Genomic DNA, 56555 nt, shown 5'->3' on the forward strand with positions numbered 1-56555 from the left:
CATCCGTCTGATGCTGATGATGTCATCCTGTACGGTTTTTCAGACCTGGGCTGCGACGGATTCTGACTCGACGCTGACACCGCTTTATGGCTATCAGGATGATAGCCAGGCCACCCCTTTGGCCGTGAAACCTGCGGCCGCTGCGCCGGAAGAACGCCACTCCGTTTTACCCTTCTTAGGTGATGAGGCGCGTAAACGCGGCTATGAACTGCCATTGCCGTTTGGCGTGAATATTAACTACATGAATATCCGGCAGAATATTGATGTAGATAGTATTAATTTTAATGGTCTGTCTTTACCAGGTCCGAAAGGGCCGATCTCACTCGATAACGCCTTTAAAATCAATGTTGGCAATACGCGTGAAAGAAGCAAAACCGAAACCCTGAAGCTGGATGCCTGGCTGCTGCCGTTTATGAACGTGTATGGCCTGGTGGGGTATACCGACGGGCATTCCGTTTCGCAGATTGGTGTTGATGTGCTTGGACCACATGGACACTCAATCCCACTGTTGCCAAAGTATAAAAATCAGCTGCAGAACCTAGCCTTCCAGCTCGACTTTAAAGGCACCACCTACGGCATCGGCACCACGCTGGTCGGCGGCGTTGGCAACTGGTTTACCGCCTTCGATGCCAACTACACCCAGACGCAGTTCGATATTCTGGATGGCAGCATCGACGCGTTCACTATTTCTCCGCGTATCGGCTACCGTTTTAACACGCCGGGCATCGATACCCTGCATCTGCCTTCCGGTAAGTTGAACCTGTGGGTGGGCACCATGTATCAGGACGTGCAGCAGGAGTTTAAAGGCAGCCTGAGCGATCTCACCATGCCATCTGCGGCGCTTCAGGAAATGGTGAATGCTGCGAACCGTGATGGCAAAGGTCGCTTCGATGTAAAACAGCATCTGTCATCACCGTGGAACGTGCTGGTAGGGGCGCAATATGAGCTTACCCGCAACTTCAACGTCACCACTGAGATTGGTTTTGCCGACCGCAACAGCTTCTTTGTGGCGGGAGAGTATCGCTTTTGACACGCCTCGCGCTGCTCCTGCCTTTTTGTCTGTTTGCCGGTCAAGTTCAGTCGGCGCTGCCGACTCGCGACCAGGTTGATGGCTGGCTGAAAACGCTTGGGGCGAGCGATAACTTTGATGCCAGCAAAGGCATTGATTGGGGCGTGATGCCGGGGCCATTTTACACCCCGGAGCTAGGTCTCGGCGTGGGCACGGCGGTGGTGGGTATGTACCGCCCCGACCCTGATGATACGGTCAGCCAGAACTCAACGCTGACGCTAAGCGGCTACTTTAGCTCGACCGGCGCATTTGGCGTTACGATGCAGAATTACGCCTTTTTCGCCGACGATCGCTGGCGTTTCTTTCTGGATGGTTCTCTGACGGACACCCCGACCTACTACTGGGGGCAGGGCTTCAGCGCGGGTGATAAAGACAGTAAGAAAGAGCAGTACACTGCCCAGGATCTCGACCTGCGCCCGACGCTGTACCGCCGGCTGGCGCCGAACGTTTATTTGGGTATCGGCTGGTCGCTGAATGCCCAGCATGCGACGCAAATCGATGATAACGATCCGCCGAAAATTAACGATACCGCGCAGGGCGCGTCGGTATTGAGCTCCGGCAGTAGCGTTGATCTCAGCTGGGATGACCGCGATTTCGTCCCCAATCCGCGCAAAGGGCTGTACGCCGATCTCCGCTACACCCGCTTTACCCCGGATGTCGGCAGCGATACCCGCTTCGATGAATACCAGCTTCACTACAGCCGCTATCACTCGCTGGATGACAACAACGTGCTGGCGTGGGAGATGGATGGCGCTTTTACCCAGGGCGATGTTCCCTGGACGATGATGCCGCTGCTCGGCAGCAATCAGCGGATGCGCGGCTACTACGAAGGCCGCTACCGGGATAAAAACGTCGTCAGCGGTCAACTGGAGTACCGCCGCAAGCTCGACTGGCGGCACGGCGTCGTTGGTTGGCTGGGGGCGGGCACCATGGGGCCATCGTTCCATTCGCTGGGCGATGGACGCTGGCTGCCCTCGGCGGGCGTTGGCTATCGTTTTGAGTTCAAGCCGCGCGTGAACGTCCGGCTGGATTACGGTATTGGCAAAGGCAGCAGCGGTTTTTACTTTCAGGTAGGAGAAGCATTTTGAAGGCGTGGGTGAAAACAATATCGCTGCTGGCGCTGTGCGCCGTGACGCAGGTCTACGCCACGCTGCCGGTAGCGCTGGATTTAGCGACTCAGGCGACCTCGCAGGCCAGCAGCGCCTGGCCCACCATGCCGCCGCAGCCGCTGCCAAAAGGGCTCCGTCCGTGTTGCGCCTTTGGCTACAACCTGCACGCAGAGCTGCTGGGTATGCCGGTACCGTTCTACCAACTGGATAACGTGGCCAATGCCCGTCATCTGGGACAACATCAGTACAACGATAAGATGTTGGCTGGGCTCGCGAATCTGACTGGCTTGAGCGGTGAGAATAACGGCATTCTCTACACCGCTCGCGGTGGTTTCATTGATACCGCCCACGTCCGCGATACGGCGGATATGACGGTCTATATCTTTAGCCAACTGCTGCCGCGGCTTGGGCAGGCGTTCACGCTCGATCTGGAGAGCGAGCTGGCGCAGCGTCGTCTGGCCTTTACGGCGTTTACTCCCCCCACCGATCCCGCTGAACGTTACACGCTCGCCGCCTGGCTTGCCGCGCATCTGGCGTATCAGGTTGCGGAGTGGCACGAAATTGCCCAATGGTACGGTTTTGAGTCGATTCCCGGTTTTTCGGAGGGGGTTTCCGCCTTTTCGCCGGAAGATCTCTACTCAAACCTGCTAGGTGCGCGCTTAGCCGTTTCGTTGATCCTTGATGGACAGACCGTTTCCCTGGACGTTTACAATGCGGCGATGGGTACGGCGCTCAGCCAGGCGCTAATGCATCTGGGTGCCCAGCCCCCCGCGGTGACTCGCTTCCATTTCGATATGCTGGACGGCCGCTGGTGGAACAGCCAGCGCCGCGTGCCGGAGAAATATCTGGTGCTGCATCGTAACTTCCAGATGGGCGACAATCGTCTGCCAACGCGTGTACCGGGTGAGCAGAGCGCGCCGCAGCGTCTCACGCTGCCGCATCGTTGGCAGGGCGTCAACCTGGCCGACCTTGGGCAACTGCAGCTATGGCCGGGTGCGCCTATGAAGCAGCTTCCGCCGCCAGCGCGTTATTACACTGCGGAGGATTTTTCTGCCCTGGCGGCCAGCGCGCAGCAGGCGGATGTTCAGCCCCGTCGCTAAAGGCTTATGGGTTAGCGCCCCCACGTGGTAAAAAGAGGCGGTATCTTTCTACCGGGACTCCGTCATGAAACAAATCACCTTTGCGCCGCGCCATCATCAGCTTACCAATACCCGAACCTGGACGCCGGACAGTCAGTGGCTGGTCTTCGACGTTCGCCCGTCTGGCGCCTCGTTTACCGGTGAAACCATTGAACGCGTGAACGTACATAGCGGTGATATTGAGGTGATTTATCGTGCGAGTGAAGGCGCTCACGTCGGCGTGGTCACGGTGCACCCGTCTGAAGAACGATACGTGTTTATCCACGGCCCGGAAAATCCGAATGCCCAGTGGCAGTACGATTTTCATCATCGTCGCGGCGTGGTCACCTCGCTGGGGAAAACCCAAAACCTGGATGCGATGGATATCACCTCTCCCTATACTCCTGGTGCGCTTCGCGGCGGCAGCCACGTTCACGTCTACAGCCCGTGCGGACAGTACGTCAGTTTTACCTACAACGATCACGTGATGCACGAGTACAACCCGACGTTGGATCAGCGCAATGTGGGCGTGGCGGCACCCTATGGCCCGGTCACACCGAATGGCCAGCATCCGCGTGAATATGCAGGCAGCCACTGGTGCGTGCTGGTGAGCCAGACGACGGCGCAACCGCAGCCCGGCAGCGATGAGATCAACCGGGCCTACGAAGAAGGGTGGGTTGGCTCTTCCGCACTGGCCTTTATCGGCGATACCGTTTCACTTACCGGTGAAAAAGTGCCGGAGCTGTTTCTGGTCGCGCTGCCGCACGACGAGGCGGGTTGGAAACAGGCGGGGAGTGCGCCGCTATCCGGAACGCCAACAACGCTGCCTGCACCGCCTGAAGGCGTTCGCCAGCAGCGGCTGACCTTTACCCATCAACGTGCTTATCCTGGGCTGGTGAACGCGCCGCGCCACTGGGTGCGGAGTAACCGGCAGGGGACGCAGATTGCATTTCTGATGCGCGATGATCGCGGCGTAGTGCAGCTATGGCTTATTTCGCCAGAAGGCGGCGAACCGCGCCAGTTGACGCGCAATGCGTCGGATATCCAATCGGCGTTCAACTGGCATCCGTCAGGAAACGGGCTGGGGTTTGTGCTGGAGGGGCGTATTGCAATGTGCGATGCCGCGTCTGGCGCGGTGACCTTTTTAACGGCAGATCACGCTAATCCACCTTCGGCGGATGCGGTGGTTTTCTCGCCTGACGGTCAGTATATTGCCTGGATGGAAGAAGTGGCTGGCTTCCGCCAGCTATGGATGACCGAAACCCGTCGCTGAATCAAGGAGCGGGCATCGGGGCTGGCGGAATAACCGAATTGGTCGCCAGCGTCTCCCGTTCGCTTTTTTCCACGCGGGAGCGTACGGAGTTGTCCTTACGGAAGAAGTCCCACGGCAGCAGCACCGTGTCCATGACAGCCGTAAACGGCATATCAAGCACGACCAATGATTTAGTGGCCCAGTTGCTATCGTCATCGCCTAGCATTGCGGCGCTCGCCCGGGTACCAGGATAGGTCCCCTCTTTGCCGCCGGTATGTGACATGACGCTGGAACACCCTCCTGATAAGAAGATCCCCCCAACCAGCGCGGCTTTAATCAGAACATTTTTCATAGTGAGTTCTTCTAGTCACGGGCATATAGCAGCCCTTCATCGGGTTATATCGACCCATTGCCAAAATAGGAAGTACCAGCTTGCCGCTCTGTGGCGGCTGTCGCACTTTGACCTTTTGTGCCATACCCCAGTCTAAGCGCTCCTGGAGAAAGTGCAAAAAAAGTAAGACATGAGGACTTGAAAATGGTTCTTTTCGCCACATTTTATAGGTGTAGCCAAGAGGAACACGCCTTCGGGGTGTTTAGGCTTCAACAACCTGTCCATGATGGAAGGTGATTAATTTCTCGCTGATTTTCAGGAGCTATTTAACTATGCGTAACTTCGACTTATCCCCGTTATACCGTTCAGCCATTGGTTTTGATCGTCTGTTCAACCTGTTAGAAAACAATCAAACGCAAAGCAACGGCGGTTACCCTCCGTACAACGTTGAACTGGTTGATGAAAACCACTATCGCATCGCGATTGCCGTGGCCGGTTTTGCGGAAAGCGAGCTGGAAATCACCGCGCAGGACAACATGCTGGTGGTAAAAGGCGCACATGCCGCAGAGCAAAAAGAACGTACCTATCTCTATCAAGGCATCGCCGAGCGTAACTTTGAGCGCAAATTCCAGCTTGCGGAGCACATCCACGTGCGTGGCGCGAACCTGGTGAATGGCCTGCTCTATATCGAACTGGAACGTGTTATTCCCGACGCGGACAAACCGCGCCGCATCGAAATTAATTAATTTTGCCGGGCCGCCCGTGCGGCCCCGTAAGCTAAACCATCAATCGGCTTGCCGTCAGGGAGCCGGAAGGTACTTTTTCGCTTCTTAGAAGGAGAAATACAATGCGTAACTACGATTTATCCCCACTGCTGCGTCAATGGATCGGTTTTGACAAACTGGCGAACGCGCTGCAAAGCACCAGCGAAGGCCAGACCTTCCCACCGTACAACATCGAAAAAAGCGACGATAACCACTATCGCATTACCTTAGCGTTAGCCGGGTTCCGTCAGGAAGATCTGGATATTCAGCTCGAAGGCACGCGCCTGACCGTAAAAGGCACGCCAGAGCCGCAGGAAAAAGAGACCAAATGGCTGCATCAGGGGCTGGTTACCCAGGCCTTTAGCCTGAGCTTCACCCTGGCAGAAAATATGGAAGTCGCTGGTGCGACCTTTACCAACGGCCTGCTGCATATCGACCTTACCCGCAACGAGCCGGAAGCTATCGCGCCACAGCGCATCGCTATTAGCGAGCGGCCTGCGTTGAATAGTTAATAGAATTGCCCAATTAGCCCCGAGAAATCGGGGCTTTTTTTTTGCGAGTAAGAGCATGTTTTGCCCCCTTGCTGCAACGGGTGTTTCAGTTTAAAAAATAATCAATGAAAATTGACGTAATAAAACAAGGGAAATGTTATGAACGAACAACAGTCGTTTGAAGTGATTAAAAACGTCGATCAGGAAGGTAGGGAGTATTGGTCTGCTCGCGATCTAGGACCCTTACTCGCTTATAAATAGTGGCTTAATTTTCAAAAGGTTATCTCAAAAGCAGCCATTGCATGCGAGGCCAGTGGTCAGCAGGTATCTGACCATTTTGTTGAGTCCAACAAAATGGTTGAAGTGGGGTCTGGTGCTAATCGACAGCTTGAAGATATCATGCTTTCCCGCTACGCCTGCTATCTGGTTGTACAAAACGGCGATCCCTCTAAACCCGTGATTGCAGCAGGGCAGACCTACTTTGCATTACAAACCCGCCGCCAGGAGCTGGAAGACGACAAAGCCTTTAAATCCCTACGGGAAGATGAGAAACGCCTTTTTCTACGCAATGAACTTAAAGAACATAACAAACATCTGGTCGAAACCGCTCATCAGGCGGGTGTTGAGACGGCACTGGATTTCGCTGTGTTCCAGAACCATGGTTACAAAGGGCTCTACGGCGGCCTTGATCAAAAGGCGATTCATGAACGCAAGGGGCTGAGAAAAAGCCAGAAAATCCTCGACCATATGGGCTCAACCGAACTTGCGGCCAATTTATTTCGCGCCACGCAAACCGAAGAAAAGCTGCGCCGTGACGACGTCAACACAAAGCAAATCGCCAATCAGACGCATTACGAAGTGGGTCAAAAGGTGCGTCAGACCATCAAGGACCTTGGCGGTACGATGCCAGAGTCACTCCCTTCCCCTGATAAAAGTATTCAGCAGTTAGAAATTGCGGCTAAGAGTAAAGACGCACCTGAATAGTGATATTTCCTCAACCGATTAATGTGCGCCGCACTACATACAAGCTCCCTTCAACTCAGACATAATCCATACTGTTAATAATGTTATACACAGGGAAAATAAGATGAGTGATATAGCATTGACGGTAAGCGTCCTGGCGCTGGTGGCGGTCGTTGGGCTGTGGATTGGCAACGTCAAAATCCGGGGCATCGGCTTTGGCATTGGCGGCGTGCTGTTCGGTGGGATTATCGTCGGCCATTTTGTCGATCAGGCGGGTATCACGCTTAGCAGCCCGATGCTGCACTTTATCCAGGAATTCGGCCTGATTCTGTTCGTCTATACCATTGGTATCCAGGTGGGGCCGGGGTTCTTCGCCTCGCTGCGCGTCTCAGGCCTGCGGCTGAATCTGTTTGCCATTCTGATTGTGGTCCTTGGCGGCCTGGTTACCACGCTGCTGCATAAAATCTTCGCGATTCCGCTCCCCGTCGTGCTGGGCATTTTTTCCGGGGCGGTGACCAATACCCCCGCGCTAGGCGCTGGGCAGCAGATACTGCGCGATCTTGGTGAGCCGTTTAGCGTCGTGGATCAGATGGGTATGAGCTACGCGATGGCCTACCCATTCGGCATCTGCGGCATTCTGCTTACCATGTGGCTGGTACGCCTGTTCTTCCGCATTAACGTCGACAAAGAGGCGCAGCGCTTCGATGAGCAGACGGGTTCCAGCCACTCCCATCTTCAGACCATCAACATCCGCGTTGAAAACCCTAACCTGAACCACATGGCGATTCAGGATGTGCCGGTGATCAACAGCGATAAAATTATCTGCTCGCGCCTCAAACGGGGTGAAACGCTGATGGTGCCGTCACCGACGACCATTATTGAGAGTGGCGATCTGCTGCATCTGGTCGGTGAACCAGCAGATCTGCGCAGCGCGCAGCTGGTGATTGGTAAAGAGGTTGAAACATCGCTTTCTACTCGAGGAACGGACCTGAAAGTGGAAAGGGTGGTAGTCACCAACGAGAAGGTACTCGGTAAGAAAATCCGCGATCTGCACTATAAACAGCGCTATGACGTGGTGATATCCCGCTTAAACCGTGCGGGGGTTGAACTGGTTGCCAGCAGCAATGCCAGCCTGCAGTTTGGCGATATCCTCAACCTTGTGGGGCGTCCGGCGGCCATTGATGCCGTGGCCTCCGATCTTGGCAACGCGCAGCAAAAATTGCAGCAGGTGCAGATGCTGCCGGTGTTTATTGGCATTGGCCTTGGCGTGCTGCTCGGCTCTATCCCGCTGTTTATTCCCGGCTTCCCGGTAGCGTTAAAGCTCGGTCTGGCGGGCGGGCCGCTGATTATGGCGCTGATCCTTGGTCGTATCGGCAGCATCGGTAAGCTCTACTGGTTTATGCCACCGAGCGCGAACCTGGCGCTGCGTGAGCTGGGGATTGTGCTGTTCCTTTCCGTGGTGGGGCTTAAATCCGGCGGGGGTTTTGTGGAAACGCTGGTACACGGTGAAGGGCTCAGCTGGATTGGCTACGGCATCCTGATTACCGGCATTCCGCTGCTGACGGTGGGGATACTGGCTCGTGTGCTGGCGAAGATGAACTATCTGACCCTGTGCGGCATGCTGGCGGGGTCAATGACCGACCCTCCGGCGCTGGCGTTTGCCAATAACCTGCATGCGACCAGCGGCGCGGCGGCGCTCTCCTACGCGACCGTCTACCCGCTGGTGATGTTCCTGCGCATCATCACGCCTCAGCTTCTGGCGGTGCTGTTCTGGGGGATGAGCTAGGGTTTTGAATGCGTCTAAGGTGGTAATCCACCTGGTATTCGCTGGCGTTACGAAACATCACTGAATAATTAAGAAACTCACCGCTGTCGCTGTAGGAAAGGGAGGTAATACGCAGCAGCGGTGTTTGCTCGGGTACGTTCATCGACTGGGCCAACTGCTTATCAGCCAGCACCGGTGCCAGGCTTTCATAGTTACCGCTTATCGTTATGCCGCACTCTTTCTCGATGTAATCAAACTTTGACCCCTCCAGGTGCACCAGCGACAAGTTACGAAAAAGCTTAACCGGCATATAGCTGTCTTCAAGCATCAGGGGCTTTCCATCAACGTAGCGTACCCTTCGGGAAAAGTAGATCCGCTCATTGATTTGAATGCGAAGCTGGCTGGCAATGGCGGGCGGAGCGGGCATCACCTCGAAAACCAGGACATGGCTTATCACCTCTTTACCCTGCTTGCGCAATATCTCGGCCAGCCCGGTCAGGTTAGAGGTTTCGTGGTGGATGTCTTTATGAGCAACATAGGTACCGCTGCCCTGCCGGCGAACCACAAGGCCCCACTCGACCAGCAGGTCGACCGCTTTTCGAATGGTCATCCGCGCAACGCCAAACTCCTGCGCTAACGCTTTCTCGCCAGGAATCGGGCTGCCAATGTTGAAATCGGATGAATTCAGCCGCAATCGCAGCCTTTCAGCAATAGATTTATAGATCATTTATAGACCTCTATTCCCTATCCCAGCAGGATTATTGAACTGCCGTTTCTTATTAAAAAGTAATCAATTACAGGTGAATAATGAGAACCCTCATCACGGCACGGAATTCAGTTATATGACATGTCTATTTTTATCTTAAAAATTAGACAACATAGCGTGAATTAAAACCATGAAAGCGATCACGAATCACACGCTCACCGCATGTTGTCTGACGGGGTAATTCCTATTCTCGTAGCAGGCCGGAAATCAACATTAATAAGGCCACTTACCCTACGAGTTGTTAAATGAGGATTGCTAAATGCTCAGTCAAATACAACGCTTTGGCGGCGCCATGTTTACCCCGGTTTTATTATTTCCGTTCGCGGGGATTGTGGTGGGTATCGCCATTATGTTGCGTAATCCGCTGTTTGTGGGTGAGGCTCTCACCGCACCCGATAGTTTATTTGCTCAGATTGTTCACATTATTGAAGAAGGCGGTTGGACGGTATTCAGAAACATGCCGCTCATTTTTGCCGTTGGTTTACCGATTGGCCTCGCTAAACAGGCGCAAGGGCGAGCCTGCCTGGCCGTGCTGGTGAGCTTCCTGACCTGGAACTACTTCATTAATGCCATGGGAATGACCTGGGGCCACTTTTTTGGCGTCGACTTCTCCGCTGACCCCGTAGCGGGAAGTGGCCTGACGATGATTGCCGGGATTAAGACGCTGGATACCAGCATCATCGGCGCTATTGTCATTTCGGGCGTCGTGACCGCCCTGCATAACCGCTATTTTGATAAACCCTTGCCGGTGTTCCTCGGTATTTTCCAGGGCTCTTCGTTTGTCGTGATTGTGGCTTTCCTTGCCATGATCCCCTGCGCGTGGTTAACGCTTTTAGGCTGGCCAAAAGTCCAGATGGGCATTGAATCGCTGCAGGCATTTTTACGCAGTGCCGGGGCCTTGGGTGTCTGGGTATATACCTTCCTTGAGCGCATTCTTATTCCTACGGGCCTTCATCACTTCGTCTATGGTCCCTTTATTTTTGGCCCGGCGGCGGTTGAAGGTGGAATTCAGGTTTATTGGGCTCAGCATCTCCAGGAGTTCAGCCAAAGCACCGAGTCGCTTAAAGCGCTGTTCCCGGAAGGCGGCTTCGCGCTGCACGGTAACTCAAAGGTGTTTGGTTCTGTCGGGATTGCACTGGCGCTTTACTACACCGCAGCGCCTGAAAACCGCATAAAAGTCGCGGGGCTGCTCATTCCTGCCACGCTGACCGCCATGCTGGTCGGGATCACGGAACCGCTGGAATTCACCTTCCTGTTTATCTCTCCGCTACTGTTCGCCATTCACGCCGTGCTGGCAGCCACCATGTCGACGGTGATGTACATGTGCGGCGTGGTGGGGAACTTTGGTGGTGGCCTTCTTGACCAGTTTATCCCACAAAACTGGATCCCGATGTTCCATAACCATGCGTCGGTGATGTTTACCCAGATAGGCATCGGCGTGTGCTTTACCGCCCTCTACTTCGTCGTCTTCCGGGCCTTAATTCTGCGCTTCAATCTGAAAACGCCGGGCCGTGAAGACAGTGAAATCAAGCTCTACAGCAAAGCCGACTATCAGGCCGCACGCGGTAAAACCTCAGCGGCTGGCACGAGTGACACGAAATCAGGCCAGGCGGCAGGCATCCTCCAGGCGCTGGGCGGGGCCGCCAATATTGAGAGCATCAATAACTGTGCGACCCGATTACGTATTGCGCTAACCGATATGGCTAAAACGCAAAGTGATGACGTATTCAAAGCGCTGGGTGCACACGGTGTGGTGCGCCGCGGAAACGGCATTCAGGTCATCGTTGGTCTGCATGTCCCACAGGTTCGCGACCAACTTGAAACCCTGATGAAAGATTCTCTACAGACCGAACAAACCACCATGACGGAGGCAGTATCATGAAAAAATTCTCAGTTGTTATCGCAGGCGGCGGCAGTACTTTTACCCCAGGTATCGTCTTGATGCTGTTGGCAAACCAGGATCGTTTTCCACTGCGAGCGCTGAAATTTTACGACAACGACGGTGCGCGTCAGGAGACGATTGCAGAAGCCTGTAAGGTTATTCTTAAAGAACAGGCGCCGGAGATTGAATTTAGCTACACCACCGATCCACAGGCCGCGTTTACCGATGTCGATTTCGTGATGGCGCATATTCGCGTAGGGAAATACCCGATGCGTGAAAAGGATGAAAAGATCCCACTGCGCCACGGTGTACTGGGTCAGGAAACCTGCGGGCCAGGCGGCATTGCATACGGCATGCGTTCCATTGGTGGCGTGCTGGAGCTGGTGGATTACATGCAAAAATACTCGCCGAATGCCTGGATGCTTAACTACTCCAACCCGGCGGCGATTGTGGCGGAAGCGACTCGTCGCCTGCGTCCGGAGGCCAAAATCCTCAATATCTGCGACATGCCTATCGGTATTGAAGGACGGATGGCGCAGATTGTCGGTCTGAAAGACCGCAAGCAGATGCGCGTTCGTTACTATGGTCTGAACCACTTTGGCTGGTGGACATCCATCGAAGACCTTCAGGGGAACGATTTGATGCCTAAATTACGCGAATATGTCGCGAAATATGGCTATGTTCCACCATCAAACGACCCACATACGGAAGCCAGCTGGAACGACACTTTCGCCAAAGCGAAAGATGTACAGGCGCTGGATCCGGACACCATGCCAAACACCTATCTGAAATATTATCTGTTCCCTGACTATGTGGTGGCGCACTCAAATCCGGAACGTACCCGCGCCAACGAAGTGATGGATCATCGTGAAAAGAACGTGTTCAGCGCATGCCGGGCGATTGTAGCCGCGGGTAAATCCTCGGCGGGCGACCTGGAAATTGACGAACATGCTTCTTACATCGTCGATCTTGCCACCGCCATTGCCTTTAACACTCAGGAAAGAATGCTGCTCATTGTGCCGAACAATGGTGCAATCCATAACTTTGATGCCGACGCGATGGTCGAAATTCCTTGCCTCGTCGGCCATAATGGCCCGGAACCGCTCACGGTGGGCGATATTCCAAACTTCCAGAAAGGGATGATGAGCCAGCAGGTTGCGGTTGAAAAACTGGTCGTCGATGCCTGGGAACATCGTTCATACCACAAACTGTGGCAGGCGATTACGCTGTCGAAAACGGTACCGAGCGCCTCCGTGGCAAAAGCGATTCTGGATGATTTGATTGAGGCCAATAAAGACTACTGGCCACCGTTAAACTAAGTATTGATTTAGCGCGTCATGCCCACAGAACGTTGTTCTGTGGGCATTTTTGTTTTCAGGTGTTGGGATGTGAGACCGCGCACACTGATGTAAAAAGCAGCGAGAGCACGTAAGCTATTGAGGTAACTTATTCACATTAGCTGGGCACAAGGAGCCGTCATGAAAATTTCCCGCGTGGGAGAAGCGCCAGACTATCGCTTCTCTCTGGCCAACGAACGTACGTTTCTGGCATGGATCCGTACCTCGCTGGGCTTCCTGGCGGCAGGCGTTGGGCTCGATCAGTTGGCCCCGGATTTTGCGACCCCGGTGATCCGCGAAGCGCTGGCGCTGATGCTGTGCCTGTTCGCGGGAGGGCTGGCGATTTATGGCTATTTGCGCTGGTTGCGTAATGAAAAAGCGATGCGCCTGAAAGAGGATCTTCCCTACACCCGTAGTCTGCTGGTGATTAGCGTCATCCTGACGCTGGTGGCGGCAGTCGTGATGGCGCTGGTGTTCTATGCCGGATAGCCGCAAAGCGCGGCGGCAGGCTGACCCAGGGCTGCAGCCAGAGCGTACGTCGCTGGCCTGGTTTCGCACGCTGCTGGGATATGGCGCTCTGATGGCGCTAGCGCTGAAGCACAACTGGCATCAGGCGGGAGGGCTGTTCTGGGTATCGATTGCCGTGCTTGCCATCGTCGCGGCGATTCTATGGCGGTACACCTATAGCCGTAACGTGATGGATATCACCCAAAGTGATTTCGCGCAGTCACGCGCGGTACGTGATAAATTTTTGATCGCCCTCGCGGTGTTATCCCTCGCAATATTGTTTGCTATCACCCACGTTCGCCAACTCATTATTTTTATCAGGGATTTGACATGACTGGATGCCAGGTGATGGCCAAACCGGCTAGCTCGCGCTGTAACCTCAACTGCCGATATTGTTTCTACATTGAAAAGCCCCAGCAAACCGTCATGGACGATGCCACGCTGACGCTTTTTATTCGTCAGCACATTGAGGCGCAGCCTGGTGCCGAGGTGATCTTTGCCTGGCAAGGGGGGGAGCCTACGCTGTGCGGGCTGGCGTTTTACCAGCGCGCGCTGGCGCTGCAAAAGCAGTACGCCAACGGCAAGCAGATCCACAACGCTTTTCAGACCAACGGCCTGTTGCTGGATGATGACTGGTGTCACTTCTTCCGCGAAAACGGCTGGTTGGTAGGTATTTCGATCGATGGTCCCGCCGATCTCCATGACGTCTACCGTACTAACCGCAGCGGAAAACCAACGCATCATAAGGTGGTGAAAGCCATCAATATGCTGGTGAAGCATCAGGTGGAGTTCAATCTGCTGGCGGTGGTCAACAATCTTAACAGCCAGCAGCCACAGCGGTTGTACCGATATCTTCGTGGGCTTGGTACCCCCTTTTTGCAGTTTATCCCGCTGGTTGAGCAGGACGAGCACGGCAGGCTTAGCGCTGAATCGGTGAAGGGAGAAGTGTGGGGTGCGTTTCTCAATGCGATCTTTGAAGTGTGGGTTCGTGAAGATATCGGGCGGGTTTACGTCCAGCTGTTTGACTCCACGCTCGGCGTCTGGAGTGGTTATCCGTCGCAGATGTGCGCATTGGGGAAAACCTGCGGGCATGCTTATGCGCTCGAGGCCAACGGTGACCTGTTTCAGTGTGACCACTTTGTCTACCCGCAATACCGGCTGGGGAATATCCACGAGCAGCCTCTGAAAGTGCTGAATGCCATGCCGGAAGCGGATGCGTTTGGCCAGCAAAAGGCGTCAGCGCTCACGCCAGAGTGCCGCCAGTGCTCGGTGCTGCGCTTCTGCCACGGTGACTGCCCAAAACACCGACTTTCTGACGGAAAAAGTGCGCTCTGCGACGGCTATCGTCGCTTCTTCACCTACAGCGAACCGCACATGAAAGCGATGCGCGATCTCCTTAAACAGCGGCGCTCACCGATGGAATTGATGGTGATGTTAAGCCAGGCTGAATAAGCTTTCTCTGTTTGCCAGACGGGTCTGCCGGATGGCAAACAGATCAAGGTCTCCGCTGCGGATTCTGGTATCACTATTTCTTCACTGTGATGACGCATCTGGAGTGTCTATGCCGCTCGTGCTGCCCCGGGAAACCCATTTTCACCATCCGCTGGAAAGCGTGGTGTTTCATTTCTGGCACCCGGAAAAAAATATCAGCCATGAACATACCCATGAATACTGCGAGCTGTTTCTGGTCGGGCACGGCAGCGGCATCCACGTCATTAATGAAAAGCCCTGGTTGCTGAGCAGCGGAACGCTCTGCTACCTGAATCGGCAGGACTATCACCTGTTTGAAGAGATGAAGGATTTACAGCAGGTGAACCTGCTCTATCTGGGGCGAGATAACTTCAACTTTATCAAACAGATCGACTATCTCCTGCCGCAGGAAGGAGAGAGCAATGTCTGGCAGGTCGACGTGGGCATTATGCAGCGGGTGTTTGACCGCCTCGCCAGCCACAACGAAGCGGAGTTCAGCGATAAGCTGCTGGCGGAAAGCCATAAAGAGATGATTTTTCTCGAAGTGTTGCACACTTTGAATCTGTGGCGCTACAAAACCCAGGATTTCCACTCCAGCGAAGATCGCATCAGCCAGGTGCTGATTCGCCTCAACGGCCAGTGGCAGCAGCCGCTTGATCTCGACGCGCTGTGCCACGAGTTTGGCCTCTCCCGGCGCACGCTCCAGCGTGGTTTCAGCGACTATACCGGCGTGTCTCCCCAGCAGTATCTTGCTCGCGTGCGGTTACTTCAATCCCACTATCAGCTGCGTTTTACTGATGATTCGGTGAACGAGATTGCGATTCGCTGCGGATTTGGCGACGTTAGCTACTTTTCTCGCGCTTTTCGTCGCCAATTTGGCGTGTCGCCAAATCAGTGCCGCTAAGCGGTCAGAGTGGGAGGTAATGCATAAAAACGAATAAAAATAACACTGTGATAATTTAAAGTAACATTTATAATTAATTGTTTTTATTGGATAAGAATTAACTTATTTCATTGAGTATATAAAAAGTACCAGCGATATAAGTCTGTTTTGTGCCGCCCTTCACTTGCCGCTTTCTACCCTACTACGCAGAATATATTTTGCCGTATTTCCGCGGAATACCACGCTTATAACGCCAGGGGAAAATGATGAAGAAGATCTTTTTATGCTGCGCAGCAGGCATGTCGACCAGTATGTTAGTTGAAAGAATGAAACAGTCTGCCGCTAGCCGCGATATTGATGTGGATATTACCGCCGTCCCGGTTTCTGAATTCGATCAGATTATCGAAGATGCCGACGTTATTTTGTTAGGCCCGCAGGTGAAATTCCAACTACAACGTTTAGCGGCCGTTGCTGAGCCACAGGGTGTGCCGGTGGCTGCCATTGATATGATGCAATATGGCTCGATGCAGGGCGATAAAGTCCTGGATCACGCGCTGTCTTTATTAGCCAAAGCACAATAAGGACAGGCCATGAAATACCATTTTCCTGATAATTTCTGGTGGGGTACCGCAACCAGCGCCACGCAATCTGAAGGCCGAATTCCCGGCGATGGCAAAGGCGACAATATCTGGGATTATGCCTCGCACCACTTTAACGAGCGCTTTTTCCAGGGCGTCACGGCGGATGATACCTCGACGTTTTATCAGCATTATCGGGAAGATATTCAGCGCGCCAAAGATATTGGCCTGAACTCGTATCGCACTTCGCTCTCCTGGTCGCGTCTGATCCCTGACGGCGACGGTGAAGTCAATCAACAGGCAGTGGCGTTTTATAACGCCGTGATTGATGAATTGCTCGCGCAGGGTATTGAGCCCTTTATTAATCTCTATCACTTCGATATGCCAATGGCGCTACAGGAAAAGGGCGGCTTTGAAAATCGCGACGTGATTGACGCTTTTGCCCGCTATGCGCGTATTTGCTATCAGCTGTTTGGCGATCGTGTCCGCTATTGGTTCACCTTTAACGAACCGTTAATTCCGGCGGAGGCGGGGTATTTACACCCTCGTCATTATCCCTATGTCACCGATTTCCGCCGTGCTGCGCAGGTGTTACACCACATCGTGCTGGCGCACTGTAAGGCGGTCGCTGCGTGGCGTGAACTGGGTCTCGCCGGGCAGATTGGCATTATTATGGACGTTATTCCGGTCTATCCACGTAGCGACTCCCCGGAAGATTTACAGGCCGCCGCCATGGCTGACCTGTTTTATACCCGCAGTATTAATGAACCTATTTTACTGGGGAAATACCCGGACGAGTTGGTGGCTATTCTGCGCGAGCATGACCAGTTGCCAGAATATTTAGCGCAAGACTGTGCGCTTATCGCCAATACGCGTATCGACCTGCTGGGGATTAACTATTACCGTCCGCGCCGGGTCAAAGCGCGTGAAACGCCATTGGCTGAGCCGCACGGTTTTGTGCCGGAACGCTTCTTTGAGGAATACATTATGCCGGGGCGCAGAATGAATACCTCACGCGGCATTGAGATTTATCCTGCGGCGCTTTACGACATCGCGATGGTGGTGAAAGAACGCTACGGCAATTTACCGTGGTTCGTTTCTGAAAACGGCATCGGTATTCAGGATGAAGAACAATTTATGGTGAACGGCCAGGTGCAGGACGATTACCGCATTGAATTCCTGAAAGAACATCTGGGATATCTCCATCAGGCCATGGCCGACGGCAGCAATTGTCTGGGCTACCACATGTGGACGTTTATTGACTGCTGGTCGTGGCAAAACGCCTATAAAAATCGCTACGGATTCTATCGCCTTGATTTAGCGACCCAGCAGCGGTCGCTGAAAAAATCCGGGCAATGGTTCTCAACGGTGATTGCCAATAACGGATTCGAGGGGGAGTAACATGTCTTACTTTGAACGGCTGGCGGAAAAAATGCTGCCGGTAGCGAATGCCATTGGCAATCAGCGCCATATGCAGGCCATTCGTAACGGCTTAATCTCTATTTTACCGCTGACCATTGTCGGATCGTTTTTCGTTATTCTGCTGAATATCCCGATTAAAGGGTACATGGATTTTATCGCGCCGTGGCGCGATATTCTGGATGTGCCTTTCCGCTTTACCGTCGGGCTAATGTCGCTGTACGCCGCGTTCACCATCGGCTCATTTTTGGGGAAAAGCTACAAGCTCAACGATATAACCAGCGGCCTGCTGGCGATGCTCGCCACGCTGCTGATGATTGTACCGGTGAATATTAAAGAGGGCGTGACCGTCGCCGGTGATGCGATTTCCGGGCGCTATATTCCGGTGGCATCACTGAGTTCGCAGGGGCTGTTTGGCGCGATCATCTCCTCGCTGATTGCCATTGAAATCTATCGCTTTATTAAAGTCCGCAATATTGAAATTAAGATGCCCGCAGGCGTGCCGCCGGTGGTTGCCAGCTCCTTCTCGGCGCTGTTCCCGACGCTGGCGGTAGTGCTGATTTTCTGGATTCCTAGACACTTTTTAAATATCGATATCAACGCCATCATCAGCTATATCATCATGCCGCTGAAGGGCTTTATGACCGGTACCAACCTGTTCGGCGGTATCGTCACGCAGTTCTTTATCGACCTGTTCTGGGTGTTTGGTATTCACGGTCACGCCGTCATGGGGCCGTTGATTCGCCCGCTGTGGGACCAGGCCATTGTGCAGAATATGGAGCTGTTCCAGGCCGGGACCAGCGCCTATGATCTGCCGAATATCTTCACCGAGCAGTTCTTCCAGTGGTACGCGCAGATGGGCGGTACGGGCTCCACGCTGGCGCTGGTGGTGTTGTTTATTCGCTCAAAAGTTATCTATCTGAAATCGCTGGGTAAGCTGTCGTTTATCCCCGGCCTGTTCAACATCAATGAGCCCATGATTTTCGGCGCGCCGATCGTGATGAATCCGATTCTGGCGGTGCCGTTTATTCTGGCGCCGATGGTCAACACGGTGGTGGTGTATCTCTTTACCATCAGCGGGCTGATTCCACGCATGATGGTGAAACCGCCGTTTACCATCCCGGCTCCGCTCGGGGCGCTTATCACCACCAACTGGAACCTGATTGCCTGTGGGCTAGTGTTTATCTGCTTCTTTATCTCGCTGGCTATCTACTACCCTTTCTTTAAGGTGTACGAGAAGAAGATGCTGGAAACGCAGCAGGCCCAGCAGGAAGAAGAGGAAAAAGCGAAGCAGTTGGCAAACGTCTGATACAGAAAGTAAGCGCGCCAGCCTCTGTCCCGGCTGGCGCGTTTTTTTAGCCCTCCACTTCTATCACTTCCAGCAGCGTGGATCCGGTTTTGGCCCCGTGTGGTACGTCGCGGAAAATGGGCAGCGCTTCCCAGCGCAGCCAGTAGCGGCTTTGCGGGCTGTAATCACTGTTCTGCGCAGCCACCAGCTGCACTTCCGCCAGCGGCGCAACGTTTTGCCGGGGTTGCCACTGCTCGGCTGGCAGCGGCGGCGTTAGCGGGCGCGTGGCGACGACGGCAAGCATCCGGTCATCAATAATCCACACCCCGCTACCGGCCCAGGTTGAGGTCCATTCCACGGCCATTTGTCCGTGGCCGATAGCGCGCGGTGCGCTGAGGGAAACATCCGGCGGAATTGAGCCGCCGCCGCTGAAGTCCCAGCGAAAATCCCACTGGCTGATCTGCGTTTTTTGCCAGCCGCCCTTGCCGTCCGGGCGTGCCAGATACGCCTGCGATAGCCCCCGATCATCATAACGATGATAAATCAGCACCGGGCGCGCCTGATTATCAAAGCCCACTTCCTGCACCATATTAATCAGCCCTCCGCCGATGTCCGCGTCGTCGACAATCTCGCCCTGATGGCGGGCAATGGGCAGCGTGAGCGGCGTGCCGTCTGATTTTTCCCAGCGCTGCAGGTCACGGCTGCGCACGTAAGAGAGGTTGTTATTGGTCTCGCAGTGCGGCGTTTCGCGCCACATCCATACCATGTGCCAATAGCCGTCCGGCCCCAGCAGCGGCTGGCGGGCGTAGCCGTTGCGCGCCCCTTCGCCGTTGAGCAGCGGCGTCTCCAGCAGGCGCGACCACTGCTGACGCTTGGCGTCGAAAATGTTGTACAGGTCATCGCCGTTGCCACTGCAGCCGTCGCGATAGCGGAAAAGCAGGCGGCCCTGCACGTCTTTAAAGAACACCGGGTAGGTGGCCCGCGCTTCACGTTCGCCGGTCATCGCGGGAACGCACTCCAGAGTGGTGACGTCGAGCGGTGTGCGGCTGCGGAAGTAAATGAGTGGATCAACGTGCATATTGCCGGAAAGATGCAGGTATCCGGCGCTATCTACCGCCATCGTCAGATAATTGTGCGAATCAAACTCGGTGATATGCGAGTCGCGTTCGCGCTCTGGCAGCCAGAGCCCCTGTGGCTGAAAGGTCTGCCACGGGCCGTCGGGCAGCTCGCGCTGGCCCACGGTGATGCGGTGTTCTGCATCATACCAGGCGGCGAACTGGTGGTTGTCGTGATTAATCAGGCAGTAAAGCACGGTGAAATCTGCGCAGGCGTGGGCCACGGGCGCAACAACGATATCGGTCATCAGACGGTCTCCGGACGAGCAACAAAAGATTTTTTACGACGCAGGAAGAAGGCGGCCAGCACCAGCGCGCCGATCGGATGCAGCGTTGCGCCAGCGTATATCGGCATCGAGTAGCCAAAGTGGTCGATGATGGTGCCGACAAAGCCGTTAAAGATAATGGAGGTCACGCCGCCCAGCGCGCTCATCACGCCGATAGCGGTAGCGATGGCCACACGTGGAGCCAGCCCGCCCATCATGATGGTGGCCATACTGAGCCAGGCGGTGCACATAAAGTTAATCACTGTCATGATAGCCACCGCCGCGTAAGCGTTGCTGATGGACGGCAGCAGAAACACCAGCGGTGCCAGGCAGGTGACTGACCAGATAATGGTTAAGCGAGCGCGGGTGGCGTCCATGCCGCGTGCCACCAGGCGGTCTGAAGCCCAGCAGACCGCCAATACGCCAAAGACGGCAACCAGCGGCGGCAGCCACATCAGCTTGCCAACTTCTGCCAGCGTCAGGCCGATTTTTTCCTGCATAAAGCCAACCTGCCAGTACTGATAGAAGAACCAGAACGGGTCGGTGAGCAGGCGAGCAATCAGCAGCGCCCAGATAGGTTTGGAAGTCAGCACCATCTTGTAGCGTTCAACCAGCGGCACGCTGACGGCGCTAACCTGCACCGTGTCGTCGGCGGCAGGCGGCGTTTTACGGCTGGAGAGATACCACATCACCCCGACCACAACCCCTGCCATTGCTGGGATAAAGAACGCCCAGCGCCAGCCGGTAGAAAGGGTCACCCAGGCCACAAACGGTGGCGCGAGGATCAGCCCCAGCGACTGAATAATATTGGTGAGCTGGAAGGCAAAGGCGCGCTGTTCGGCGCGAAACCAGGTAAAGACCGCCAGCGTTAGCGCCGGCACAATCCCGGACTCCGCCAGCCCCAGCATGACGCGCCCGACGATAAGCCCGGTCATCGAATGCGACAGGCCGGTGATCAGCGTGGCAATCGACATCAATACCATCAGCGCGCACAGCACATAGCGGCTGCCGAAGCGGTCGACGATGCCGCCGACGAAGAAATACATGAAGGTGTAGGGGATCATAAAGGCGCTGATCAGCACCGAGTAATCGCTGTTATCCAGCCCCAGTTCCTGCATCAGCGTGGTTTTGAGGATAGAAACAATTTGCCGGTCGAGCGAAAAGAAAAACAGCACGCAGCCGAGAAGCAGAAGCAGTACCCAGATGAGCAGGGTAAAACCGCCGCGGCCGACCGATTTTTCAGCCTGTTGCATTGTGTTCTCCGGTTTATCGTAGGGATACGAGATAGCCTGGAGTATATCGACGCCGCTTCTTAACGTTGGCGGCAGGGGAGAGGAGTGTGACGTGCGGCAATACGCTTTGACCTGAGATGCCACATTGGCGGGAGAAGTGGCACGATTGTGATGCAGCAGCATCCCGCAACGGCGGCGATGCTGCTTGAGTTCAGCGCGGCTTAGCGGCCTTTTGCCAGGTACTGCGCCATTTCGGCTTCCGGCACCATACCGCCGCCGGTCGCCCACACCAGATGGGTGGCGTGATTGAGCTGTTCTGCGCTGAAGCCGTGCATCTGCTGGTAACCCGTGGAGGCACAAACGTGCTGAGGGCCAGCCATACCTGCCAGCGCTGATGGCTCAAGACGAATGCCTTCTTCCTGTGCCAGCCAGCCCAGCATGTCGTACATGGTCTGGTCCTCGAGGGTGTACAGACCGTCGAGCAGACGTTCCATCGCCCGGCCAACAAAGCCCGAAGCGCGACCGACCGCCAGCCCATCCGCCGCCGTCAGGTTATCGATGCCGATATCCTGCACGGAAAGGGTATCGTGCAGCCCGGTATAAATCCCCAGCAGCATGCACGGTGAATGGGTTGGCTCGGCGAAGAAGCAGTGTACGTTATCACCAAACGCCAGCTTCAGGCCAAATGCCACGCCGCCAGGGCCGCCGCCGACGCCGCACGGCAGGTAAACAAACAGCGGATGATCGGCATCCACTACGCGCCCCTGCTGGGCAAACTGTGCCTTCAGGCGCTGCCCGGCCACCGCATAGCCTAAAAACAGCGTGCGGGAGTTTTCATCATCGATAAAGAAACAGTTCGGATCGGACTTCGCTGCCTTGCGGCCCTGTTCAACTGCCACGCCGTAATCTTCCTCGTATTCGACCACCGTCACGCCGTGGCTGCGCAGTTTGGCTTTTTTCCAAGCTCGGGCGTCAGCGGACATATGCACCGTAACGTTAAAGCCGATACGGGCGCTCATGATGCCAATCGACATTCCCAGGTTGCCGGTGGAGCCGACGGCGATGCTGTACTGGCTGAAGAACTGTTTGAACTCGGGCGAAAGCAGTATGCGGTAATCGTCTTTGGTGGTCAGCAGACCGGCTTCCAGCGCCAGTTTTTCCGCATGGGTCAGGACTTCATAAATGCCGCCGCGCGCTTTAATTGAACCGGAAATCGGCAGATGGCTGTCTTTTTTCAGCAGCAGTTCGCCGCGGATGGGCTGCCCGTACTCTTTTTCCAGCCGCTTTTGCATCAATGGAATGGCGGCCAGCTCGGATTCAATAATGCCGCCGGTGGCGGCGGTTTCCGGGAAGGCCTGTGCCAGATACGGTGCGAAGCGCGTCAGGCGGGAGTGGGCGTCCTGAACATCGTGCTCGGTCAGGCCAACATACGGTAAACCTTCAGCAAGAGAGGTGGTGCCGGGGTTAAACCAGGCCGTTTCCTTGAGAGCGACCAAGTCTTCCACTACAGGATACTGGGCGATAAGTGTTTGAATATTTTCCATAGTCAGTCTCTTTGCGCTTAGATAATAAAGGAAAGCAGGAATGTGCACGCCAGTGCAATAACGGACGCGATAAATGTCGCGGTCGTATAGTATTTGAACGTCTCATTCAGGGTGGCGCCGCAGTACTGCTTCACCAGCCAGAAGAGGGAATCTGTCACGATCGTGCAGCCAATGGCGCCGGAACCGATGGCAATAGCGATGATCTCCGGGCTAACGTTCGGGTAGAGCGGCAGCATCGGTGCCACGATTGCCGTCGCGCCCATCATTGCTACCGTCGCGGAGCCCACTGCGGCATGCAGGATTAACGCCACCAGCCAGGCCAGCAGAATCGGGTGCATATGCATGTTGGAGAGGATAAGCGCGAGCGTATCCGCCAGACCGCTGCTCTTGAGGATAGCGTTGAACGCGCCGCCTGCGCCGATAATCAGCAGAATGTTAGCAATGGAGCCAAAACCGTTCTCGGTGTGGGTCAGCAGGGCACCCATGCCGATGTGCTGACGCAGGCCGAGAATGTAATAGGCCACGAAAACGGCAATAAACATCGCGGTGATTGGGTTACCAATAAACTCCAGCAGCGTATAGACCGTGCCGCCTTTCGCCATGTTCAGCTCCGCGACGGTTTTCACCAGCATCAGGCCAATGGGCAGCAGTACGGTAAACAGCGTGGCCCCCAGCGACGGCAGCGTGCTTTCATCACGCACCTTCAGGTCAGAAAACTCAGCCGGTACCGGCTTAAACGGCAGACGATTACCGAGGAATTTCAGGTACAGCGGCCCGCCGATTAGCGATGCCATTAAGCCCACCAGTAAACCGTAGACAATCACGGTGCCGATATCCGCCCCCAGCTTGTTAGCCACGAACAGCGCCGCCGGATGCGGTGGTACCACGCAGTGCACCGCCATCAGCGCCGTACACAGCGGGATCGCCAGCTTCAGTAGCGAAGTATTGGTCTTTTTGGTAATAGAGAATGCCAGCGGAATCAGCAGCACCACGCCCACTTCCACAAACAGCGTGATCCCGCAAATCAGCCCGACCAGCACCATAATGACGTCGGCGGAAAGCCAACGGCAGCGCTGTAGGGTCAGGCCGATACGTTCAGCCGCGCCGGACACTTCCATCATTTTGCCCAAAATGGTCCCGAGGCCGATAACCGCGGCAAGGAAGCCGAGCGTACCGCCGATGCCGTTCTCAATGGCATTGACCATATCCAGCGGCCCCATGCCCATCATCGTTCCCACAAAGAAGCTGGCTAACAGCAGCGCCAGAAACGGGTGAAATTTAAACTTCACGATGGTCAAAACGATTAACACGATGCTTATCAGCAGCGTGCTCACAACCCAGATTTGAGAGTGCATAACTCACCTTGCCCTGTGATTAACCTGGGGTTATTGGACAAAAATAGGGCACGGTCTGACAAACGATATAAATCCCCCTTCACATGAGCCAGATTGCATCAAATGGGTGATTTACGTCTAATTACGCTGCCTTTATGCGACATGATTCACTCTACGTCATCTTTGTGCTGATTTTTAGCACAGGTTTTTCTACACTCCGGCGAACAAAAATCAGGGTGAAGGAGGTGAGAATGGATCCCCTACGCGAGATCAGAAATCGACTGCTCAACGGCTGGCAGCTGTCAAAACTGTATACCTTTGAAGTGGCGGCCCGGCATCAGTCGTTTGCGCTGGCGGCGGACGAGCTGTCATTAAGCCCCAGCGCCGTCAGCCACCGCATTAACCAGCTGGAAGAGGAGCTGGGCATTCAGCTGTTCGTCCGTTCACACCGCAAAGTGGAGCTTACCCACGAAGGAAAACGGGTGTTCTGGGCGCTGAAATCGTCGCTGGATACGCTCAATCAGGAGATTCTTGATATCAAAAATCAGGAGCTTTCGGGGACGCTCACCGTTTACTCACGGCCTTCTATCGCTCAGTGCTGGCTGGTTCCGGCACTCGGTGACTTTACCCGCCGCTACCCGTCCATTTCACTGACCATCCTGACCGGCAACGATAACGTCAACCTGCAGCGTGCCGGGGTCGATCTGGCGCTCTATTTCGACGACGCGCCGTCTACGCAACTCACCCACCATTTCCTGATGGATGAAGAAATTTTGCCGGTATGCAGCCCGGAATACGCCCGCCGCTACGATCTGACCGGCTCACTGGTAAACCTGCCGCACTGTACGTTACTGCACGACAGGCAGGCGTGGAGTAACGATTCAGGGACCGATGAATGGCACAGCTGGGCGCAGCAATATGCGGTGAATTTGCCGACATCGTCTGGCATTGGTTTCGATCGTTCTGATTTAGCGGTGATTGCGGCGATGAACCATATCGGTGTGGCGATGGGCCGAAAGCGGCTGGTGCAAAAACGTCTCGACAGCGGGGAGTTGGTGGCACCATTTGGTGATAAGGCGCTGAAATGTCATCAGCATTACTACATCACCACACTGCCCGGCAGGCAGTGGCCGAAAATTGAGGCGTTTATTGGTTGGCTTCAGGAGCAGGTTAAATAAGCGGATAGAGATTCGCGTTTATGCCGGGTGGCGGCTCCGCCTTACCCGGCCTACTCACGGTCTTTGTAGGCCTGATAAGCGAAGCGCCATCAGGCAGTGTGACGGAATTACACCGCCTGGCCCTGGTGCGCAAAGCGCGACGCCAGCGGCAGCCAGCAGAGGAAAATCAGCAGCCCCATCAGTGTCATCAGCAGCCCGATGCTGCCCTGCCCGGTTTGCGGCATCATGGCTGACAGCCAGGCCAGCACGCCGGAACCGATGTTCTGTAAGCCGCCAACCAGCGCCCCGGCGGTACCGGCGAGGAACGGGAAAGGCTCCATCGCGCCGCTGGTCGCCAGCGGGAACAGCATACCCGCGCCAAAGAAGAACAGCGCCGCTGGTACCAGTAGCGTCCAGATATTCATCACCCCAAGCAGGCCAGGGATCCACATCATCACGCCCGCTGCCAGACAGCACACTACCGACTGCCACATCAGCGTCGGGAAGCGTTTTTTCGGCCGCCCGGCAAACCAGGCGCCAAAGAACGCCGCCGGAATCGGCAGAATAAACAGGATACTGACCGTCATGCTGCTTAAGCCCAGCACGCCACCCATCAGCACGCCGGAGCTGGCTTCAAATACCGCAATTCCCGCCAGGCCGCCAATCAGCATCAGCAGATAGCAGTTAAAGCCGCTGTTGCCGAACAACGTTTTGTAGTTGCTGATAAGCCGGGTTTTGGGTGCGCCGGTCGGGCGCGTTTCCGGCATCCAGCGCGCCATGCTGAAGGTAACACCGGCGCAGAGCACCAGCAGGAAGCCGTAGCAGGCCCGCCAGTTGATGAGCGTCTCCAGCACGCCGCCAATCAGCGGTGCCAGCAGTGGGCTGACCAGAATCCCCATGTTTAACAGACTGTTGGCATGACGAAGCTGGCTGCCCTCATAGAGGTCACGCGGCAGCGTACGCGCCATCACGCCGCCCACGCCGGTGCCCATCCCCTGCATGGCGCTCGCGACAATCAATACCGTCAGGCTGTGAGTGGTGATGGCAACCAGCGTCGCCAGCATAAAAATCGACATCCCGACCAGGATCACCGGACGGCGACCTACGCGGTCTGAGAGCGGGCCGTAGAACAGCTGCGAAACGCCATAGGTCAGCAGATAGGCCGCCATCACGCTCTGCACCGCCCCTTCGCGGACGTTGAGGTCGTTCGCCATCTGCGCAATCGCGGGAATATAAATGGTTTGTGCCATCTGACCGACGGCGACGAGCAACACCAGCATCACCAGGATATTGACGTTTCTATCTCTTTTCATTTCGCTGATAACTTTATAAAAATTGTGTTTATAAGAATAAATGTCCAGGAATTGCGCTAAAAGCGAGAGGAATCTACCACAATGAGGTGACGATTTAATCACATGCCATGTAAATGAAATGTGTGATGCAGGCAGGATTTATACACGTAAACGGCAACAATAGTTGCCAGTTTAGTCAGGAGAGGCGTAGCAGTATGGCACCCGCGGCGATGCCGCCAGCGGCCACCAGGCGCAGCCCGGCCACCCGTTCTTTGAGCAGCAGCCAGGCGATCAGCGCGCCGAACAGAATCGAGCTTTCACGCAGTGCGGCCACCACCGCCAGCGGCGCCTGGGTCATCGCCCATAGCGCCAGACCGTAGGAACCCATCGTCCCCATGCCGCCAAGTACGCCTTTCTTCCAGTTCTGCACCAGATAGCGCGACGCTTCACGGCGACGGGCGACCATCGCCCAGCACAGCAGGCTGGAGCCGTTAAGGAAAAACGACCACAGCGTATAGCCCAGCGCCGTTTCCGACAGGCGCACGCCGGTGCCGTCGATCAGGGTATAACCGGCAATCACCACGGCGTTCATCAGCGCCAGCACCACGCCACGCTGCGAGCTGGAGCGGCTGTTCAATGCCATCGCCAGGATCGCCGTACAAATGACCGCAATGCCACCCCAGGCCAGCGTTGAAAGATGATCGCCCAGAAACAGCACGCTGATGATGGCGACCAGCAATGGCGCGGTACCGCGCATCAGCGGGTAGGTCTGGCTCATATCGGAAATCTGATAGGTCTTCGCCACCAGTACGGTGTAAATCACCTGCAATACGGTGGAGGCTACCATAAACGGCACGCTGGCTGCCGAGGGGGCAGGGGCAACGGGCAAAAGCAGCAGTGCGATAAGCGCGGCGGAGCCGGTGACGCCGATAGCCGAATAGAGTTTGTCGTTTCCCGCCTTAACGATGGCGTTCCAGCTGGCGTGTAAAAGTGCGGCAAACAGCAAAATACAGAAAACAGAAAGCGTCATGATAATGCGTTGCTCTGGGAGATTTCACCAAAATTTAACACAGCCGACGTGCGGTGACCAAGGCCAGAAATAGGGGAAAAATGGGACAGCCTGGATAATTTCCCTGACCACAATAATGTGATCTTTGCTGCATTTTTGTGCGGATGAAAATATTTCCATTGTCAGGCGAAAAAAGCTGTGTTTGTATAAATTCACTAAACGAATTGAGAGAAGACCCTTAATGACCCCATCAATGCTGACTTCGACCCTACTAAAAACCGCGCTACCAGCCGCGGTGGTCGTCGTGCGTGTGGTGGTGGTCGTCGGCAATGCGCCGTAGGGTCAGGAACACACACGATTCCAAACCCCGCCGGCGCAAACCGGGCGGGGTTTTTAGTTTCTAGCCCCCTCCGGATAGTCGGCCCAGAATAAGAAGGACTGGAGCATGGCAAGTTCGGGCACAACATCACAGACTACGCGTTTTACCGGCGCGCAATTAATCGTTCATTTACTGGAACGTCAGGGTATCACCATGGTCACCGGCATCCCCGGCGGCACGGTGCTCCCGCTGTACGACGCCTTAAGCCAGAGCACGCAGATCCGCCATATTCTGGCGCGACACGAGCAGGGCGCGGGCTTTATCGCCCAGGGCATGGCGCGTACCCACGGCAAACCGGCGGTGTGCATGGCTTGTAGCGGGCCGGGCGCGACCAACCTGGTGACCGCCATTGCCGACGCGCGCCTCGACTCTATTCCGCTGGTGTGTATCACCGGCCAGGTGGCCTCCTCGTTAATCGGCACCGACGCGTTCCAGGAAGTCGACACCTACGGTATCTCTATCCCCATCACTAAGCACAACTATTTAGTCCGTAACATCAATGAATTACCACAGGTTATTGCTGATGCTTTCCGGATTGCCCAGTCTGGCCGCCCAGGCCCGGTGTGGATAGACATTCCTAAGGACGTTCAGACGGCGGAAATCGACATCAGTGAGCTGCCGGAACCTGGCGGCCGTGCGGCAACGCCGGAATTCAGCGCTGAGAGCGTGAGCGAAGCGGCGGCGATGATCAACGCGGCGCAGCGCCCGGTGCTCTATCTGGGCGGCGGCGTGATCAATGCCCCGGAGCGCGTACGTGAGCTGGCGGAAAAAGCCAATCTGCCGACCACCATGACCCTGATGGCGCTGGGCATGCTGCCAAAAGCGCACCCGCTGTCATTAGGCATGCTGGGGATGCACGGCGCGCGCAGCACCAACTTCATTTTGCAACAGTCTGATTTACTGGTGGTTTTAGGAGCACGTTTTGATGACCGGGCGACCGGTAAAGTGGCCGAGTTCTGCCCGAACGCGAAGATTATCCACGTGGATATCGACCGCGCCGAGCTGGGTAAAATCAAACAGGCACACGTGGCGATTCAAGCGGATGTGGACGACGTGCTGGCCCAGCTTCTGCCGCAGATTGACGCGCAGCCTCGCGATGCGTGGCGCGGTAAAGTGGCCGAACTGCAACAAGAGTTCCCGGGCGCCATTCCTGAAGCGGGCGACCCGCTCAGCCATTATGGCCTGATCAACGCCGTTGCCGCCTGCGTGGACGACAGCGCGATTATCACCACCGATGTCGGTCAGCACCAGATGTGGACGGCGCAGGCTTACCCGCTGAACCGTCCTCGCCAGTGGCTGACCTCCGGCGGCCTCGGCACCATGGGCTTTGGCCTGCCTGCCGCTATCGGTGCGGCGCTGGCGAACCCGGACAAAAAAGTGCTGTGCTTCTCCGGCGACGGCAGCCTGATGATGAATATTCAGGAGATGGCAACGGTGGCAGAAAACCAGCTGGATGTGAAAATCATCCTGATGAACAACGAAGCGCTGGGGCTGGTGCATCAGCAGCAGAGCCTGTTCTACAAACAGGGCGTATTTGCTGCCACCTATCCTGGCATGATTAACTTTATGCAGATTGCCGCCGGCTTCGGCCTCGACACCTGCGATTTAAACAGTGAAGCAGACCCGCAGGCGGCGCTGCAGGCGATTATCAATCGTCCGGGCCCAGCGTTGATTCATGTACGTATCGACGCCGAAGAAAAAGTGTATCCGATGGTGCCGCCGGGTGCGGCAAATACCGAAATGGTGGGGGAATAAGCCATGCAACAACAAACACATGACAATGTTATTCTGGAACTCACCGTGCGCAACCACCCGGGCGTAATGACCCACGTCTGCGGGCTTTTTGCCCGTCGCGCATTCAACGTGGAAGGTATTCTCTGTCTACCTATCCATGACAGCGATAAGAGTCGCATCTGGCTATTGGTCAACGACGATCAGCGACTAGAGCAGATGATTAGCCAGATAGACAAACTGGAAGACGTGGTGAAGGTCACCCGCAACCAGTCCGACCCGTCGATGTTCAATAAGATCACCGTCTTCTTCGAGTAATCCGCTCAAGACTTGAACAGCCGCGCGCTTATCGTTAAGGTAGGCGCGTTTTTTTTACCCGCCAGGATGGAATCTATGATCACCGTTGCCCTTATCGACGACCACACTATCGTCCGCTCCGGCTTTGCCCAACTGCTCGGTCTTGAGCCTGATTTGCAGGTGGTTGGCGAGTTTGGCTCCGGGCGCGAGGCGCTGGCGGGGTTACCGGGCCGCGGTGTGCAGGTCTGTATCTGCGATATCTCGATGCCGGACATCTCCGGCCTCGAGCTGCTCAGCCAGCTGCCGAAAGGCATGGCCATTATTATGCTCTCCGTACACGACAGCCCCGCGCTGGTCGAACAGGCGCTGAACGCAGGCGCGCGCGGGTTTCTCTCCAAACGCTGTAGCCCAGACGAACTGATTGCCGCGGTGCACACCGTGGCGACCGGCGGCTGCTACTTAACGCCGGATATCGCCGTCAAACTGGCGGCAGGCCGTCAGGACCCGCTGACCAAGCGTGAACGCCAGGTGGCGGAAAAGCTGGCGCAGGGGATGGCGGTAAAAGAGATTGCCGCCGAACTGGGGCTGTCGCCGAAAACGGTACACGTTCATCGCGCTAACCTGATGGAAAAGCTGGGCGTCAGCAACGACGTCGAGCTGGCGCGCCGCATGTTTGACGGCTGGTGATGAATACCCTCTTTTCGCGGTGCATTACCGTTGTCGCCTGTTTCTTTATCTTCTCCGCCGCGTGGTTCTGCCTGTGGAGCATCAGCCTGCACCTTGTAGAGCGCCCGGAGCTGGCGGTGCTGCTGTTCCCATTCGGCCTGCGTCTGGGGCTGATGCTGCAATGCCCGCGCGGCTACTGGCCGGTGCTGGTGGGCGCAGAGTGGCTGCTGATTTACTGGCTGGCGCAGGAAGTGGCGCTGGATCACGCGTTATTATTGATGACCGGAAGCGCGCTGACGCTGCTGCCGGTGGCGCTGATCTCCCGCTATCGCCATCAGCGCGACTGGCGCACGCTGCTGCTTCAGGGCGCGGCGCTCACCGCGGCGGCGCTGCTGCAATCTTTGCCCTGGCTGTGGCAAGGGGAAGCGGCGCTTAACGCCATACTGCTGACGTTAACCGGCGGGCTAACGCTGGCGCCTATCTGCCTCGTATTCTGGCACTACCTTACCAGTACCACCTGGCTGCCGCTTGGCCCCGCGCTGGTATCGCAGCCGGTGAACTGGCGCGGGCGGCATCTGGTCTGGTATCTGCTGCTGTTTACCGTCAGCCTCTGGCTGCAGCTCGGTTTACCCGCAGAGCTATCGCGCTTTACCCCATTCTGCCTCGCGTTACCGATCATCGCGCTGGCCTGGCACTACGGCTGGCAGGGTGCATTGATTGCGACTCTGATGAATGCCATCGCGCTGATTGCCAGCCAGACCTGGCACGATCACCCTGTTGATTTACTGCTCTCGCTGCTGGCGCAAAGCCTGACCGGGCTGCTGCTCGGCGCGGGCATTCAGCGGCTGCGTGAGCTGAATCAGTCGCTGCAAAACGAACTGGCGCGCAACCACCGGCTGGCGGAGAGATTACTGGAAACCGAAGAGAGCGTGCGCCGCGACGTAGCGCGCGAACTGCATGATGATATTGGCCAGACCATCACCGCCATTCGTACTCAGGCGGGCATTGTGCAGCGTCTGGCCCCAGAGAACGCGGGCGTGAAGCAGAGCGGGGCGCATATCGAGCAGCTTTCGCTGGGCGTTTACGATGCCGTGCGCCGCCTGCTGGGCCGGCTGCGTCCACGTCAGCTCGACGACCTCACGCTGGAGCAGGCCATTCGCTCGCTGATGCGTGAAATGGAGCTGGAAAGCCGTGGCATCGTCAGCCATCTCGACTGGCGAATTGATGAATCAACGCTGAGCGAAAGCCAGCGGGTGACGCTGTTCCGCGTCTGCCAGGAAGGGCTCAACAACATTGTGAAGCACGCCAACGCCAGCGCAGTGACACTACAGGGCTGGCAACAGGATGAACGGCTGATGCTGGTGATGGAAGACGACGGCAGTGGCCTGCCGCCGGGCTCGAATCAACAGGGTTTTGGCCTCACCGGCATGCGCGAGCGTGTGACCGCGCTCGGCGGCTCGCTCACTATCTCCTGCATGCACGGCACGCGGGTCAGCGTCTCTTTGCCTCTGCGCTACGTGTAAGGAACGGCGATGTTTCAATTTCTCAAGGCTCCGGCTAACGCACCGCGCATCACCGATAAGCAGGAAGTGGATGCGCAATATCGCTACTGGCGGCGGCATATCCTGCTGACCATCTGGCTTGGCTATGCGCTGTTTTACTTCACCCGCAAAAGCTTCAACGCCGCGGTGCCGGAGATTCTCACCACCGGCGTACTGACCCGTAGCGATATCGGCCTGCTGGCGACGCTGTTTTACATTACCTACGGGCTGTCGAAGTTTATCTCCGGCATCGTCAGCGACCGCTCCAACGCGCGCTATTTTATGGGCATCGGGCTGATTGCCACCGGGGTGGTCAACATTCTGTTTGGCTTCTCGACCTCGCTGTGGGCCTTTGCCCTGCTGTGGGCGCTGAACGCCTTCTTCCAGGGCTGGGGCGCGCCGGTCTGCGCCCGCTTGCTCACCGCCTGGTACTCGCGCAACGAGCGCGGCGGCTGGTGGGCTATCTGGAATACCGCGCATAACGTTGGCGGGGCGCTGATCCCTATCGTCATGGGGGCGGCAGCGCTGCACTACGGCTGGCGTGCGGGGATGACCATCGCGGGAACCATGGCGATTGTGGTCGGCCTGTTTCTCTGCTGGCGGCTGCGTGATAGACCGCAGGCGATTGGCCTGCCGCCGATTGGCGACTGGCGGCACGACGAGCTGGAGATTGCTCAGCAGCAGGAAGGGGCGGGGCTGACGCGCAAAGAGATCTTCACCCGTTACGTGCTGCTCAACCCCTACATCTGGCTACTGTCGCTGTGCTACGTGCTGGTGTACGTGGTGCGCGCGGCAATCAACGACTGGGGCAATCTGTACATGTCCGAAACGCTGGGCGTTGATCTGGTGACGGCGAATACGGCGGTCACGATGTTTGAGCTAGGCGGGTTTATCGGCGCGCTGGTGGCGGGCTGGGGCTCAGACAAACTGTTTAACGGCAACCGTGGGCCGATGAACCTGATTTTCGCCGCCGGGATTTTACTCTCGGTGGGCTCGCTGTGGCTGATGCCGTTCGCCAGCTACGTGATGCAGGCGGCGTGCTTCTTCACCACCGGATTCTTCGTTTTCGGCCCGCAGATGCTCATCGGCATGGCGGCGGCGGAGTGCTCGCACAAAGAAGCGGCGGGTGCTGCCACCGGTTTCGTTGGTCTGTTTGCCTACCTCGGCGCGTCGCTCTCCGGCTGGCCGCTGGCGAAGGTGATGGAAGTGTGGCACTGGACGGGGTTCTTTGTGGTGATTGCCATTGCCGCGGGTATTTCCGCATTGTTGTTACTGCCGTTCCTAAACGCCCAGGCGCCGCGAGAAGCGTGACCCGCTTCACCTTTCTAAGACGAATGACCTAAAACTAGGAAATTTTCCCGGTTTCACCTGGACGCTGTCTCAGGCGTGCTTTCCGGCTGATTTTTACAATGTCTGCCATTCGCAGGTACAAAAAATTAGCTCGGGAGTGTCCTATGCTGGCCTTTCTAAACCAGGTGCGCAAGCCGACCCTGGATCTGCCGCTCGACGTGCGGCGCAAAATGTGGTTCAAACCGTTCATGCAGTCCTATCTGGTGGTCTTTATTGGCTACCTGACGATGTATCTGATTCGTAAGAACTTTAACATCGCCCAGAACGACATGATCTCCACCTACGGGCTGAGCATGACCCAGCTCGGGATGATTGGCCTCGGCTTCTCCATCACCTACGGTGTGGGTAAAACGCTGGTCTCCTACTACGCCGACGGCAAGAACACCAAGCAGTTCCTGCCGCTGATGCTGATCCTCTCTGCCATCTGTATGCTCGGCTTCAGCGCCAGCATGGGTCCGGGCTCAACCAGCCTGTTCCTGATGATTGCGTTCTACGGCCTGAGCGGCTTCTTCCAGAGTACCGGCGGTTCGTGTAGCTATTCGACCATCACCAAATGGACACCTCGCCGCAAGCGCGGTTCCTACCTCGGCATGTGGAATATCTCCCACAACCTCGGCGGTGCGGGGGCGGCAGGCGTGGCGCTGTTCGGGGCTAACGTCCTGTTCGACGGTCACGTCATCGGCATGTTTATCTTCCCGTCGATCATTGCGCTGATTGTTGGCTTTATCGGCCTGCGTTTTGGTAGCGACTCCCCGGAATCTTATGGCCTCGGCAAAGCGGAAGAGCTGTTCGGCGAAGAGATCAGCGAAGAGGATAAAGAGACCGAAGACAATGACATGACCAAGTGGCAGATCTTTGTTGAGTACGTGCTGAAAAACAAAGTGATCTGGCTGCTGTGCTTCTCCAACATCTTCCTGTACGTGGTGCGTATCGGTATCGATCAGTGGTCTACGGTCTACGCCTTCCAGGAGCTGAAGCTCTCTAAAGAGGTGGCGATTCAGGGCTTTACCCTGTTTGAAGTCGGCGCGCTGGTGGGCACCCTGCTGTGGGGCTGGCTCTCCGACCTCGCCAACGGCCGCCGTGCGCTGGTGGCGTGTGTGGCGCTGGCCTTAATCATCGCGACGCTGGGCGTTTATCAGCATGCCAGCAACCAGTACGTCTACCTGGCCTCACTGTTCGCCCTCGGCTTCCTGGTCTTTGGCCCGCAGCTGTTGATTGGCGTGGCCGCGGTTGGCTTCGTACCGAAAAAAGCGATCGGCGCCGCCGATGGTATCAAAGGCACCTTCGCCTACCTGATTGGCGATAGCTTCGCCAAGCTGGGCCTGGGGATGATTGCTGACGGCACGCCGGTCTTTGGCCTCACCGGCTGGGCGGGCACCTTCGCCGCGCTGGATACCGCCGCTATCGGCTGTATCTGCCTGATGGCTATCGTCGCCGTGTTTGAAGAACGTAAAATTCGCCGTGAGAAAAAGATTCAGCAGTTAAAAATGGCGTAAGTGTGTTTGGTAACTTCTTTGCCCGGTTCTGCACCGGGCTTTTTTATGCCTGCTGGCTGGTCTCATGCAGCAGTTCGCGCAGCCACTGCTGCGCCGGATCGCGATGATTACGCTCGTGCCAGGCCATACTTTTGGTAAAACCGTGAATCGCCACCGGCGGCTCCTGCACGCAGATTGACGCGCGTGCGTTGGCCAGGCGGCTTGGCACTACGGCTATCATTTCGCTAATCGCCAGCACTTCCGGCAGCACCAGGAAGCTGCTCACCGACAGCCCGACCCGGCGCTTGCGGCCCACTTTTGCCAGCGCGTCATCGGTTACTCCCCAGAAGCTCTCGCCCTCGTAAGAGACCAGAATATGCTCCAGCGCGCAGAAGCGGTCGAGGCTGAGCGGCGTGCGGGCATCGGGGTGGTCGGCGCGCAGCATGCAGACGTAGCGCTCCTCGTACAGCGTGCGGCTGTGCAGGTCGCCCGGCGTGGTGCTAGGGGTTAGCAGCGCGAGGTCGATTTTTCCCTGCTCAAACTGCGCGGTGAGCTGCTCCGGTTCGACGGGAATCACCCGGACGCGAATATTTGGCGCTCGCACCTTCAACGCGGCGATAAACGGTACCACCACGGCTTTGAGCGCATAGTCGGTGGCGGCGAGGGTGAAGGTGAAGTCGGCGGTGAGCGGGTCGAACTGTGCGGGCTGTAGCAGCGTGTTGATATCGTTCAGGATCTGTTTGACTACCGGCGCCAACTGCTGGGCGCGCAGTGTCGGCACCATGCCGTGCGGAGCGCGGATAAACAGCGGATCGCCAAAATTATCCCGTAGCCGGGTCAACATTCCGCTGACGGCGGGCTGGGTCAGCGACAGCCGCGCGGCCGCTCGCGTCACGCTGCGTTCATCGAGCAGCGCATCCAACGTTTTCAGCAGGTTGAGGTCGAGGGTTCTGAGATCCGGTTTCATCGGCGGCTTCCTTCAGGGAGGTAACGCACATTATGGCATGTTCGATTATCGACAGGGCGCAAAATCCCATTATCATGTCGGGGTTTAGCTAAGGTGAGAGCGTGCATGATCTGGTTGATTCTGGCCACTCTGGTGGTGGTGTTTGTTGTAGGATTTCGGATCCTGACCTCAAGTTCCCGACGGGCGATTCGCCGTCTTAGTGAACGGCTCGGTATTACCCCGGAGCCGGTAGAGTCGATGGTAGACCAGCTAGGGAAAGCGCAGGGCGAAGAGTATTTACGCTATCTGGAGCGGCCGAACGAAGCGCATTTGCAGAATGCGGCGCAGATGCTGCTGATCTGGCAGGTGTGCATTGTCGACGGCAGTGAAGTGAACATGCTGAGCTGGCACCGACGGCTGCAAAAAGCGCGTCTGGCAGCGCCGATTACCGACGCCCAGATTCGTCTGGCGTTGAGCTTCCTGCGCGAGATGGAGCCGGAAATCAGTGAGCTGAACGCTTTCCAACACCGCTACAACGCGCTGTTCCATGATGAAAATGGTGTGCACTGGTTGCATTGATATCACGTTGTGTGATGTTGTTTATCAATATTGATGATTATATTTATATCACTCCTGAGCGCATGATTGACCTCGTCAACATCATTACTCACGAGGTTCATCATGAAACAGTCAATGCAACAAAGCGCTATCGTCTGGCCGGAAGGCTACCTGCCTGGCACTACCGACAACTTCGCCTCTAACGAAATCATCGTCAGCGGCCTGACCGCCAAACAGATTTGGGCACAGCTTGATGACACCACGCTGTGGCCAACCTACTACAGCAACGTAGCGGATATTCATTTCCATGACGGCAGCGGCCCGATGCTGAGCGCCAACGCTCGCTTCCGTTTCTCTACCTTCGGCTTCCCGATTGAAGCGCAAATCACTGAATATGTCCCACCGGTCGATGGTGAAGCCGCGCGTGTGGCCTGGCACGGCTGGGCGGAAGGCGATGCAACCACCCGTCTGGATGTGATCCACGCCTGGCTGTTCGAAGACCTGCCCGGTAACCGCGTACGCATCCTGACCCAGGAATCGCAGATTGGCGTCCCGGCGCAGGAGCTGGCGCGTACCGTACCAAACCCGATGATTAACGGTCATCAGGAGTGGATTACCGGGCTGGTGAAATCGGCGCGCGGGGAGTGAGTTTGCCAAAGCCGGATAGGCGCTACGCTTATCCGGCAAGCATTACCGGAAAAGAAACTAATCTTGCTTATATAGCCAATAAGCTATAATTTGTTTATAGCTTATTGGCTATGAGGGATCGCAGATGTGGTCGGTGGAAACAACGGATGTTTTCGACAGCTGGTTTGAGGGACAGACCGAAGCCTTAAGGGAAGATATGCTTGCCGCGATGGTGATTTTATCCGAGTTCGGGCCGCAGCTGTCGCGCCCCTTTGCGGATACGGTTAATGGCTCTGCTTTTACGAATATGAAAGAGCTTCGTGTACAACATCAGGGAAATCCCATTCGGGCCTTTTTTGCGTTTGATCCTTCCCGCTGCGCCATCGTGCTATGTGCAGGAGATAAAACAGGATTAAACGAAAGACGGTTTTATAAAGAGATGATCAAGCTTGCTGATGCTGAGTACCGTAAGCACCTGAACAAGTAAGGAATGATGATGGCGACCCTTAAAGAGCTAATGGATAAACAGAGCCCGGAAAGTCAGGCGCGAATCGCTGAGAAAGTCGAAGCGTTACGCCAGACCGTCACGTTAAGCATGCTGCGCGAAGAACTCAACCTGTCTCAGGCGGAATTGGCTGCCGCAATGGGCGTAAAACAACCCACCGTCGCGAAGATGGAGCAGGCAGAGAACGATCCACGCTTGTCGACGCTGAGGCGTTACGTCGCGGCGCTCGGCGGAGAGATCAGCATTGATGTCACGCTGCCAACGGGAAAGAAGATAGCGTTTCATCTTTAACCGTTGCCAAAACGTTAAATCCATCACACTTAAGATGTTACACTGCGCATCCTTTCCGCAAAAACACCGCGCAGGTAACAAAAAAATGAGTGAGCATAGTGAAGCAAAGCCCCGCACAGAGGGCGTTCTGCGGCCGAACTGGTCGGCGGTTTTTGCCGTGGCGTTTTGTGTGGCCTGCCTGATTACCGTGGAATTTTTACCCGTCAGCCTGCTGACGCCGATGGCAGAAGATCTGGGGATTTCTGAAGGCGTGGCCGGTCAGTCGGTCACCGTAACGGCGTTTGTCGCCATGTTCTCCAGCCTGTTTGTCACCCAGGCTATCGGTAGCCTCGATCGCCGCTACGTGGTGATTTTGTTCTCTATTCTGCTAACGCTCTCCTGTCTGCTGGTGTCGTTCGCCAACTCGTTTACGCTGCTGCTGATGGGCCGCGCCTGTCTGGGTCTGGCGCTGGGCGGCTTCTGGGCAATGTCGGCTTCACTGACGATGCGCCTGGTACCGGCGCGGACGGTGCCGAAAGCGCTGTCGGTTATCTTTGGTGCGGTCTCTATCGCGCTGGTGATTGCTGCGCCGCTCGGCAGTTTCCTGGGCGGCATTATTGGCTGGCGCAACGTGTTTAACGCGGCAGCGGTGATGGGCGTGGTGTGCATCTTTTGGGTGGTGAAAGCGCTGCCGTCGCTGCCGGGGGAACCGGCGCACCACAAGCAGAATATGTTTAGCCTGCTGCAGCGTCCCGGCGTGATGGCGGGGATGATTGCCATCTTTATGTCCTTTGCCGGGCAGTTCGCCTTCTTCACCTATATTCGCCCAATCTATATGAACCTGGCGGGATTTGACGTCGACGGCCTGACCTTAGTGCTGTTGAGCTTCGGTATTGCCAGCTTTATCGGCACGTCGTTCTCGGCGGCTATTCTGAAGCGCTCGGTCAAACTGGCGCTGGCCGGTGCGCCGCTGATTCTGGCGATAAGCGCGCTGGTGCTGACGCTGTGGGGAAGCGAAAAGACCGTAGCGGCAAGTATTGCCATTATCTGGGGGCTGGCGTTCGCGCTGGTGCCGGTGGGCTGGTCAACGTGGATCACCCGCTCGCTGGCCGACCAGGCGGAGAAAGCCGGTTCGATTCAGGTGGCGGTTATCCAGTTGGCGAATACCTGTGGGGCGGCGATTGGCGGTTTAGCGCTGGACCGTCTGGGGCTGACGTCACCGCTGATGCTCTCTGGAGCGTTGATGCTGCTGACCGCGCTGCTGGTGACGGCGAAGGTACGGATTCGGTAACGCTGTTGCCGGATGGCGGCGTAAACGCCTTATCCGGCCTACATGTCTGTTGAATAATCTTGTCGCCCGGCCAAGCGAAGCGCCGCCGGGAACGGCGCCAATGCCACCTCTTTACGGGCGTTCGCCCTTCACGAGACGCGCATTAATCTCGGCAATCACGCCCGGTAAATCTGCCAGCGAATCCACCACGTAATGCGCCCCGGCGGCATACAGTTTGCTGGCGGCGTGCTCGCGGCGGGTAGCAATTTCTGCAACGCTCATCGCCTGATACTCCTCCCACGTCGCCCCGAACTCATTGCCCGACACCGCAAGCCCTACGGTCCACATCCCGGCATTCAGCCCCTCGGTAATGCCCGGCGCGGCATCGTCCACCTTCACGCAGTGGCCGACCGCATCGATACCCAGCGTAATGACGTTTTGCAGCGCCATCCACGGACCCGGACGGCCACCCGCCGCGAGATCGTCGGTGGCGACCCAACAATCCGGCGCGTAACCGTGCTCGGCGGCGGCAGGCACCAGGCGTTCCATCACCGCTCGCGGGTAGCCGGAGCAGGAACCAATCTTGATGCCGGCGTTGCGCAGTGCCGCAATCGTGTCGATAACCCCGGCGATCGGTGCGGAAAAATCGACAACTTTAGCAATCTGCAGCGGCATAAAGGTGGCGTAAATCTCATCGATATCCGCCGCGTTCATGGCGCGGCCAAACTTCGCCTGCCAGCGGGCATCCACGGACGGTAGTTTGCCCAGCGCTTCAATATGCTGCCACTTGCCAAGCCCCATCGGCACACGCGCTTCGGCGAGGGTTATCTCGACGCCAAACGCCCGGCGGAAGGCTTCGACAAAAATCTGCGTCGGTGCAAAGGAGCCAAAATCGACGGTGGTACCCGCCCAATCGAGAATAACAGCGTTAATACGGTTCATGATGGCCCCTTATTTTGTCCAGTACATCGCATGGCGAACGGCGGTCAGCAGGGCGGCAATATCGGTGTCATACACCTCGCCGATGTTGCCGATACGGAAGCAGTCGCTTTGCGACACCTTGCCCGGATAGATAACAAACCCCTGATCTTTCAGGCGGCTATAAAATTCTTTAAAGCGGTACTGTGGATCTTCAGGTGAGTAGAATGCGGTGATAATCGGTGAATGCAGTGCGTCATCCAGCAGGGTGGTAAAGCCCAGTTCCCGCATACCGGCGACCAGGCCGCGCTGGTTCTGTTGATAGCGCTGATAGCGCGCCGCCACGCCACCTTCTTCCGCCAGCTCTTTCAGTGCCTGAGCAAACGCCAGCACGGTATGAGTTGGCGAGGTGAAGCGCCATTTGCCGTGGTTATCTTCCATACAGCGCCATTGGGCGTAGAGATCCAGCGACAGCGAACGGGAGCGGCCTTTGCACGCGGCGAGTTTGTCCGCGCGGGCAATCACAAAGGCAAAGCCCGGCACGCCCTGAATACATTTGTTTGCGGAGCTAATCAGAAAATCGATATTCAGCTCGGCAATATCCATCGGAATACCGCCGAAGCTGCTCATCGCGTCCACGATATAGGTTTTGCCATACTGGCGGGCCAGCGCGCCGACCTCATCAATCGGGTTGAGCATCCCGGTAGTGGTTTCGCTGTGCACCATGGCGATATGGGTGATCGCCGGGTCGGTTTTGAGGATCTCAGCGATCGCCTGCACGTCCGGGCGGGACACTTCGCCGCAGTCATAGGCGTGATGGGCGATATCCATCATCCCCGCCATCTCCACCATACGGGCACCGTAGGCGCCGTTGCTGACAATCAGCACCTTATCCTGCTTGCCGAGCGCACTGCCGAGTACCGCTTCCACGGCGTAGCTGCCGCTGCCCTGCAGGAGCACGGAGGTGTAGCCGTCAGCGGCGGTTGCCAGCGCGGTCAGCTGCTGGCGGATAGATTCCACCACGCCGATATTGTAATCATCGTCCCAGGTGCAGCTATCGAACAGCATCGCTTCTTTCACGGTGCGTGAGGTGGTCAGTGGGCCGGGGGTCAGCAGCAGATAGTTACGCGAAGTCATGTTATTTACCTTTGGTCTATACCAGATTTGCATTTATCATGACGATCTTTTCGGCAAAGGGTCAAAGGGAAAATGGCTCTGCAACAAAAAATTCATCTGCGTCTGTATAATGGCGGCAGAGAAAAGTGACAGCGAGTGACTATGAAAGCGATTCCGGGCGATGTCCCACAGTACCTGTTGATCAAGGCGCAGCTGCAGGCGCGCATCCAGAGCGGTGCGCTGAAAAGTGGCGATAAGCTGCCGTCTGAACGCGAACTGTGCGCGATCTTCAACACCACGCGTATCACCATTCGCGAAAGCCTGGCGCAGCTGGAGGCCAGCGGGCTTATCTGGCGCGCCGATCGCCGCGGCTGGTTTGTCACGCCGGAACGCCTGTGGCTGGACCCGACCCAGAACACCAACTTCCATAAGCTTTGCCGCGAGCAGGGCCGGGAGCCAAAAACCGCGCTGCTGAGCGGCGTGCTGACCACCGTTCCGGTGGAGGCTATGGAGCCGTTACAGCTCCAGCCGTTTGACCAGATCTACCTGCTGACCCGCCTGCGCTACGCCGATGGTCGAGCCGTCTGCTACAGCGAAAACCACTGTCTGCCCGCCCGCGTGCCTGAGCTGTTGCAGCACGATCTCAACGGCAGCCTGACCGAGGTGTATGAGGCGCACTACAACCTTGTCTATACCAGCATGCACCTGTCGTTCTACCCGACCGCCATGCCGGCGCAGGCCGCGCAGGCGCTGGGGGTGATGGAAGGGCGCCCGGCGCTGCTGCTACGCCGTTTAAACTACGATCAGCACGGGCGCGTGCTCGATCTGGATATCGAATACTGGCGTCACGATAGCCTGCGGATTGAGGTGGATACCCACTAGTTACCGGTTGCCGGATGGCGTCGCTGCGCGCCTTATCCGGCCTACAAACGATCCTGTCGATTCGCTCATCCACAAATCCTTCATCGTATTGTCACAAAAGCCGTTTAGCGTAAAAAGCAAATCTGGTATAGGCCAGAAAAACAAAACGCACGCTATGAGGCTATTACGATGAAACTTTCCCGACTTGCTCTGCTGTCTGTTTTTGCCCTCGCCAGCGCCCCGTCATGGGCGGAATCGGTGGTCACGGTTTACTCCATCGACGGGCTGCACGACGGTGACAACAGCTGGTATCAGTCACAGTTTGACGCGTTCACCAAAGCGACCGGCATTACCGTACGCTACGTTGAAGGCGGCGGTGGCGTGGTGGTAGAGCGCCTGGCGAAAGAGCGCACTAACCCGCAGGCCGACGTGCTGGTGACTGCACCGCCGTTCATTCAGCGTGCCGCGTCTGAAAAACTGCTGGCGAGCTTTAAAACCGATGCCGCCACCGCCATTCCGGACGCCAACGACTTGTACTCACCGCTGGTGAAGAACTACCTGAGCTTTATCTACAACGGCAAGGTGCTGAAAACCGCCCCGGCCACCTGGCAGAGCCTGCTCGATGGTCAGTTCAAGAACAAGCTGCAGTACTCCACCCCAGGCCAGGCTGCTGACGGCACGGCGGTAATGCTGCAAGCCTTCCATAGCTTCGGCAGCAAAGAGGCCGGTTTTGACTACCTCGGCAAGCTGCAGGCCAACAACGTCGGGCCATCTGCCTCCACCGGCAAGCTAACCGCGCTGGTCAATAAGGGCGAACTGTATGTGGCGAACGGCGACCTGCAGATGAACCTCGCGCAGATGGAACGTAACCCGAACGTGAAAATCTTCTGGCCGGCTAACGACAAAGGCGAGCGCAGTGCGCTGGCGATTCCGTACGTGATTGGCTTAGTCCAGGGCGCGCCGGAGAGTGAAAACGGCAAAAAGCTGATTAATTTCCTGCTGAGCAAAGAGGCGCAAACCAGCGTCAGCGCGCTCTCCTGGGGGATGCCGGTGCGTAGCGACGTGACGCCGAGTGACGATCACTATAAAGCGGCAACCGCCGCGATGGCGGGCGTGCAGAGCTGGCAGCCAAACTGGGATGACGTCGCCGTCTCGCTGTCAGCAGACATCTCCCGCTGGCATAAAGTGACCGATAGCGAGTAAGCCTGATGCTGATGAAAACGACCGCCGTTTCTGCCCCTGCAATGCAGGGGACCTCGGGGATTGTCCTCGACTCGCTGCGCGTGGCGTACCACGGCAACGTGGTGCTTAAACCGCTCTCTTTGACGATTGAACCCGGCGAAGTGCTGGCGCTGATTGGCCCTTCCGGCTCTGGAAAAACCACGGTGCTGCGCGCGGTGGCGGGTTTTGTCCAGCCAGCGGGCGGTCGCATTCTCATCGGCGATACGGACGTAACTCAGCTTCCGCCTTACAAACGCGGGCTGGCGATGGTGGTGCAGAACTACGCGCTGTTCCCGCATATGAAGGTGGAAGATAACGTTGCCTTTGGCCTGCGCGCGCAAAAGCAGCCAAAGGCGCTGATTAATGAACGCGTGACCCAGGCGCTGAAAACGGTCGGCATGAGCGACTATGCCACCCGTTATCCGCACCAGCTGTCCGGCGGCCAGCAACAGCGCGTGGCCATTGCTCGCGCCATTGCCGTGCGCCCACGGGTACTGTTGCTGGATGAGCCGCTCTCGGCGCTGGATGCGCAGATTCGCCACAACATGGTAGAGGAAATCGCCCGTCTGCACCGCGAACTGCCGGAACTCACCATTCTCTACGTTACCCACGACCAGACTGAAGCGCTCACCCTGGCGGACAAAATCGGCATTATGAAGGACGGCTCGATGATCGCCCACGGCGAAACCCGTACGCTGTATCGTCATCCGCCAAACCGCTTTGCCGCCGAGTTTTTAGGGCGCGCCAATATTCTCTCTGCCACCGCGCTGGGCATTAATCACGCCCCGGGGCTGGTGGACGTGAGCTGCGGCGGCACGGTCATCCGCGCCTTCAGCCAGGGCAGCCATCACGGTTACAACAAGCTGCTGTGCATTCGCCCACAGCACCTGAGCCTGGCGCCGCGTTCTGCCGCCAGCAACCGCTTTAACGCCACGCTGCAATCGGTGCACTGGCAGGGGGATCTCACCCATCTGCTGTGCGATGTGGCCGGTGAAGCGATGCGTATTGTCCTGACACACGTCGACCCGCTGCCGCAACCCGGCGACAAGCTGGCGTTATGGTTCGAACCCGATGATGCGGTTTTGATTGAGGTATAACGATGTCGCTCTCTCTGACCCAGACCAAACCGCTGCCCAACCTGCGCCCGTTGCTGTGGCTGCTGTTACCGCTGCTGGTATTGACCACGCTGTTTTTCTGGCCTCTGTCGCTAATTGTCGAGCAGGCGCTGCGTGACGCCAACGGTAACGTCGGGCTCGATACCTTCTGGCAGGTGATTGAATCCCGGCGCTTTGTCAGCGCACTGATGAACACTCTGCAAATTGCGCTGACCGCCACCGCAGGCTGCCTGCTGCTGGGCAGCGTGCTGTCGCTGATTCTGGTATTTATTCCGTTTCCCGGCAGCGAACTGATCGGTCGGGTGGTGGATACCTTTATCGCGCTGCCCACTTTCCTGATAACCCTGGCCTTCACCTTTATTTATGGCTCAGCGGGGCTGCTCAACGGCACGCTGATGCATCTGTTCGCCTTCGAGCTGCCGCCGGTGGATTTTCTCTATTCGATGCAGGGGGTGATTCTGGCGGAGATCACCGTCTTCACCCCGCTGGTGATGCGCCCGCTGATGGCGGCGCTGCGGCAAATTGATAAAAGCCAGCTTGAGGCAGCCAGTATTCTTGGTGCGCATCCGCTGCGGGTGATTGCGCAGGTGATCTTCCCGGCGGCACTCCCTGCGCTGATGGCGGGCGGCAGCCTGTGTCTGCTGCTGACCACCAACGAATTCGGCATCGTGCTGTTTATTGGTGCGAAAGGGGTGAATACGCTGCCGATGATGGTCTACAGCAAGGCGATTCTGGAGTCCGACTACAGCGTCGCCTGCATGATTGCGTTGATTAACATTGTGCTGTCGCTGGGGCTGTTCTCGCTCTACCGCCTGGCGGCCGCGCGCACTGGCGTAAGGGGCTAACCATGTTGATTTGGTCGCGCAAAGGGCGTGTCGCGGCGGGCGTGGTTGCCACCGCGCTTGCCAGCGTCTTCTTTTTCCTGCCGCTGGCGGTGATTTTAATGTCCAGCCTGAGCCAACAGTGGAACGGCATTCTGCCGAGCGGTTTCACGCTGAACCACTTTGTGAATGCCTTTCGCGGCGCCGCATGGGATGCGCTGCTCGCCAGCCTGATGATTGGTTTTTGTGCCAGCCTGTTTGCGCTGCTGTGTGGCGTCTGGGCGGCGCTGGCGCTGCGCCAGTACAGCAGCAAGGTGCAGAAAGGGCTGAGCATGTTGTTCTATTTACCCAGCGCGATCCCTTCGGTCTCCGTCGGGCTTGGCATTCTGGTGGCCTTTAGCCAGGGGCCGCTGCAGATGAACGGCACGCTGTGGATTGTGCTGGTGGCGCACTTTGTGCTGATCTCCGCGTTCACCTTCAGCAACGTTTCCACCGGGCTGGCGCGGGTGTCTGCCGATATTGAAAACGTCGCTTCAAGCCTCGGCGCCTCGCCGTGGTATCGCTTGCGCCACGTCACGCTGCCGCTGCTGATGCCGTGGATGGTATCGGCGCTGGCATTGAGCCTTTCGCTATCGATGGGCGAGTTAGGCGCGACGATGATGATCTACCCGCCGGGCTGGACGACGCTGCCGGTGGCCATCTTTAGCCTGACCGATCGCGGGAATATTGCCGACGGCGCAGCGCTGACTATTGTGCTGGTGGCGATGACGCTGCTGCTCATGATGAATCTGGAACGTATAGCGAAACGGTTAGGGCAGAAATAAAAAACCTCTCCCTTAAAAAGGGAGAGGGAGCACATCGGTGCCGCTGAAGTATTGTGAAGTAAAGCACCGCGCTCAACGGTCCCCTCGACCCTTTGGGGAGAGGGTTAGGGTGAGGGGAAAAGAGGGCACATTGCACAGAAAGATCCCCGCTCCCCCTTTAGTGAGAAGGTGGGGGTGAGGGGTGTATGTTGGCTCGAAAGTCAAACCCTCACCCCAACCCTCCCCGTAAAAGGGGAGAGAGGGTTTATCACACGAACTTAGAACCAGGCTTCAAACATCCCGCCGAAGTTCAGCGAATCCAACTGCTCGTCCTGCGTTCCGTTAACTTTCGCCGTACGCTTGTTATCCACCTGACCGCCGGTCACGTAGAAGCGCAGCATTGGGCGGAATTCCGGGCCCATACCAATCGCGATGTTCTGCGACAGGGTCAGCTTCCAGCCGTGGTTATCACCGCCCTGGTCGTAATCTACGCGCTGGTAGCCCGCTTCCAGCCAGGTGGAGTGCACGTCGTTCCAGAAGTACATTGGACGAACGATCGCGCCGTAGTTTTTACGGTTGTCGGTGTTGTCTTTGCTGTTGTCGTAGTCGTGGAAGGCCAACAGGTATTCCACCTGCGCCTGCTGAGTGAACTTATAGTTACCTTCGAAGCTGGCGTAGATAGCGGTCAGACCGTCAGTTTTGTTGAATACGCTGTTATCCGAGTTATCGGAGTAGCGCAGGATAACCTTGTTCACGCCGCTGTCGTCGCTGTTGGTGTGGCTTAACAGCAGGCCACCCTGCCAGGCATCAAGCTGCTTGTCGTTATCCACCGCTTTAGAGTCGAAGCCGTAGTTAGCGTACACCTCAACGTCAATCGGGCCTGCTTTGATGTTGTGGGTTTTGGTGGTCAGCGCGTAGTGGCCGTTGTCACCAGTGTCAGAGTTACCGGTACAGGTAATGCGCGATGGGTTAGACTCATCGGCCATCACTTCCGGGCTACAGGATTTCACCTGCGATACGGTGGCTACGTCGAACTGCACGCCGCCAACGTCAAAGTTTTTCACCCCTGCGCCCTGGCCGTCGTGGTTCATCCAGAAGTAGTCGTTGATACCCTGTTGTGGACGCTGGTGGAAGTCGCGGCCCGCCCAGATATAGGCGTTAGGGTTAGATTCCAGTACGTTGGTGACGCCAACGTAGGCTTTTTTCAGGTTAACTTCGTCACTCCAGTGGTCGAACATGACGTTGATATCCCAGATAGCGCCTTTGCTGCTCTTAAAGGCTTTAGTTAACTGGAATTCACCGCCGTTCCCTTCGTTACCCAGACGGCCAATTGCTGAGGCACCGTTATAGGAACCGTCCACGCCAACGTATTTCTGGTCGCCGGCCTGGAAGTGCGCGCCGTAGCGCGCATAGCCGCTGAACTTCAGGCCGAACGGTACGGCCATATCTGGCGTTTGTGCGGCGCTTTGCGGGTTGGTTTCCAGATCCACTTTTTTGGCCTGGGCAGCATCCATTTTAGCCTGGCGGTCTGCCAGAGCTTTATCGACGGCCTTGGCCACAATGGCGTCAATTTGTTCCTGAGTAAACTCTTGTGCCATTGCAGAGGAAAGCGGGCAAAGGGCGGCAATAACCGCCATAGCTAATGGAAGTTTTTTTACAGTTTTCATGGTTATCTCAAATTAATTAATTATATTTTCAGACAATAACCATCCCGTTCGGGTGGATAACTATCATCGCCACCAAAACAAGCTGATTTTATTTATTTTCTCGTAGGGTACCGTTAAATCGTTAGCGTAATTAATGTCTCCGAAGTTAAATGAAATTTAATATTAACGTTGATAAAGATGAATAATCTCTTCCGAAAGTTCACGAGCAAGTAACGAATTCATCAAATGATCCTGCGCGTGTACCATAATTAGGGTTATGGGCTGACGCGCGTCACCTGCATCCTGCTCAATAAGCCGGGTTTGCATATGGTGCGCCTGGCGGGCATAGCCATCGGCTTCCCGCAGGAGATTTCTGGCTTCCTCCATTTCACCCTGACGTGCGGCGTGTAGCGCCTCAAAGCACAGCGATCTGGACTGGCCCGCGTTAATGATTATTTCCATTACCGCGTCCTCTAACCTAACCATAATAATATCCTCTAACTATTTAAAGTTATGATAAAAAGAGGTCGGAAATAATATATCAATGCTTACTTTTAAATTTATCTGACTTAACTAACGGTTCCAGGTTATGGGGCGGCTGATTTTAACGCCTGCACTTTGTTTTTCATTAATGAACGACTTTCGGGGTGCAGCAATAGTCAAATACATGGCCGCAGAGGTCAGCATATAAATAACGCACATGACCATCGTGTTTAGCGTCCATAAATAATGGTTCGCGAAACCACGAGTGATAACGAGAGTTCATTTAAACATCTTTTTCGCGCGCTGAATAAATCAGCGGCAGAGCATAATTTTGGTCATTGATGCCCATCCTCTAAATGTAAAAAGTTATTGCGATTGTGATTTGATATGAAACTGAAACCGGTTTCTATTCATAAAGTCAAGAAGTGTGACACCCATCAATTTCTCATGCTTATGAGACTAATTATTTCGTCCTGGCTCACAGAAAATTGTCGTGTAGGGGTGAGAGAAATGCGCATCAATTGGACAAGTTATGTCTGGCAGGGGGGCGGGAAGTAGGCCTGATAAGCGTAGCGCTATCAGGCGTGGTACGGCACGTTGCCGGGTGGCTCAATGCTATTTGGTTGGGCACTGAATGCTTTTAATCGCCTTCTCATAGGCTGGGCGATCGTTCTTATCCAGCGCCCGTGTGGCGCTCTGCACCGCGGTTTTGTTGCCTTTCGACTCCAGCACGCGGTTGGCAAATTGCGTATCGCTTAGCCCACTGCTGGCCGGGCAGTTCTGCTTCACATCCTTTACCACCTGCTGTTTTTGCTGCTCAAACTTCAGTCCTTCCAGCGGTGAGGCCAGCGCCACGGCGGGCAGCAGCAGGGAGGCAGCGAGTGAAACAACAATATTGACTTTCTTCATTGCGGATATCCTTATGTTCATGCGCTTAGTTAACTATAGACGCATTCCCCGGCACGTCATTTTGCGTGGCGCGTTCCCGTAAAATGAAGGTGTTGCACTGGTACGCTAAAACCTTCCGTAGCGGCGCGTAGAAGCGGTAATTCACGCCTGCTTTCTCGGCATCTTGTGCGTAGAGTCCTACCATTAGCTCTCTGGGTGACGGAACACCATGACCACCTCCACTCCGCACGATGCGGTCTTCAAACAGTTTTTATGCCACCCGGAAACGGCGCGGGATTTTTTGGCTATTCATCTACCGGAGGCACTAAGGGCGCTGTGCGACCTGCAAACGCTAACGCTGGCATCCGGCAGCTTTATTGAGCCGAGTCTCCGTGCCTATTATTCCGATGTGTTGTGGTCGTTACAGACCACGGAAGGTGAAGGCTATATCTACGTGGTGATTGAACACCAAAGCTCGCCAGACTCACATATGGCATTCCGGCTGTTGCGCTATGCGCTGTCGGCGATGCAGCGTCATCTGGATGCAGGTCACCCGACGCTACCGTTGGTGATCCCCATGCTTTTTTATCACGGGATGCAAAGTCCCTACCCATTTTCGTTGTGCTGGCTGGACGAGTTCGCGAATCCGGCGGCGGCGAGGGCGCTGTATGCAGACGCGTTTCCGTTGGTGGATATCACGGTCGTGCCAGACGACGAGATTATGCATCACCGGCGAATCGCGCTGCTGGAGTTGGTGCAAAAGCACATTCGTCAGCGCGATCTGCTGGGGCTGGTGGATAGACTAGCCCTGTTGCTCGTTACTGGATGTGCTAATGACAGCCAGATGGAAGCGCTGTTTAATTATTTGCTGCGGTCAGGAGATGCGGTGCGCTTTCATGAGTTTCTTCAGGCGGCGGTAGCGCGTTTACCCGAACAGAAGGAGAAGATGATGACGATTGCGGAGAGACTGCGGGAAGAGGGAAAGCGAGAAGAGGCCCAGCGCATTGCCCGTACCATGCTGGAAAACGGTATCGATAGCGCCTTGGTTCAGCTAATCACCGGGCTTTCGACTGATGAACTATCATCACTGTGTCATTAAAATCAGGCCCGATAGCCTGGTGCTATCGGGCAGCACACTGCTACGCCGTCTTCGTTCTGCGGCGTGAGTCCAGAGAAATCAGTACCACGGAAGAGAGGATCAGCAGCGTACCCAGCCAGTCTGGCAGGGTGAAGCTGATGCCTAACAGTAGCAGCGACAGTAACGCGCTGCTCAGCGGCTCGGCGCAGCTGAGGATGCTGGCTTTAGGGCCGCCGATCATCTGCGCGCCTTTAAGGTACAGGCTGAAGGTGAGGGAGGTGCCAATCACCACCAGGTAGAAGAAAGCCAGCAGCAGGTTGCCGGTAATCACTACGTTTGCGCCATCTCCCGCGTAGAACGGCAGCAGCATCGCGCCGCCGAGCAGCATGCTCCAGCCGACGATCGGCAGCGTGCCGTAGCGGGCAATCAGCGTGGACGGATAGGTGGTGTAGAACGCGGCGGCGAAGGCCGAGGCGATCCCCCAGAACAGCGCTGCGCCGGAAATCGACAGCGACGTTGGGTCGCCGTGGGTGACCAGCAAAAAGGTGCCAATAAGCGAGGTCGCAATAGCGGCAAAGACGAAGCGCCCTGGCCGCGCTTTACGCACGATGGCGAACCAGGCGACGATAATGGTCGGTGACAGGAACTGGAGAATCGTTGCGGTAGCGGCGTTGGATTTTTCAATCGCCAGCAGGAAGGTGAGCTGCACGGTCATCGCGCCGACAAGGGAGAAAAGCAGCAGGCTGAGAATGTCTTTGCGCTCTTTCAGGATGCGGAAAATGCCATCGCCGTGCAGGAAAGAGAACGTCAGCAGGATAAAGCCACCGGAGAGCAGGCGAATCATCGTCAGAAACGGCGACGGCATCTGGCTATGTTCCATGATGTACTGCGCACAAACGCCTGAACTTCCCCACAATATCGCTGCAACTAAGACGTTCAGCATCCCTTTTCTGGTGGCACCCATTTTTCCTCAACCCTGTCATATGATTTTATTCTGGCGGGCATCATAGCATGGGCAGAGGCTTGCCCCCAGCGGTGTGCCGGGGGCAAAAGGGTTAGCTGAGATCGACGTTTTTACTGCCAAACAGCCAGGTGAGCAGGAAGCCGAAGAAGTAGGCTACGAGCAGGCCCGCGGCGTAGACCGCCATCCCGGCGTAGATGCCGCTATGGGAGGTCATCAGCGGCAGCGCCACCAGGCCGGACGGGCCAAAGACGGTGTTGAGGCCGACTGGTAGCCCCAGCCAGGCGACGAGGCCGATAAAGAAGCCCCCGCAGGCGCCGCCGAGGCAGGCGGTGACAAACGGCTTCATGCGCGGCAGCGTAACGCCGTAAATCAGCGGTTCACCCACGCCGAGCAGGCCGGGAATGATTGCCCCTTTAATCTGCGTACGCAGCAGTGAATCCTGCTTCGCGCGGACGTAGAGCGCCAGCGCCGCGCCAACCTGGCCCGCACCGGCCATCGCCAGAATGGTGAACAGCGAGTTAAAGCCCTGAGCTTCCATTAGCGCAAAATAGACCGGCACAAAGCCCTGATGCACGCCGAACATGACCGCCAGCAGGAACAGACCAGCCAGCACCGCAGAGCCGAACGGGTTACCGTTGAGGTGCAGGAACAGCCAGGACATCCCGGTAAACAGGTAGCCGCCGATAGGCATAATCACCACGAAGGTAACCGCGCCCATAATCAGCAGCGTCACCGCCGAGGTGAGGATCATATCCAGGTTAGCCGGCATGATGCGGCGCACCTGTTTTTCCACCCAGGCGCCAATAATCGAGGCGATCAGCACGCCGATAATATTGCCGCGCGGGTCGATACCGTGGCCGAAGAAGTCGGTGATGCCGGAGTAGAAGCCGACGGTGGCTTTTGGGTCATAGCCGAGGATAAACAGCGCGGCGATGATGGCACCGTTGACGCCGGAGCCGCCAAAGGCTTTCTGCGCGTTATAGCCAATCAAAATACTCAGGAAGGTAAACATCCCTTTGCTGAAGATTTTCATGTAGCTGATGATGCCAACCAGCGTAGCGTTAGGGTGCGCGTTCTCCAGTACGAAGAGCTGCTCGGCGAGCGTAGCAAAGCCCAGCAGCAGCCCGACGGCGATAAAGCCCGGAATAAGCGGGGTAAAGATGGTGGCAAACTTCGCCAGAAACTTTTGCACGCCGCCGGTCTGTTTGCCCTTCAGCTCCTGCTTTTTGGCGCTGGCGATATCGGCCAGCGAGCCACCGCTGGCAGGCTCACCGTGGGTGACGGGTTCATTTTCCAGCAGTTCGTTCATCAGCTCTGCGGCAGTCTGCGCTTTGCCCGGCCCGAGGATTATCTGGAATTGCTCCTCGCTGACTACCACGCCCAGCACGCCTTCCACCTGGCGGATGGCCGCTACGTCAGCGTGTACATCGCTGCGCAGGGTTAAACGCAGGCGGGTCATGCAGTTCCCGGCCTGCACGACGTTTGGCGCGCCGCCAACCAGGTCGAGGAGGCGGGCTATCATCGCTTTATTTATTTTGGCCATTCCACGGTATCCCAGTCAGTCGAATTAGTTTTTTAACGCTTTACGGATAAAGCCGTTATTGTCCGCCAGCAGCTGTTTTGCCTCGTCGGCGCTCAGGTTTGCCAGCACCATGACGATGGCGGTTTTACAGTGGCGTCCGCAGGCATCCAGCGCTGCCTGCGCGGTGGTGCGGTCGCATTCGGTCGCCTCCATCACGATGGAAATCTGGCGCTCAATCAGCTTGGCGTTGGTGGCTTCCACATCCACCATCAGGTTGCTGTAGACCTTGCCGCTGCGGATCATCGCGCCGGTGGTAATCATGTTCAGCACCAGCTTCTGTGCGGTGCCTGCCTTCAGGCGGGTAGAGCCGGTGACCACTTCCGGGCCGACGACCGGGGTGATGGCGATGTCAGCGCGCTGCGCCATTTCGCCGTGCGGGTTGCAGCTCACAATGGCGACCAGCGCGTTCTGCTGATGAGCATATTCCATTGCGCCGAGTACATACGGGGTGCGGCCGCTGGCGGCAATGCCGACCAGCACATCGCGTTCGTTAAAACCCAGCGCCTGTAAATCTTCTGCACCGCGCGCCGCGTTATCTTCAACGTTTTCGACTGCTTTCAGGATAGCGGTATGGCCACCGGCAATCAGGCCGACGACCTGCTCTGGGCGAGTGCCGAAGGTGGGCGGGCATTCACTGGCGTCGAGAATGCCCAAACGCCCGGAGGTGCCCGCGCCGATATAAATCAGGCGGCCGCCGCGGCGGAACGCGTCGGCTACGCTATCAACGAGCTGGGCAATTTGCGGAATGTAGGGGGTGATCGCATGGGCAACCAGCTGATCTTCGTTGTTAATAACCGTCAGCATCGCTTCGGTGGAGAGGGTGTCAATGTTAGCGCTGTTGGCGTTGCGGCGTTCGGTCAGCAGTTTGCTCAGGTCGATACTCATCAGGAAACCTCATCATTCTCAGTGGCAGGCAGTATAAGGAATTAATTATTCCAATCATGTGAAGGGTATCACGATTAGAGCGTCGGAGATACGCGGTGATTTCGGCGAGGTCAGAGAAGGCGCGGTAATAATATTGGAATATTTTATTACCGCGAAAATGATTATTGCGCTACGCGAGGCTTCAGCAGGCCGAAGAACAGCGCTAACCCGTAGGAAATGGCCATGGCGAGGCTCATCTTAAGCATCGTTTCGCCGCCAAGACCCGCGAGCGGTGCAGCGATGCCGCCGCAGACGAACATCAGCGTCCCCATCAGCGCGGAGGCGGTACCCGACTGCGCGCTATCCACCGCATTCATCGCTTCGGCGCCGGAGACGGTGCTGATACCACTCATAAACGACACGGTGAAGAACAGGCCGACCAGCGCCAGCACGGCGTGCTGTTGCCAGGCGAGCAGTAGCGTCACCAGCGCGCAGAATACCGCCAGCAACAGGCCGCGGCGCAACAGGGTTTCTGCGGGGATGCGGCGGGCCAGGCGGGAGAATATCAGCGCGGCGATAATCAGCCCAATACCGTTCAGGCCAAACAGCAGGCTGAACTGCATGGCGCTCATGCCATATTCGCTTTGAATGACAAACGATGATGAACCGATGTAGGAGAACAGCCCGGCCATCATAAAGGCCTGAATCAGGCAGTAGCGCATAAAGCGGCGGTTCTTCAGCACCGGCGTGCCTTTCGTCTGCTGCGCGGTGCTGGCGCTTTTGGCTGGCAGCGTTTCATGCAGCACGACGAGGCTCAAAAGCAGCAGTACCGCGCCAATCCCCGCCATCGTCCAGAACAGAATGCGCCAGTCGAAGGCGGTGATGATATAGCCGCCCAGCACCGGTGAAAGTACTGGGGCGATGCCGTTAACGGTCATCAGCAGGGCGAAAAACTGCGTCAGTTGCGTGCCCTGGTAACGGTCACGGGCGATAGAGCGCGACAGCACGGAACCGCCCGCGCCCGCGAAGCCTTGCACGAAACGCCAGACGATTAACATATGGATATCGTGGGTGATGGCGCACATCGCCGACGAAAAGATAAACAGCAGCAGGGAAATAGCCAGCGGTTTGCGGCGGCCGATGCGGTCGCTGAGCGGGCCAAAAAACAGCTGGCCGAGACCGAGGCCGATGAGCGCTGCGGTGAGCGACAATTGGGTCTGGGTGCCGGTGGCGCTCAGTTGATCGGTGATTTCCGGCAGCGCCGGTAGGTAAAAGTCGGTACACAGTGGGCCGATTGCGCAAAGCAGGCCCAGCACCACGACCCAGGAAAGGGAAATACGCGGCATGAAAGCTCCTTTTTTATTTTTCATAATCAATGGGGGGGATGGTGCTCGTTGCACCCTCACCCCGGCCCTCTCCCTGGAAGGGAGAGGGAGAAAAAGATCCCCTCGCCCCTTAGGGGAGAGGGTTAGGGTGAGGGGAAACCCCGCACCGACACATCAACTCGCTCCGCCCCCCAGCGACTGCCACAGCGTGATCCGGTTCGCCAGATCCGTCTCCTGCAGCGCAATCAGCGTCTGCTGTGCCGACCATAGCGTACGCTGCGCCGTCAGCGCGGTCAGGTAATCGCCAACCCCCGCCTGATAGCGCTTCATTGCCACGTCGAGTGTCTGCTGTTCCGCCGCCACGTACTGGCGCTGAGCGTCCAACTGCTCGCTCAGCGTCTGGCGCCGCGCCAGCGCATCCGCCACGTCTTTAAACGCGCTCTGAATCGTCTTTTCGTAGGTGGCAATCAGCCCCTTCTTCTCCGCCTCGGCATAGCGCAGCTGCGCCAGATTGCTGCCGCCGGTAAACAGCGGCAGTGAAATGGACGGTGCAAATGACCAGACGCTCATGCCGTGACTAAACAGTGAAGATAGCGCATCGCTGCCCACCCCGGCGCTGGCGGTGAGTGAAATGGTCGGGAAGAAGTTGGCTCGCGCCGCGCCGATATTGGCGTTGGCGCTCTTCAGATTGTGCTCCGCTTCCTGAATATCCGGGCGCGTTAGCAGCACGGAGGAAGAGACGCCCGCCGGGACCAGCGAGATGGTGTTGGCGGCCAGGCTCTCTAGCGTGCCGGGGAGCAGGGAGTCCGGCACGGTGGTGCCTGCCAGCAGGTTAATGGCGTTTTTATCCTGCATCACCAGCGTCTGATAGCTGGCGACGCTGGCGCGAGCCTGCTGATAGATGCTCATTGCTTCGCTGACGTCGGTGGCCGCCGCGGTGCCAACCTGTTGCTGGCGCTGGACGATCTTCAGCGAATCCGCCGCGCTCGCCATGGTTTGCTGCGCCAGCGCCAGATTGCTGTTGTCCGCCGCCAGCGTTACCCATGCGCTGGTCAGCTCGGCAATCATCGTCAAGCGGGTGTTCTGCGCGGTGTACTCGCTGGCAAGCCAGGTTTCTCGCGCCGCGCGGGACAGGCTCTGGTTACGGCCAAACAGATCCAGCTCGAAGCTGGAGACCGCGCCGTCGGCCTGCGCGGTGGTGCTCACCCCGCTGGCCAGCGTGCGGCTGCGGGTGTTGCTGAGTTCGGCGTTGACGGTCGGCATCAGCGACGCGCGGGTTTCGCCGTACTGCGCGCGGGCGGCATCAATGTCGGC

Annotated in this window: 54 protein-coding genes and 1 pseudogene (2 of these 55 cut by a window edge); 36 read left to right on the top strand and 19 right to left on the bottom strand. The window is 56.7% G+C overall.

The features are described 5' to 3' along the window. The 4 genes from V6940_RS07075 to V6940_RS07090 form a co-directional block, all read left to right on the top strand. Positions 1-1030, top strand: partial view of a hypothetical protein gene (locus V6940_RS07075; RefSeq protein WP_442910785.1) — the 3' portion only. 14 nt of this gene lie to the left of the window's left edge; the window shows 1030 of its 1044 coding nt (coding positions 15-1044); its start codon lies beyond the left edge, outside the window; its stop codon occupies positions 1028-1030. Further along, positions 1027-2157: a BamA/TamA family outer membrane protein gene (locus tag V6940_RS07080; RefSeq protein ID WP_442910786.1), complete on the top strand. Its 1131-nt coding sequence runs from the start codon at positions 1027-1029 to the stop codon at positions 2155-2157. Before V6940_RS07075 ends, V6940_RS07080 begins: the two co-directional genes overlap by 4 nt. Continuing rightward, the gene (locus V6940_RS07085) at positions 2154-3278 is read left to right on the top strand and encodes a DUF4056 domain-containing protein (protein WP_442910787.1); all 1125 of its coding nucleotides are present in this window, start codon (positions 2154-2156) and stop codon (positions 3276-3278) included. Before V6940_RS07080 ends, V6940_RS07085 begins: the two co-directional genes overlap by 4 nt. 64 nt (positions 3279-3342) lie before the next feature. Continuing rightward, the gene (locus V6940_RS07090; RefSeq protein ID WP_333495357.1) at positions 3343-4569 is read left to right on the top strand and encodes a DUF3748 domain-containing protein; all 1227 of its coding nucleotides are present in this window, start codon (positions 3343-3345) and stop codon (positions 4567-4569) included. Between the two features lies 1 nt (position 4570). Here the strand turns inward: V6940_RS07090 and V6940_RS07095 are convergent, their stop codons facing one another. Continuing rightward, positions 4571-4900: a YceK/YidQ family lipoprotein gene (locus V6940_RS07095; RefSeq protein WP_333495358.1), complete on the bottom strand. Its 330-nt coding sequence runs from the start codon at positions 4898-4900 to the stop codon at positions 4571-4573. A 311-nt stretch (positions 4901-5211) separates the two neighbouring features. On the opposite strand from V6940_RS07095, the gene ibpA reads away from it, so the two are divergent. The 4 genes and pseudogenes from ibpA to V6940_RS07115 all read left to right on the top strand — a co-directional run bounded on the left by ibpA (position 5212) and on the right by V6940_RS07115 (position 8883). Continuing rightward, complete coding sequence (gene ibpA / locus V6940_RS07100; RefSeq protein ID WP_035896433.1) at positions 5212-5625, top strand: small heat shock chaperone IbpA; 414 nt, start codon at positions 5212-5214, stop codon at positions 5623-5625. Between the two features lie 101 nt (positions 5626-5726). After that, positions 5727-6155: a small heat shock chaperone IbpB gene (gene ibpB, locus V6940_RS07105; RefSeq protein ID WP_185668145.1), complete on the top strand. Its 429-nt coding sequence runs from the start codon at positions 5727-5729 to the stop codon at positions 6153-6155. Between the two features lie 138 nt (positions 6156-6293). Beyond that, positions 6294-7118 (top strand): annotated as a pseudogene (gene dinD, locus V6940_RS07110) (DNA damage-inducible protein D). 103 nt (positions 7119-7221) lie between these two features. Next, entirely contained in the window at positions 7222-8883 is a 1662-nt protein-coding gene (locus tag V6940_RS07115) for a putative transporter (RefSeq protein ID WP_333495359.1), read from the top strand. On the opposite strand, the gene V6940_RS07120 is transcribed toward V6940_RS07115, so the two are convergent. After that, positions 8840-9589, bottom strand: coding sequence for a GntR family transcriptional regulator (locus V6940_RS07120; RefSeq protein WP_333495360.1), 750 nt, complete (start codon positions 9587-9589; stop codon positions 8840-8842). The genes V6940_RS07115 and V6940_RS07120 overlap by 44 nt on opposite strands. 298 nt (positions 9590-9887) lie before the next feature. Between V6940_RS07120 and V6940_RS07125 the strand changes: the two genes are divergently transcribed. The 9 genes from V6940_RS07125 (at position 9888) to V6940_RS07165 (ending at position 19013) form a co-directional block, all read left to right on the top strand. Next, the gene (locus tag V6940_RS07125; RefSeq protein WP_333495361.1) at positions 9888-11510 is read left to right on the top strand and encodes an alpha-glucoside-specific PTS transporter subunit IIBC; all 1623 of its coding nucleotides are present in this window, start codon (positions 9888-9890) and stop codon (positions 11508-11510) included. Next, positions 11507-12829: a 6-phospho-alpha-glucosidase gene (locus tag V6940_RS07130; RefSeq protein WP_220440781.1), complete on the top strand. Its 1323-nt coding sequence runs from the start codon at positions 11507-11509 to the stop codon at positions 12827-12829. The genes V6940_RS07125 and V6940_RS07130 overlap by 4 nt, the downstream gene beginning before the upstream one ends. Before the next feature lie 159 nt (positions 12830-12988). Beyond that, positions 12989-13336 (top strand): YidH family protein, encoded by a 348-nt coding sequence (locus V6940_RS07135; RefSeq protein WP_333495362.1) that lies wholly within the window; start codon positions 12989-12991, stop codon positions 13334-13336. Next, positions 13326-13688: a DUF202 domain-containing protein gene (locus V6940_RS07140; protein WP_333495363.1), complete on the top strand. Its 363-nt coding sequence runs from the start codon at positions 13326-13328 to the stop codon at positions 13686-13688. Before V6940_RS07135 ends, V6940_RS07140 begins: the two co-directional genes overlap by 11 nt. Further along, positions 13685-14806: an anaerobic sulfatase maturase gene (locus V6940_RS07145; protein ID WP_333495364.1), complete on the top strand. Its 1122-nt coding sequence runs from the start codon at positions 13685-13687 to the stop codon at positions 14804-14806. Before V6940_RS07140 ends, V6940_RS07145 begins: the two co-directional genes overlap by 4 nt. Positions 14807-14915: 109 nt before the next feature. Next, entirely contained in the window at positions 14916-15728 is an 813-nt protein-coding gene (locus V6940_RS07150) for a helix-turn-helix domain-containing protein (protein ID WP_333495365.1), read from the top strand. 245 nt (positions 15729-15973) lie between these two features. Then, positions 15974-16288 carry a PTS sugar transporter subunit IIB gene (locus V6940_RS07155; RefSeq protein ID WP_333495366.1) on the top strand — a complete coding sequence of 105 codons (315 nt, stop codon included), beginning with the start codon at positions 15974-15976 and terminating at the stop codon, positions 16286-16288. A gap of 9 nt (positions 16289-16297) precedes the next feature. Next, the gene (locus tag V6940_RS07160; protein WP_333495367.1) at positions 16298-17686 is read left to right on the top strand and encodes a glycoside hydrolase family 1 protein; all 1389 of its coding nucleotides are present in this window, start codon (positions 16298-16300) and stop codon (positions 17684-17686) included. 1 nt (position 17687) lies between these two features. After that, a complete protein-coding gene (locus tag V6940_RS07165) occupies positions 17688-19013 on the top strand; it encodes a PTS sugar transporter subunit IIC (protein WP_333495368.1) in 1326 nt (441 codons plus the stop codon). 46 nt (positions 19014-19059) lie between these two features. Here V6940_RS07165 and V6940_RS07170 read toward each other — a convergent pair whose 3' ends face one another. The 4 genes from V6940_RS07170 to dsdX form a co-directional block, all read right to left on the bottom strand. Further along, the gene (locus V6940_RS07170) at positions 19060-20355 is read right to left on the bottom strand and encodes a BNR repeat-containing protein (RefSeq protein WP_333495369.1); all 1296 of its coding nucleotides are present in this window, start codon (positions 20353-20355) and stop codon (positions 19060-19062) included. Next, complete coding sequence (locus V6940_RS07175; RefSeq protein WP_333495370.1) at positions 20355-21626, bottom strand: MFS transporter; 1272 nt, start codon at positions 21624-21626, stop codon at positions 20355-20357. Before V6940_RS07175 ends, V6940_RS07170 begins: the two co-directional genes overlap by 1 nt. A gap of 200 nt (positions 21627-21826) precedes the next feature. After that, entirely contained in the window at positions 21827-23149 is a 1323-nt protein-coding gene (gene dsdA / locus V6940_RS07180) for a D-serine ammonia-lyase (RefSeq protein WP_333495371.1), read from the bottom strand. A gap of 17 nt (positions 23150-23166) precedes the next feature. Next, complete coding sequence (gene dsdX, locus V6940_RS07185; protein ID WP_333495372.1) at positions 23167-24504, bottom strand: D-serine transporter DsdX; 1338 nt, start codon at positions 24502-24504, stop codon at positions 23167-23169. Between the two features lie 230 nt (positions 24505-24734). Between dsdX and dsdC the strand changes: the two genes are divergently transcribed. Next, positions 24735-25661: a DNA-binding transcriptional regulator DsdC gene (gene dsdC / locus V6940_RS07190; protein WP_333495373.1), complete on the top strand. Its 927-nt coding sequence runs from the start codon at positions 24735-24737 to the stop codon at positions 25659-25661. 107 nt (positions 25662-25768) lie between these two features. Here the strand turns inward: dsdC and emrD are convergent, their stop codons facing one another. Both emrD and V6940_RS07200 read right to left on the bottom strand, forming a co-directional pair. Beyond that, positions 25769-26953: a multidrug efflux MFS transporter EmrD gene (gene emrD, locus V6940_RS07195; protein ID WP_333495374.1), complete on the bottom strand. Its 1185-nt coding sequence runs from the start codon at positions 26951-26953 to the stop codon at positions 25769-25771. A 175-nt stretch (positions 26954-27128) separates the two neighbouring features. Continuing rightward, on the bottom strand, positions 27129-27962 hold the full coding sequence (locus V6940_RS07200; RefSeq protein ID WP_333495375.1) for a DMT family transporter: 834 nt from the start codon (positions 27960-27962) through the stop codon (positions 27129-27131). A 220-nt stretch (positions 27963-28182) separates the two neighbouring features. Between V6940_RS07200 and ivbL the strand changes: the two genes are divergently transcribed. The 7 genes from ivbL to uhpT all read left to right on the top strand — a co-directional run bounded on the left by ivbL (position 28183) and on the right by uhpT (position 35401). Next, complete coding sequence (gene ivbL, locus V6940_RS07205; protein ID WP_072011409.1) at positions 28183-28281, top strand: ilvB operon leader peptide IvbL; 99 nt, start codon at positions 28183-28185, stop codon at positions 28279-28281. A 105-nt stretch (positions 28282-28386) separates the two neighbouring features. Further along, on the top strand, positions 28387-30075 hold the full coding sequence (gene ilvB / locus V6940_RS07210) for an acetolactate synthase large subunit (RefSeq protein ID WP_333495376.1): 1689 nt from the start codon (positions 28387-28389) through the stop codon (positions 30073-30075). Between the two features lie 3 nt (positions 30076-30078). Continuing rightward, a complete protein-coding gene (gene ilvN / locus V6940_RS07215; protein ID WP_035895026.1) occupies positions 30079-30369 on the top strand; it encodes an acetolactate synthase small subunit in 291 nt (96 codons plus the stop codon). Positions 30370-30444: 75 nt separating this feature from the next. Continuing rightward, positions 30445-31035 (top strand): transcriptional regulator UhpA, encoded by a 591-nt coding sequence (gene uhpA / locus V6940_RS07220; RefSeq protein WP_185668124.1) that lies wholly within the window; start codon positions 30445-30447, stop codon positions 31033-31035. After that, positions 31035-32537, top strand: coding sequence for a signal transduction histidine-protein kinase/phosphatase UhpB (gene uhpB / locus V6940_RS07225; protein ID WP_333495377.1), 1503 nt, complete (start codon positions 31035-31037; stop codon positions 32535-32537). The genes uhpA and uhpB overlap by 1 nt, the downstream gene beginning before the upstream one ends. Positions 32538-32546: 9 nt before the next feature. Further along, on the top strand, positions 32547-33866 hold the full coding sequence (locus V6940_RS07230; protein WP_106924829.1) for an MFS transporter: 1320 nt from the start codon (positions 32547-32549) through the stop codon (positions 33864-33866). Between the two features lie 143 nt (positions 33867-34009). Continuing rightward, positions 34010-35401, top strand: coding sequence for a hexose-6-phosphate:phosphate antiporter (gene uhpT, locus V6940_RS07235; protein ID WP_185668121.1), 1392 nt, complete (start codon positions 34010-34012; stop codon positions 35399-35401). 43 nt (positions 35402-35444) lie between these two features. Here the strand turns inward: uhpT and V6940_RS07240 are convergent, their stop codons facing one another. Next, a complete protein-coding gene (locus V6940_RS07240; RefSeq protein ID WP_333495378.1) occupies positions 35445-36347 on the bottom strand; it encodes a LysR family transcriptional regulator in 903 nt (300 codons plus the stop codon). Between the two features lie 105 nt (positions 36348-36452). On the opposite strand from V6940_RS07240, the gene V6940_RS07245 reads away from it, so the two are divergent. From V6940_RS07245 to nepI, 5 genes are all read left to right on the top strand, one after another. Then, the gene (locus V6940_RS07245) at positions 36453-36905 is read left to right on the top strand and encodes a DUF1198 family protein (RefSeq protein ID WP_333495379.1); all 453 of its coding nucleotides are present in this window, start codon (positions 36453-36455) and stop codon (positions 36903-36905) included. 114 nt (positions 36906-37019) lie between these two features. Beyond that, positions 37020-37532, top strand: a complete 513-nt coding sequence (locus V6940_RS07250) for an SRPBCC domain-containing protein (protein WP_220440798.1) — start codon at positions 37020-37022, stop codon at positions 37530-37532. Between the two features lie 124 nt (positions 37533-37656). Beyond that, positions 37657-37998, top strand: coding sequence for a type II toxin-antitoxin system RelE/ParE family toxin (locus V6940_RS07255; protein WP_185668118.1), 342 nt, complete (start codon positions 37657-37659; stop codon positions 37996-37998). A gap of 9 nt (positions 37999-38007) precedes the next feature. After that, positions 38008-38307: a helix-turn-helix domain-containing protein gene (locus V6940_RS07260; RefSeq protein WP_333495380.1), complete on the top strand. Its 300-nt coding sequence runs from the start codon at positions 38008-38010 to the stop codon at positions 38305-38307. An 85-nt stretch (positions 38308-38392) separates the two neighbouring features. After that, positions 38393-39577: a purine ribonucleoside efflux pump NepI gene (gene nepI / locus V6940_RS07265; protein WP_333495381.1), complete on the top strand. Its 1185-nt coding sequence runs from the start codon at positions 38393-38395 to the stop codon at positions 39575-39577. Positions 39578-39688: 111 nt separating this feature from the next. On the opposite strand, the gene phnX is transcribed toward nepI, so the two are convergent. Together phnX and phnW are read right to left on the bottom strand one after the other, a co-directional pair. Further along, on the bottom strand, positions 39689-40498 hold the full coding sequence (gene phnX / locus V6940_RS07270) for a phosphonoacetaldehyde hydrolase (protein ID WP_333495382.1): 810 nt from the start codon (positions 40496-40498) through the stop codon (positions 39689-39691). A gap of 9 nt (positions 40499-40507) precedes the next feature. Further along, the gene (gene phnW, locus V6940_RS07275; protein WP_333495383.1) at positions 40508-41611 is read right to left on the bottom strand and encodes a 2-aminoethylphosphonate--pyruvate transaminase; all 1104 of its coding nucleotides are present in this window, start codon (positions 41609-41611) and stop codon (positions 40508-40510) included. 141 nt (positions 41612-41752) lie between these two features. Between phnW and phnR the strand changes: the two genes are divergently transcribed. From phnR to phnV, 5 genes are all read left to right on the top strand, one after another. Then, complete coding sequence (phnR, locus tag V6940_RS07280; RefSeq protein WP_333495384.1) at positions 41753-42472, top strand: phosphonate utilization transcriptional regulator PhnR; 720 nt, start codon at positions 41753-41755, stop codon at positions 42470-42472. A 168-nt stretch (positions 42473-42640) separates the two neighbouring features. After that, complete coding sequence (gene phnS, locus V6940_RS07285) at positions 42641-43654, top strand: 2-aminoethylphosphonate ABC transporter substrate-binding protein (protein WP_333495385.1); 1014 nt, start codon at positions 42641-42643, stop codon at positions 43652-43654. 5 nt (positions 43655-43659) lie between these two features. Next, positions 43660-44769, top strand: coding sequence for a 2-aminoethylphosphonate ABC transport system ATP-binding subunit PhnT (gene phnT / locus V6940_RS07290; RefSeq protein WP_333495386.1), 1110 nt, complete (start codon positions 43660-43662; stop codon positions 44767-44769). A 2-nt stretch (positions 44770-44771) separates the two neighbouring features. Then, a complete protein-coding gene (phnU, locus tag V6940_RS07295; RefSeq protein WP_333495387.1) occupies positions 44772-45632 on the top strand; it encodes a 2-aminoethylphosphonate ABC transporter permease subunit in 861 nt (286 codons plus the stop codon). Positions 45633-45634: 2 nt separating this feature from the next. Beyond that, on the top strand, positions 45635-46432 hold the full coding sequence (gene phnV / locus V6940_RS07300) for a 2-aminoethylphosphonate ABC transport system, membrane component PhnV (protein WP_333495388.1): 798 nt from the start codon (positions 45635-45637) through the stop codon (positions 46430-46432). A gap of 257 nt (positions 46433-46689) precedes the next feature. Here phnV and V6940_RS07305 read toward each other — a convergent pair whose 3' ends face one another. From V6940_RS07305 to V6940_RS07315, 3 genes are all read right to left on the bottom strand, one after another. Further along, positions 46690-48078: a carbohydrate porin gene (locus V6940_RS07305; RefSeq protein ID WP_333495389.1), complete on the bottom strand. Its 1389-nt coding sequence runs from the start codon at positions 48076-48078 to the stop codon at positions 46690-46692. A gap of 162 nt (positions 48079-48240) precedes the next feature. Continuing rightward, complete coding sequence (locus tag V6940_RS07310; RefSeq protein WP_333495390.1) at positions 48241-48543, bottom strand: PTS lactose/cellobiose transporter subunit IIA; 303 nt, start codon at positions 48541-48543, stop codon at positions 48241-48243. Positions 48544-49155: 612 nt separating this feature from the next. Then, positions 49156-49449 (bottom strand): YicS family protein, encoded by a 294-nt coding sequence (locus V6940_RS07315; RefSeq protein WP_333495391.1) that lies wholly within the window; start codon positions 49447-49449, stop codon positions 49156-49158. A 208-nt stretch (positions 49450-49657) separates the two neighbouring features. On the opposite strand from V6940_RS07315, the gene V6940_RS07320 reads away from it, so the two are divergent. Further along, positions 49658-50527, top strand: a complete 870-nt coding sequence (locus tag V6940_RS07320; RefSeq protein ID WP_333495392.1) for an Rpn family recombination-promoting nuclease/putative transposase — start codon at positions 49658-49660, stop codon at positions 50525-50527. A 40-nt stretch (positions 50528-50567) separates the two neighbouring features. Here the strand turns inward: V6940_RS07320 and V6940_RS07325 are convergent, their stop codons facing one another. The 5 genes from V6940_RS07325 to V6940_RS07345 form a co-directional block, all read right to left on the bottom strand. Continuing rightward, positions 50568-51470 (bottom strand): EamA family transporter, encoded by a 903-nt coding sequence (locus V6940_RS07325; protein WP_185668105.1) that lies wholly within the window; start codon positions 51468-51470, stop codon positions 50568-50570. A 91-nt stretch (positions 51471-51561) separates the two neighbouring features. Beyond that, a complete protein-coding gene (murP, locus tag V6940_RS07330) occupies positions 51562-53013 on the bottom strand; it encodes a PTS N-acetylmuramic acid transporter subunit IIBC (RefSeq protein WP_333495393.1) in 1452 nt (483 codons plus the stop codon). A gap of 24 nt (positions 53014-53037) precedes the next feature. Then, positions 53038-53937: an N-acetylmuramic acid 6-phosphate etherase gene (gene murQ / locus V6940_RS07335; protein WP_185668103.1), complete on the bottom strand. Its 900-nt coding sequence runs from the start codon at positions 53935-53937 to the stop codon at positions 53038-53040. Between the two features lie 161 nt (positions 53938-54098). After that, a complete protein-coding gene (locus tag V6940_RS07340; RefSeq protein WP_333495394.1) occupies positions 54099-55262 on the bottom strand; it encodes a multidrug effflux MFS transporter in 1164 nt (387 codons plus the stop codon). A gap of 153 nt (positions 55263-55415) precedes the next feature. Then, positions 55416-56555: the 3' portion of an efflux transporter outer membrane subunit gene (locus tag V6940_RS07345; RefSeq protein WP_333495395.1), read on the bottom strand. Its footprint extends 225 nt past the window's final position; the window shows 1140 of its 1365 coding nt (coding positions 226-1365); its start codon lies off the right edge, out of view; the stop codon is at positions 55416-55418.

The organism is Kluyvera sp. CHPC 1.251, assembly GCF_036759945.1.
GTDB lineage: Bacteria > Pseudomonadota > Gammaproteobacteria > Enterobacterales > Enterobacteriaceae > Kluyvera > Kluyvera sichuanensis.

Coding starts and splice junctions, on each gene's coding strand:
- emrD (WP_333495374.1), bottom strand. CDS start 26,953: ATGAAAAGAGATAGAAACGTCAATATCCTGGTGATGCTGGTGTTGCTC.
- ilvB (WP_333495376.1), top strand. CDS start 28,387: ATGGCAAGTTCGGGCACAACATCACAGACTACGCGTTTTACCGGCGCG.
- V6940_RS07115 (WP_333495359.1), top strand. CDS start 7,222: ATGAGTGATATAGCATTGACGGTAAGCGTCCTGGCGCTGGTGGCGGTC.
- phnT (WP_333495386.1), top strand. CDS start 43,660: ATGCTGATGAAAACGACCGCCGTTTCTGCCCCTGCAATGCAGGGGACC.
- dsdA (WP_333495371.1), bottom strand. CDS start 23,149: ATGGAAAATATTCAAACACTTATCGCCCAGTATCCTGTAGTGGAAGAC.
- V6940_RS07255 (WP_185668118.1), top strand. CDS start 37,657: ATGTGGTCGGTGGAAACAACGGATGTTTTCGACAGCTGGTTTGAGGGA.
- V6940_RS07250 (WP_220440798.1), top strand. CDS start 37,020: ATGCAACAAAGCGCTATCGTCTGGCCGGAAGGCTACCTGCCTGGCACT.
- phnW (WP_333495383.1), bottom strand. CDS start 41,611: ATGACTTCGCGTAACTATCTGCTGCTGACCCCCGGCCCACTGACCACC.
- V6940_RS07130 (WP_220440781.1), top strand. CDS start 11,507: ATGAAAAAATTCTCAGTTGTTATCGCAGGCGGCGGCAGTACTTTTACC.
- uhpB (WP_333495377.1), top strand. CDS start 31,035: ATGAATACCCTCTTTTCGCGGTGCATTACCGTTGTCGCCTGTTTCTTT.
- V6940_RS07145 (WP_333495364.1), top strand. CDS start 13,685: ATGACTGGATGCCAGGTGATGGCCAAACCGGCTAGCTCGCGCTGTAAC.
- V6940_RS07315 (WP_333495391.1), bottom strand. CDS start 49,449: ATGAAGAAAGTCAATATTGTTGTTTCACTCGCTGCCTCCCTGCTGCTG.
- V6940_RS07150 (WP_333495365.1), top strand. CDS start 14,916: ATGCCGCTCGTGCTGCCCCGGGAAACCCATTTTCACCATCCGCTGGAA.
- phnS (WP_333495385.1), top strand. CDS start 42,641: ATGAAACTTTCCCGACTTGCTCTGCTGTCTGTTTTTGCCCTCGCCAGC.
- phnR (WP_333495384.1), top strand. CDS start 41,753: ATGAAAGCGATTCCGGGCGATGTCCCACAGTACCTGTTGATCAAGGCG.
- phnU (WP_333495387.1), top strand. CDS start 44,772: ATGTCGCTCTCTCTGACCCAGACCAAACCGCTGCCCAACCTGCGCCCG.
- ivbL (WP_072011409.1), top strand. CDS start 28,183: ATGACCCCATCAATGCTGACTTCGACCCTACTAAAAACCGCGCTACCA.
- V6940_RS07170 (WP_333495369.1), bottom strand. CDS start 20,355: ATGACCGATATCGTTGTTGCGCCCGTGGCCCACGCCTGCGCAGATTTC.
- V6940_RS07230 (WP_106924829.1), top strand. CDS start 32,547: ATGTTTCAATTTCTCAAGGCTCCGGCTAACGCACCGCGCATCACCGAT.
- V6940_RS07120 (WP_333495360.1), bottom strand. CDS start 9,589: ATGATCTATAAATCTATTGCTGAAAGGCTGCGATTGCGGCTGAATTCA.
- ibpB (WP_185668145.1), top strand. CDS start 5,727: ATGCGTAACTACGATTTATCCCCACTGCTGCGTCAATGGATCGGTTTT.
- nepI (WP_333495381.1), top strand. CDS start 38,393: ATGAGTGAGCATAGTGAAGCAAAGCCCCGCACAGAGGGCGTTCTGCGG.
- dsdC (WP_333495373.1), top strand. CDS start 24,735: ATGGATCCCCTACGCGAGATCAGAAATCGACTGCTCAACGGCTGGCAG.
- ibpA (WP_035896433.1), top strand. CDS start 5,212: ATGCGTAACTTCGACTTATCCCCGTTATACCGTTCAGCCATTGGTTTT.
- dsdX (WP_333495372.1), bottom strand. CDS start 24,504: ATGCACTCTCAAATCTGGGTTGTGAGCACGCTGCTGATAAGCATCGTG.
- V6940_RS07310 (WP_333495390.1), bottom strand. CDS start 48,543: ATGGTTAGGTTAGAGGACGCGGTAATGGAAATAATCATTAACGCGGGC.
- V6940_RS07140 (WP_333495363.1), top strand. CDS start 13,326: ATGCCGGATAGCCGCAAAGCGCGGCGGCAGGCTGACCCAGGGCTGCAG.
- uhpA (WP_185668124.1), top strand. CDS start 30,445: ATGATCACCGTTGCCCTTATCGACGACCACACTATCGTCCGCTCCGGC.
- V6940_RS07325 (WP_185668105.1), bottom strand. CDS start 51,470: ATGGGTGCCACCAGAAAAGGGATGCTGAACGTCTTAGTTGCAGCGATA.
- phnV (WP_333495388.1), top strand. CDS start 45,635: ATGTTGATTTGGTCGCGCAAAGGGCGTGTCGCGGCGGGCGTGGTTGCC.
- ilvN (WP_035895026.1), top strand. CDS start 30,079: ATGCAACAACAAACACATGACAATGTTATTCTGGAACTCACCGTGCGC.
- V6940_RS07125 (WP_333495361.1), top strand. CDS start 9,888: ATGCTCAGTCAAATACAACGCTTTGGCGGCGCCATGTTTACCCCGGTT.
- V6940_RS07240 (WP_333495378.1), bottom strand. CDS start 36,347: ATGAAACCGGATCTCAGAACCCTCGACCTCAACCTGCTGAAAACGTTG.
- V6940_RS07340 (WP_333495394.1), bottom strand. CDS start 55,262: ATGCCGCGTATTTCCCTTTCCTGGGTCGTGGTGCTGGGCCTGCTTTGC.
- V6940_RS07155 (WP_333495366.1), top strand. CDS start 15,974: ATGAAGAAGATCTTTTTATGCTGCGCAGCAGGCATGTCGACCAGTATG.
- V6940_RS07160 (WP_333495367.1), top strand. CDS start 16,298: ATGAAATACCATTTTCCTGATAATTTCTGGTGGGGTACCGCAACCAGC.
- murQ (WP_185668103.1), bottom strand. CDS start 53,937: ATGAGTATCGACCTGAGCAAACTGCTGACCGAACGCCGCAACGCCAAC.
- V6940_RS07135 (WP_333495362.1), top strand. CDS start 12,989: ATGAAAATTTCCCGCGTGGGAGAAGCGCCAGACTATCGCTTCTCTCTG.
- V6940_RS07090 (WP_333495357.1), top strand. CDS start 3,343: ATGAAACAAATCACCTTTGCGCCGCGCCATCATCAGCTTACCAATACC.
- uhpT (WP_185668121.1), top strand. CDS start 34,010: ATGCTGGCCTTTCTAAACCAGGTGCGCAAGCCGACCCTGGATCTGCCG.
- V6940_RS07245 (WP_333495379.1), top strand. CDS start 36,453: ATGATCTGGTTGATTCTGGCCACTCTGGTGGTGGTGTTTGTTGTAGGA.
- V6940_RS07305 (WP_333495389.1), bottom strand. CDS start 48,078: ATGAAAACTGTAAAAAAACTTCCATTAGCTATGGCGGTTATTGCCGCC.
- V6940_RS07320 (WP_333495392.1), top strand. CDS start 49,658: ATGACCACCTCCACTCCGCACGATGCGGTCTTCAAACAGTTTTTATGC.
- V6940_RS07175 (WP_333495370.1), bottom strand. CDS start 21,626: ATGCAACAGGCTGAAAAATCGGTCGGCCGCGGCGGTTTTACCCTGCTC.
- V6940_RS07260 (WP_333495380.1), top strand. CDS start 38,008: ATGGCGACCCTTAAAGAGCTAATGGATAAACAGAGCCCGGAAAGTCAG.
- V6940_RS07200 (WP_333495375.1), bottom strand. CDS start 27,962: ATGACGCTTTCTGTTTTCTGTATTTTGCTGTTTGCCGCACTTTTACAC.
- V6940_RS07165 (WP_333495368.1), top strand. CDS start 17,688: ATGTCTTACTTTGAACGGCTGGCGGAAAAAATGCTGCCGGTAGCGAAT.
- phnX (WP_333495382.1), bottom strand. CDS start 40,498: ATGAACCGTATTAACGCTGTTATTCTCGATTGGGCGGGTACCACCGTC.
- V6940_RS07095 (WP_333495358.1), bottom strand. CDS start 4,900: ATGAAAAATGTTCTGATTAAAGCCGCGCTGGTTGGGGGGATCTTCTTA.
- murP (WP_333495393.1), bottom strand. CDS start 53,013: ATGGCCAAAATAAATAAAGCGATGATAGCCCGCCTCCTCGACCTGGTT.